This window comes from Mesorhizobium sp. WSM4845 (assembly GCF_055811455.1).
Genome location: NZ_JBVVQA010000022.1, coordinates 1 through 55,694, shown reverse-complemented (window position 1 = coordinate 55,694; position 55,694 = coordinate 1). Strand labels below are relative to the sequence as shown.

Here is a 55,694-nt window from a genome sequence, read left to right as displayed (position 1 = left end):
TCGGATTTGCGGAATGCATCGATCAGCCTGTCGAGGTCGGCTGACGCGATGCCAGGCATGTCGCCAAGCACGATCATGGCGCCGGCAGCATCGGCTCTGACCCGCGCGATGCCGGCCTTCAGCGATGAAGACAGGCCCTCGGCGAAATCCGGATTATCGGCGAAAGTCACATCCAGTCCCGACAACGCGGCGCGCACACGCTCACGCTGATGGCCGGTGACGATGACGGTGCCCGAAGCTTTGGAGCCGAGCGCGCGCTCGGCGCTGCGGCGCACCAGCGGCTGGCCGTCGAACAGCGCCAGCAGCTTGTTCGGGCCGCCCATGCGGCTGGAGCGGCCGGCGGCCAGCAGCACGATATCGACCTTCAACTCGGCACTCTCAGACTTTGGCGCCGGCAGCGGCTCGCGCGGCTGTGGCCGGGTCGGGATTTCCATCAACAGACCGCCGACACCCATGCCGGCAATATCCTTGGCCGTCACGTCGAGACCGGCGATCAACCTGTCGAGAACCCAGTCGAAGCCGTTCTCCTTGGGGCTGCGGGCGCAGCCCGGCGCGCCGATGACGCGCTTGCCGGCAAGCGCGCCGAGCACCAGGAGATTTCCGGGATCGACCGGCATGCCGGCGCGGATGACGGTGCCGCCGGCCTTCTCGATCGCTGCCGGGACGACGTCGCCAAAATCGCTCATCGCCGAGGCGCCGAAGATCACCACAATATCGTTGTCACGCGCCAGCGAGCCCGCAGCCTCCGCAACGGCGCCAATTTCGTGCGGCGTGCGGCGCTCGGCCGTCAGCCGGCCACCTGAGCGCGCAAGACGGGCTTCGGTGACCCGCAATGTCTTGTCGAGCACACTCGGCTTGATGCCGGGCAGAACCGTCTGAATGACGCCGACACGCACCGGCTGATAGGCATTGACGGCAAAGATCTCGCCGCTGGCGCAGATCCTTGCCACCGCATCGACCAGGGCGGAAGCAACGGCGAAGGGAATGATCTTCACGGTTGCGACCATCTGGCCATTTTCGACCGGTGCGTGCTGCGCCAGCGTGGCGATGGTGATGGTCGGATCGACGGCGTTGATGGCGTTGATCATCGCGGCATCGACCGTGAAGATACCGGCCGCCCGGGCGTGCAGATTAACCCGGCCGGTCGCGGCGGGCTTCGCCTCGACATTGCGATGGATCATGCTTTCGGCGATCTTTTCGGCGGCAGCGTCCTCGCTCAAATCATCGGGAGCAAGAACGGCCGCGACGACCTGCGAAATCCCTGCTGACTTGAGCAAAGTCACATCCTCGGCGCTCAGCCTGCGTGCCTTGCGCAAGCGCCGTTCTCCGGCCGTGGTGGCATGCGCCAGCACTGCGCCTTCGGCCGTATCTACGGGGATTGGCCCAAACTTCACGCCACCGCGTCCTTGGATTCGTGGCCGCGCGAACGAAACGCCTGGATCGCTTGCGCCAACACCGCCACAGCTATTTCGGCCGGGCTCGCCGCACCGATGTCGAGACCGATCGGCGCGTGGATGCGGGCGATCTGGTCGGCGGTCGCGCCCAATGCCAGCAGGCGCTCAACCCGCTTCGCATGGGTCTTGCGGCTGCCGAGCGCACCGACATAGAAGCAGTTGGCGTCGAGCGCCGCCTTCAGCGCGAAATCGTCGATCTTCGGATCATGGGTGACGGCGGCCAGCGCCGTATAGCTGTCGAGCGGCTGGCGCTTCAGGATATCCTCCGGCCATTCGGCATGCAGCGCGACATCGGGAAAGCGGTCTGCGGTGGCAAAGGCCGTGCGCGGATCGACGATCTCCACGGGGTAGCCGGCGATCCTGGCCATCGGCGCCAGTGCCTGGCTGATATGGACTGCGCCGATCACCACCAGGCGCGGCTGCGGCAGGTAGGCGTTGAGGAAGAAGGTTTGCCCTTCCGCCTCGACCGACCCGGAATTGCCTGATCGAAACGCCTTGGCGATCGCAGCGCCCAATTCGCCGGCGACCTGATCGCCCTCCCTCACGATGCGATCGCGGCCATCGCCGAGATCGGTGACCAGGATCACCGCGCGGCGGGCGCGGCGTTCGGCGTTCAGCGTTTTCAGCGCGTAGGGATCCATCGAAATATCTCTTGTTTAAGCATGATTCTTGTCGGCAAACCGGTTCCCACTTTGCGGGATCATGCTTCTAACCCAACCGCTCGACATAGACCTTGATGCGGCCACCGCAGGACAGGCCGACCTGCCAGGCGGTCTCGTCGGCGACGCCGAACTCCAGCATCTTGGCCTTGCCGCTGTCGATGACGTCGACCGCCTCGGTGACCACCGCGCCTTCGACGCAGCCACCAGAGACGGAGCCGTGGAAATTGCCGTCCGCGTCGATGACAAGGTGGCTGCCGACCGGGCGCGGCGCCGAGCCCCAGGTCTCGACCACGGTGGCAATGGCGACATCCTTGCCGTCTTTCATCCAGCCTTCCGCGATGATCAGCGGATCGCGGGCCTCATCGAGATAAATGCTGTTTTCCATCACCGTTTCTCCCGGAGAAAACATATGACTATGCGGCGTCTCTCGCGCCACCCTCAATCCATCTGCGTGGGTCGACGGAGCGCGCCGAAGTCTTGTCCAGCGACGCGCACAGGTCGGCGAGCGCATCGAGATTGTGCACCGAGCGGAATTCGTCGACATGCGGCAGCATCGCCTTGACGCCGCGGGCGCGCGCCTCGAAGCCGTCGAAGCGCAGCAGCGGGTTCAGCCAGATCAGCCGCCGGCAGGATTTGCGCAGGCGCTCCATTTCCTCCGACAGGCCGGCAACGTCGTCGCGCTCCAGCCCGTCGGTGATCAGGAGAACCACCGCACCCTGCCCCAGCACACGCCGCGACCACAACCGGTTGAATTCGGCCAGCGTATCGCCGATGCGGGTGCCGCCCGACCAGTCCATCACCGCCGCCGAACAATCGGCGAGTGCCGCGTCAGGATCGCGATGGCGCATCTGCCGCGTCAGATTTGTCAGCCTGGTGCCGAAGACGAAGGCGTGCACGCGCCGGCGCTTTTCCGTCAGCGCATGCAGGAAATGCAGGAAAATGCGCGTGTACTGGCTCATCGAACCGGAAATATCGGCAAGCACGACCAGCGGCGGGTGAACCTCGCGCGGCGACCGGAATTTCGGCAGGATCAGTTCGCCGCCTGTCCGCGCGGCCGAACGCATCATGGCGCGCGGATCGATACGTCGGCCATGCGCGTTGGATTTGAAACGCCGTGTCCTGACCATGTCGAAGGGCAGCCGCAACTCGGCGATCGCCTTCTTGGCGTCAGTCATCTCGGCGGCGTTCATCTGGGCAAAATCCTTGCCCCTCAGCACCTCGTTGCCGGAAAACGTGAAGCGAGCGTCGACCTCGATCTCGGGGATTTCCTGCGCCGGCTGGTTCTTCTGGTGGCCCTCGAACATTGCCTGGCTGACGCGGTTTTCCGCAGCCCGCGGCTTTTGCTTCTCTCTGATATCAGGCGCCACCGGCGAAAACATCGCCAGCATCTTTTCGATCAGCTCGTGCGATTTCCAGAACAGCCGGAAAGTCTCGTCGAAGGTAGGGTGATCTTCGTGCCGCGACACCAGTACGGCGTGCAGCGTCCAGTAGAAATCGTCGCGAGAGCCGATACCGGCGGCAAGCACCGCCTCGATCGCATCCTTTACCGAGGCCGGGCCGACCCGCATGCCGGCCTTGCGTAGGGTGCGGGCGAAATAGACGATGTTATCGGCGATCCTCCCATCGGGCGTGGCCTCTTTCGGTTCGGGATGCGGCGTTGCCATCGCCTACTCCGCCGCCGAAAGCTCGGCCTTCACCTCGTTGAGGATGCGCCGGCCTTCGCCCTGTTCTATACGGGCAATGTCGTCTTGGTATTTCAGCAGCACGCCGATCGTGTCGGAAACGGTTTCCGGATCGAGCGCCACCTTGTCGAGTTCGGTCAGCGCGCTGGCCCAGTCGATGGTCTCGGCAACCCCCGGCACCTTGAACAGCTCGATCTGGCGCAGCTTCTGTATGAACGAAACCACCTCTGCCGACAGCCGGCTGTTGGCCTGCGGTACTTTTCTGCGCACGATCTCCAGCTCGCGCTCGGCATTCGGGTAGTCTACCCAGTGATAGAGGCAGCGGCGCTTCAGCGCGTCATGGATCTCGCGGGTGCGGTTGGTGGTGATGATGACGATCGGCGGCTCCTCCGCCTTGATCGTGCCGAGCTCGGGCACCGTGACCTGGAAGTCGGAGAGAATTTCGAGCAGGAATGCCTCGAAGGCCTCGTCGGTGCGGTCGAGCTCGTCGATCAGAAAGACCGGGGCGGCGCCCGCCTTGCCGGTCAGTGCGTCGAGCACCGGGCGGCGGATCAGGTATTTTTCGGAAAAGACGTTGCGCTCCATGTCGGAGCGGTCGACCTTGCCGGCCGCCTCTTCCATGCGGATCTCGATCATCTGCGCGGCGTAGTTCCACTCGTAGACGGCGGACGAGACGTCGAGGCCTTCATAGCATTGCAGGCGGATCAGCCGGCGGCCGAGCGCTTGCGCCAGCACCTTGGCGATCTCGGTCTTGCCGACGCCGGCCTCGCCCTCAAGGAACAGCGGCCGCTTCATGCGCAGCGATAGAAACAGCACGGTCGCCAGCGACCGGTCTGCCACATAGTCCGCACCGGTCAGCAGATCGAGCGTCTCATCGATCGTCCGCGGTGCGGGACGCGGTTTCAACTCGGTCATTCTTTCTCCGTGGGTGCAGCCATCCAGGGCCTCTACAGAGCGTGATAGCCGCGGTCGTGATAGATCAGCGGCCGCAAATTATCGCCGGTGCGCAGGCCTGTCACCTTGCCAAAAAGCACACGGTGGGTGGCCAGATCCTTGGTGTCGATCAGTTCGCAGTCGAACACGGCGAGCGCGCCCTTCAGCGTCGGCGCACCGGTCGAGATCACGTCCCAATCGCCCAACGCAAAACGTTCCTCGACGGGCAGACCTGTGAGGCCGGAAAAGCCGACCGACAGCGCCTCCTGGTCCGAAGCCAGCGTGTTCAAGGCGAACCTGCCATTCTTCACGAACGGCTCATTCTTGGGATTTTCGCAATTGAGGCAGACCAGGATGGTCGGCGGCGTGTCCGAGACCGAACAGGCTGCAATGACAGTCGCACCGCGCCTGCCGGCGGGACCGTCGGTGGTAACCACATGGACGTGGCCGGCAAAATGGCTCATCGCGTCGCGATAGGCCTGCGGCCCTATGTCGTTCTTCTTCAGCACCGGCGATTTCCATTGGTTTGAAGCGAGGTGAACCGAACCGTTATATATGGCGGCATATTGCATGCCACAAGCGAAGTGGTTGACATGCATCTTGAATTTCGCGTGTTGCGTGAAAGCTGACCAGCCTTTAGGTCTTGGCAGGAAGTGGCTCCGGCAAACACGCGACCGGTGCAGAGGAATTCTTTCGCTCGCATGCGACCCAGGACAACGACAATAGCGGTGCTGGCCTGGCTGTCTCTCGCCGGTGATGCGAACGCTGACACGCTGCTGGTCGGCGTCGCAGCACCACTGTCCGGGCCGTCGGCGATGCTTGGCAAACAGATCGAGGCGGGTGCAGGCCTGGCGGCAGCGGCAAACGGTGCTCAACTCAAGGTTGTCGACGACGCCTGCACGGCCGATGGCGGGGCTGCCGCGGCGAGAGAATTCGTTGCGGCGAAGGTCGGCTTGGTCGTCGGCTTCCTCTGCACCGAGGCGATCGAGGCGGCACTGCCGATCCTGAAGGACGCCAACATACCGGTCATCACCGTCGGCGTGCGCACCGAAAGCCTGACCGACCGGCGCGCCAAGACCGGCTGGCCGATCTTTCGACTTGGGCCGCGCGGCGATGACGAGCGCAACGCGGTCGCCTCTAACCTCACCCGCCAATGGCAGAACGAGCTGTTCGCCATCATCGACGACGGCACGATTTACGGCCGCGAAATCGCCGAGACGCTTCGGGCGGCAGCCGAGCAGGCGGCACTGAAACCGGTGTTCGTCGACACATTCAGGCCGCAGCTCGACAACCAGATCGGGCTGATCGGGCGGCTGAGGAAGGCCGGCGCAACGCATGTCTTCGCCGGCGGCGACGGCGAAGACATCGCCATCATGGGCCGCGACGCCGGCCAGCTCGATGCCGGCATCATTTTTGCCGGCGGCGAAGCGCTGCGCACAGCGCCCGGCGACGTGCCTTATACCACGGGCACGCTGATGTTTGCGCCGCCCGAATGGGCCGATGTCGCCGACTCCAGGGTGCTCGAAAGCTTTGCCGCACAAAAGATCGTGCCAGAGGGCTACACGCTGCCGGCCTATGCAGCGGTCGAGATCGCCAAGGCGGCGACAGCCCTGGCGGACCCCCCCGGCAGGCCACTGGCCGATGCGCTCGCCGCGCATGACTTCAGCACCGCGATCGGACCGATCCGCTTTGACGGCAAGGGCGACTTGACCGAAAACGTTTATCGGGTCTTCCGTTTCAACGGCGCAAATTTCGTGCCGGCGAAGGCCAAATGATGTTTCGCACCGGGCCGCGCAATCTCATCACCGATGTCGCCGGCCTGCGTGTCGGCAACGCTTCCGATGTGAGGCTGAAGTCCGGGGTGACCACCATCGTCTGCGACGAGCCGGCAGTGGCCGGTGTGCAGATCCTGGGCGGTGCCCCGGGCACCCGCGAGACCGACCTGCTCGAGCCGCACAATTCGATCGAGGCGATCCATGCCGTGGTGCTTTCGGGTGGCTCGGCTTACGGCCTCGATGCCGCCTCCGGCGTACAGGCGGCACTGCGCGAGAACGGCATCGGCGTGGAGGTCGGCGGCTTTCGCGTGCCGATCGTGCCGGCGGCGATCCTGTTCGACCTGCGCAACGGCGGCGACAAGGACTGGGGCCGCTATCCGCCCTACCGCGATCTCGGCTATGAGGCGGCACAGGCAGTCGGCATCGATTTTCCGCTCGGCACGGTCGGCGCGGGCACCGGTGCCCTGAGTTCCGGCCTCAAGGGCGGCCTCGGATCGGCCTCGACGATGCTCGACAGCGGCGTCACCATCGGCGCACTCGTCGCCGTCAATCCGACCGGCTCGGTGACGATCGCCCGAAGCAGGCACTTCTGGGCAGCGCCCTTTGAGATCGGCGACGAGTTCGGCGGGCTTGGTTATCCCGCGCCGATGCCGGAGGACGCGAAAAGGATCCTGCTGAAATTTCGCGACAAGCATGTCGGAGGCAACACGACCATCGCCGTCATCGCCACGGACGCCCTTCTCACCAAGGCCGCCGCAAAACGCCTGGCGATATCAGCGCATGACGGCTTCGTGCGCGCCATTTGGCCGACACATACGCCGGCCGACGGCGATCTGGTTTTCGCGCTGGCGACCGGCAAGAGCGGCATCGAGCTCGCGCCCAACGACGCCATCGAGCTTTACGCCGTGGCCGGCGCCACCATGGCGCGCGCCATCAGCCGCGGCGTCTTTGCCGCAACGCCCGCCGATGGCGACCTGTTTCCGGTCTGGTCGTCGCGCTGAATGCGGGCTGCCGTGGCCCGTCATCAGGTGGGGTCGGATTTTTCCTCCTCGAACGTGACCGCGACATCCGAATTTGCCGACAGCCGGACTTTCTGGCCCTCGACTTCGGCTACGAGGCTGAGCGGAATGAAGTGGTGATGCCCCCTGTGGGCGCCCTCGCCGCTGTCGCGCTTGGTCAGCTTGATTCGTTGTCCCTCAACTTTGTCGACAGTGCCGACATGGACGCCGTCGGCGCCGATCACTTCCATATGTTCGCGAATGCTGGCTGCATCGGTCATTGTGGGTTCTCCATTTCAAGCTGCCAACATAAACAAATGACGGCACGATTGGATGCATCGGGTTGCGTCTCAGAGGGCACGACGTTTTGACGATGTCGTGATAGTGATCGAAACAACGCTGGCTGCTCAAACGGAAATCCGATGCGAATTCTCGTCCTGTTTGCTGTGTCCCTCCTTGCCCAGTTTGCAACTTCGCTCGCCGCGCATGCCGGCGATGTTGCCGAGCTTGAAATCCTCGGCTTCACCGGGGATGGCAGCGCCTTCGCCTTCGAGGAGTACGGTGTCCAGGACGGGTCGGGGTTTCCCTATGCCAATCGCTATTACATCAACACCGCCGACGACAGTTTTCTCAAGGGCACGCCGATCAGGGTGCGGCTTGACGACGAGAACGCAACGCTCGACGCGGCGCGCCTTGCAGCCCGGCAGAAAGGTGAAGCTATCATCAAACAGGCGGAATTGACGGCGAATCGCGGCATCACCGCCGGCTCCAACCCTGTGACCGAGCTTTCGGCCGATCCGTTCCGCATGGTGGTCAACCCGCGGCCGATCTTTTCGCCGGTCGATGATCCGCTCGAGTTCCGGCTCGACGAGATCGGCATGAACGATACCGAAACCTGCCAAAACCTTGGCGAGATCAACGGCTTTCGCCTGTTGCGCATCGAGGCGAAAGACGGCGGCAAGACTGAACTCCTGCACGAGGACAAGTCGATCCCCAAAAGCAGAGGCTGCCCGAACGGCTATCGGATCGGCGCGGTGCAGACATTTTCCATGCAGGGCCTCAGCGCCTATGCCGTGCTGATCGCGGTGCGCCAGTACGGCTTCGAAGGGCCTGACTATCGCTGGATCGCGGTGACCGGCCGGCTGTGACGTCGCTCCCCGCCATACGCAACACCGTCCTGGATCGCATCCGCAAGGCCTTGCCGTCGCCGTCCGCCGCAGTTTGCGGCGCGCTGCTGTGGGCCGCAGCGATGGGCGCCAGCGCACTTGTCAATCTGCTGCTGGACGACTGGGTGACCCCGGCAAATATCCGCTTCGTCTCGTTGCTCTATGCGGCGGGCGGTGCGCTGGCCTTTCCGGTTGGCCTGTTCCTGGCGCGGCTCGTCTCGCTCGGGCGGCATTGGCAAGTTGCCTTGGCGGCCGCGTTTGTCTGCCTTCTTGCCACCACGATCGGCTTCACCGGTGGGCTCTTTGCGCTGCAATACCGTTCCTACTATGCCCAGTGGCATGAACCTGCACTGACCATTGGCTGGTCTATCCAGTTCGTGCACACCATGGCGACGGCGTTCTATCAATTCATCGTGCTGGGCATCCGGCTTTATTTTCCGCTCGGTTTCATCGCGCTTGCTCTCGCCAGCATCTGGTTTGCGCGGCAGCAGCGTTGAGCATTTTGTCTGCCTCTGTTACGACGCGGGCGAACGCCCTCGCAAGTCAGGACTGACCGATGATCCCTCGCTACTCCCGGCCGGAAATGGTGGCCATCTGGTCGCCCGAAACCCGGTTCCGCATCTGGTTCGAGATCGAGGCCTACGCTTGCGACGCACTGGCCGAACTCGGCGTGATCCCGAAGGAAGCCGCCAAAACCATCTGGGAAAAAGGCGGGGCCGCCAAGTTCGACGTCGAGGCGATCGACGAGATCGAGCGCGTCACCAAGCACGACGTCATCGCCTTCCTCACCCACCTCAGCGAATTCGTCGGGCCGGATGCCCGCTTCATTCATCAGGGCATGACCTCCTCGGACGTTCTCGACACCTGCTTTGCCGTGCAGCTCACCCGCGCCGGCGACATCCTTCTGGCCGACATCGACGGCCTGCTTGCGGCGCTCAAGCGCCGCGCCTTCGAACACAAGGACACCGTCACCATCGGTCGCAGCCACGGCATCCATGCCGAGCCGACCACCTTCGGCGTCAAGCTGGCGCAGGCTTATGCCGAATTCTCGCGCTGCCGCGAGCGGCTGGTGCACGCGCGCGAGGATATTGGGACATGCGCCATATCAGGTGCAGTCGGCACCTTCGCCAATATCGATCCCTATGTCGAAGAACATGTGGCGAAGCAACTCGGATTGAAGCCGGAGCCGGTGTCGACGCAGGTGATCCCGCGCGACCGCCATGCGATGTTCTTTGCGACGCTCGCTGTCATCGCGTCGTCGATCGAACGGCTGGCGACGGAAATCCGCCATCTGCAGCGCACCGAGGTGCTGGAGGCCGAAGAGTATTTTTCGCCCGGGCAAAAGGGCTCGTCAGCGATGCCGCACAAGCGTAACCCGGTGCTGACCGAAAACCTCACCGGGCTTGCGCGCATGGTGCGTTCGTTCGCGCTGCCGGCGATGGAGAACGTGGCGCTCTGGCACGAGCGCGACATTTCGCATTCGTCGGTCGAGCGCATGATCGGCCCGGATGCGACTGTGACGCTCGATTTCGCGCTATCGCGGCTGACCAGTGTCATCGACAGATTGCTCGTCTACCCCGACAACATGCTGAAGAACATGAACAAGTTCCGCGGCCTCGTGCATTCGCAGCGTGTGCTGCTGGCGCTGACCCAGGCCGGCGTCAGCCGTGAGGACGCCTACCGGCTGGTGCAGCGAAACGCCATGAAGGTATGGGAGCAAGGCGCTGATTTCCTTGAGGAACTTTTGGCCGACAAGGAGGTCACCGCAGCCTTGCCCGAGGCCGAAATTCGTGAAAAATTCGACCTTGGCTATCATACCAAGCATGTCGACACGATCTTCAAGCGGGTGTTCGGAGAAGCGTGAGGCCACGCGGTTTTGACCGGTCCCAGCCGGCGGTTCCAAGCTGGAGCACCCTCATCGGACCGCGGAGCCTGTCCTCGGGCTTGCCGAAGGCAAGACCCGTGGGCGGCCACCTTCTCCCACAAACAAGGGGAGAAGGTAAGACGGCATCGACCTCGCCGCACCGTCAGGTTCGAATAATCAAGCCTTGCCGGGAACGGTCCTGATCACCGTTCCCCACGGGTCCTCGCGCGTCGCTGCATCAGTCACATTGTCGGACCGCATTTCGACCCAGGCGAGGCCGGACCGGGAAGGATCGCGACGGCCGGCGCCGGCGCTCTGCCACGAATTGGCGCCTATGTGGTGGTGGTAGCCGCCTGACGACAGGAACACCGCCGCGCCACCATATTTCGCCATGGTATCGAAGCCGAATTCCTGGTGCCACCAGGCCTCGGCGTCTTCCGGCCGTCCGACGCGCAGATGGACATGGCCGATGATGCTGTTGTCCGGCATGCCCTGCCAGGCGGCATTGCCGGCGGGCACGTCGGCGACGACCGACGAAATATTCAGCCGTTCGGTCGCCATCGCTATCTTGTCACCATTCCACTTCCAGCCCTCATGGCGGCGGTCGGAATAGATCTCTATGCCGTTGCCTTCAGGATCGGTCAGGTAAAGTGCCTCGCTGACCAGATGGTCCGATGCGCCTTCGATGCCGATCTTGTTGGCGATGGCGTGGTTGATCCAGCGCCCGAGGTCGGCCCGGCTGGGCAGCAGGAAGGCAGTGTGGAAGAGGCCGGCGCTGCGCGGATCGTCGGGCTTCGCCGCTGCATCCGCCTCGATGTCGAGCAAGGGACGATTGGCGGCGCCCAGCGTGATCGTGCCCCCGGCGCGGCTCAGTTCCCGCAGACCGACGACGATGCGATAATAGGCAGCGAGATTTTCGGCATCGCGCGCGCGCAACCCGACGCGGGCAACGCAGACCGGGGTCGTGGCGGCAAAGGGCAGTTCGCTCATGAGAGTCTCCATTTGGGCGGCCTTCGACGAGATCCCCAAAGCCAGGAGCCCGGCGCTACCTACCATTGTTCGTGTCAGTTCCAAATCCTGGGTCTCATGTACACGGCAGTTTCCTTTCCCGATGACAGATCGTCGATCGCGATCGTTCACACAAGACGGCAAGAAGCGAACATGGTGTTCACTATTTGTGAGTATCGCACCGATCATCATCACGGTTGCACGAAACCGTGTCCCTCGCTACATGCGCGCCATGAAAGTCAGGGATGCAGACATTCTTATCGTGCCGGGCTACACCAATTCCGGCCCCGACCATTGGCAGAGCCGCTGGCAATCGAAATTGTCGACGGCGCGGCGCGTCGAGCAGGCGGAATGGTCGAAGCCAGTGCGCGAAGACTGGACGGCGAGCGTGGCGAAGGCGGTCAACGAGGCCGAGCGACCGGTCGTCATCGTCGCGCACTCACTCGGCGTCGCTGCCGTGATCCAGGCAATGCCGCAGTTCCAGCGTCCGGTCGCCGGAGCCTTCTTCGTGGCGCCGCCCGACGTCGCCAACCCAGAGATAAAACCCAGGCACCTGATGACCTTCGGACCTTATCCGCGCGAGCCGCTGGCATTTCCCTCGGTGGTGATCGCCAGCCGCAACGACCCGTTCTGCACCTTCGAGGTGGCCGAGGACATTGCCGGCGCCTGGGGCTCGCTGTTCATCGACGCCGGCGAGGCCGGACATCTCAACGCCGATGCCGGCTTCGGCCCGTGGCCGGAAGGCTCGATGACTTTTGCGAAATTCCTGACCGACCTTTAGTGCATGTCGCCCAAAAGCATGCCCTCGGGCCTGACCCGAGGGTGCGAAGCGGTTTTGGGACGACATGCATAAAACAAAGACTTTAAGCGCGTTACATTCCCTTCAATGCGACGCGCTTTAGGCGCTGATCGAGTCCCTCACGCTCTTCAGCAGGGTCTTTGCCCCCAGGCCGATCAGCGCATGCTCGGAGCCCATCGCCAGCAGCCGGTAGCCCATCGACACCACACGGCCGGCGATGGCCGGCTCGATGACGTAGATCGCGGCATGCTTGCCGGCCTTGCGCGTCCGCTCGGCGATCGAGGCGACTGTTTCCATCATGCTTTCGAGCGTCGAGTTGACGGCGGCGCCGTTCGACCAGGCAATCGAAAAATCCGATGGGCCTAGGAAGATGCCGTCGATACCCGGCGTGTCGAGGATGTCGTCGAGTGCATCGAGCGCGGCGCGCGTCTCGACCATGGCGAAGGCCATGGTGCGCGCGTTGCTGTCGCGCAGCCAGTCGGCATAGTCGCCCTTGCCATGACGCGGAAAGGCGTAAGTCGGGCCCCAGGAACGCTCGCCGAGCGGCGGATACTTCATGGCGGCAGCGAACAGCCTGGCGTCCGCCACCGAATTCACCATCGGCGCAATCACCGCCTCGGCGCCGAAATCGAGCGCGCGGCTGGCCATGTCGAAGCGGCCGACCGGAATGCGCACCAGCGCCGGTTTGCTGGCGGCCAGCACCGGCGCAAGGCCGCGCAGCACGCTGTCCTCATGATGTCCGCCATGCTGCATGTCGAGCGTGACGGCATCGAAACCCTGTCTGGCAAGAATCTCGACCGTCAGGGCATCAGGCACGCCGGACCATGCGGTGCACAAGGTTTCATCGGCCACAAGGCGTGACTTGAGGGACATGGGCGCCTTCCTTATTCGACCTCGCATCGGCCCAAAATCGCCGACAAAGTCGGCCCGACGCGAGGAGTCAAAGTTTTAGAGCGTACTTTCCGAATGGATGCACGTCACTCTAATGCAGTTCAGCCGGAAACAGCTGCAAAGGCAAAGAAAAACCGCCCGGAGGGGCGAGGCGGTCGATTGGTCCAGCGTGTCGATTGGCTCAGAGCAAAGGGTCAGGTGTTCTTGGTCTGCTCGATTGCCTGCGCCATCAGATCGTCCATGGTGCGGCGAATCTGATGATCCGACTGGACGACCCCGGCTTCGTCGAAATCCTTGCGGATCTTGCGGAAAACGTCGTGGTCGCCGGCTTCCTCGATATCGGCGAGGACGACCTGGCTGGCATAGGCTTCGGCGTCGGCCCCGGCCTTGCCGAGCTTTTCAGCGGCCCACAGGCCGAGCGCCTTGTTGCGGCGGGCCGCAGCCTTGAACCGGAGTTCCTCGTCGATTACGAACTTGCGCTCGAAGCCCTCCTCGCGATCTTTCATGCTGCTCATGGCATCCCTCCGGTCAAATCCGATTTGGTTGGCAGTCGAAATATGTGTCTTGCCCAGCACAAACCAAAAGGCCGCGGGCCGGTCAATATGCTACATCACTTGCTGCGCTGCGGCATTTCATTCCGGAAAGCGGTGATTGAAAGGATTTGCCGATTGAGCAAACACTGCGATTGGGATAGACACCGGCATTGAACCCCTACCGTTGCCGCACTAATTTAGGCGTACGGACAGGAACTGGTCGCTTGCCGCTGCCCGGAAATCCAGAGAAAAGATCAGATGAAAAATCGCCGCCGCATTTATGAAGGCAAGGCCAAGATCCTCTATGAGGGCCCTGAGCCGGGAACACTGATCCAGTTCTTCAAGGACGACGCGACCGCTTTCAACAAGAAGAAGCACGAAATCGTCGATGGCAAGGGCGTGCTCAACAACCGCATTTCCGAGCACATCTTCAACCATCTCAACCGGATGGGCATTCCGACCCATTTCATCCGCCGGCTCAACATGCGCGAGCAGCTGATCAAGGAAGTCGAGATCATCCCGCTCGAGGTGGTCGTGCGCAATGTCGCCGCCGGCTCGCTGGCCAAGCGTCTCGGCATCGAGGAAGGCACCGTACTGCCGCGCTCGATCATCGAATTCTATTACAAGGCCGATGCGCTCGACGACCCGATGGTGTCTGAAGAGCACATCACCGCTTTCGGCTGGGCAAGCCCGCAGGAGATCGACGACGTCATGGCGCTGGCCATCCGCGTCAACGACTTCCTCTCCGGCTTGTTCATGGGAGTCGGGATCCAGCTTGTCGACTTCAAGATCGAATGCGGCCGGCTGTTCGAAGGCGACATGATGCGCATCGTCGTTGCCGACGAGATCTCGCCGGACTCGTGCCGTCTGTGGGACGTGGCGACCCAGGACAAGCTCGACAAGGATCGTTTCCGCCGCGACATGGGCGGTCTGGTCGAAGCCTATCAGGAAGTCGCCCGCCGCCTCGGCATCATGAACGAGAACGAGCCGCCGCGTCCCGCCGGGCCGGTGCTCGTCGCCTCGACCGATGGCCTCAAAGGCAAGCCGCACTGAGCTTTCTTGCCGCTCAACACGTCGAACAGGAGCATGTCCAGCGTGATCAAGGCCCGCATTACCGTCACTCTCAAGAACGGCGTGCTCGACCCGCAAGGCAAGGCGATCGAACACGCATTGTCCGGGATGGGCTTTGACGGCGTCGGCCAGGTGCGGCAGGGCAAGGTTTTCGACGTCGAGCTTGCCGAGAGCGACAAGGCCAAGGCCGAGGCCGATCTCAAAGCCATGTGCGACAAGCTTCTGGCGAATACGGTGATTGAGAACTATAGTGTGGCCATTACCTGAGGTTGTGCCGGAGGGTATATGACTGAAGCCACCAACGAGTTGATGTGCGGGCTCCTGAAGCGTGTGCACCACGAAGTTGCTGAACTTCGACAAGACGTTTCCGAAGTGAAGCGGGAGTTGAACGTAGTTCGGGGTCACATGGTCGCAACGCAAAGCGACATCCATAACATCTACGGCATTCTTGGCCGTCAAGACGATCGTCTCGAACGCATAGAGCGCCGTCTCGAATTGCGCGAACTTGCCGAAGCCCAGGGGCCTTACGAACCGAAATGAAATCAGCCGTCGTTCTTCTGCCGGGCCTCAACCGTGACCGCGATATGATCGCGGCGCTGACCAAGATTTCGGGAACGCCGCCGGTCACGGTCTGGCAGACCGACACCGAAATCCGCGACGTCGACCTGATCGCCATTCCGGGCGGCTTCTCCTTCGGCGATTATCTGCGCTGCGGCGCCATTGCCGCGCGCATGCCGGTGATGCGGGCGGTCGCCGAAAAGGCGGCCAAGGGCGTCATGGTCATCGGCGTCTGCAACGGCTTCCAGATCCTGGTCGAGGCCGGCCTTTTGCCAGGCGCCTTGATGCGCAACACGTCGCTGAAATTCGTCTGCCGGCAGGTCAAGCTGCAGATCGCCAACGCCAACACGATGTTCACCCGCCGCTATCAGCCGGGCCAGATCATCCGCTCGCCGGTGGCGCATCATGACGGCAATTATTTTGCCGACGCCGAGACGTTGCGCAGGCTGGAAGGCGAAGGCCAGGTCGTGTTCCGCTATGCCGAAGGCACCAATCCCAACGGCTCGATCAACGACATTGCCGGCATCATCAACGGCCAGGGCAATGTGCTCGGCCTGATGCCGCATCCCGAGAACCTGATCGAAACAGCGCATGGCGGCAGCGACGGCCGGGCACTCTTCGAAAGTGCGCTTGGCATCGCCGCTTGATTCTTCAGCGTTCATCCCCTTCCCGAACTCGACATAGGCGCCGCATGAGCCCGAGACAGACGATCGCCCGCCTCGCTCTCGCCGCCGCCGCCGGCCTTGTGCTCGCCTCCTGCCAGTCGAAGCAGAAGAACGCGCCGGCGCCTTCGGGCAAGAGTGCGGCGCTGCTTGCCATGGAACAGGTGGCGATCGCCGCCCACAAATGCTGGATCGCCAGCAAGGATCCCGCTTTCAAGCCCTATCAGATGGCCAACGAGTTGAATTCGTTCACCGGCACGCCGCGCTTCCTGCTGGTTCCGGTCAAGCATTATGGCGGAAAGCCGTTGCTGGTCGTGCAGGCACAGGGCAATTCACGCCGGGTCGACGTGTACGGTCCGCTGATGGCCGAACCGCTCGGCGCACGCATCGGCTCAGACATTGCCCGCTGGCAGGCTGGCAATCAGGCCTGCGGTGCGGCTGCATAGGGCAGTGAGCCGCTGCCTGCAGTCGAAGCCGGCGTATTCTCAGTCCCAGAACGGCCTCAGCCCCTCACGATGGGCGTCGGCACGCGAGATGCCGATATCCTTGAGCTGATCGTCGGTCATTTCCAGCAAGACCAGTCGGCTGCGCCGGCGATCCAGCAAGCGGCCGATCCGGTTTGTGAGTGAGGTGACCATTCGCACCAGGCGGCGGACATAGCCTTGTCGGCCTGACGGGCGGGCTCCGGGCAATTCAGCTCTCATGTAACGGATTGTATCGATTGCAGCCATTTTTTTGCTACCAAAATTCGAGATTGTACCTATTTGTTGCGCGATCACATATGTATTGACTCTCAAAACGGTGCAATATAGAAAATTGTCACCATGACAAATTGGCGTCCCGACCTTTCCGCCGGCTCCGGGCCGCTCTATCAGCGGCTGGCAGATTCCATCGAAACGGACATCGACCGTGGCGTGATCGCCGCCGGGGCAAAACTGCCGCCGCAGCGCGATCTTGCATATGACATCGGCACGACCGTCGGCACGGTCGGCAGGGCCTACCAATTGTTGCGCGAGCGGGGCCTGGTGAGCGGCGAAGTCGGACGCGGAACCTATGTGCTTGGCCGGCATGACACCAAGACCGATCTGCTGGCGCCCGACCCGCAGGTGGAAGGCACGCGCTATATCGATGCGCCTCGCGGCAAACTGCGCTTCGACAGCACGGCTGCGCCTGATACCGGCCAGGGCGCCATTGTCGCCGATGTGCTTTCGCGCACGGCGCAGGAGCATCCGTACGAGATTTCAAGCTATACGCGGGATTTTCCCAACCGCTGGGTCGAGGCCGGCTGCAGCTGGCTGTCGCGAAATTCGTTTCGCCCAAGCCCCGATGGCATCGTTCCGACGCTCGGCACCCATGCCGCGGTTATGGCGGCGATTGCCGCGCTGACCACGCCCGGCGACTATATCGTCTTCGAGCACCTCACCTATTCGCAGATTTCTCGCAGCGCCGGCCTGATCGGCCGCCGCACTGCGCTGGTGACGTCGGACGCGGAAGGGCTCGATCCAGAGGATTTCGAGCGCGTCTGCGCGCAAAAACACCCGAAAATGATGTTCCTGATGCCGACGGCACAGAACCCCACACTGGTGACGCTGTCGGCGACGCGCCGCGAGGCCATCGCGCGCGTCGCGCGCGAATACAATGTCATCCTGATCGAGGACGATCTCTATGGCGATCTGACCGACGACCCGACGCCGCTCCTGGCCGAATATGCCCCCGAACGGACCATCGTTGCCGGCGGCCTGTCGAAATCGGTTGCGGCCGGCGTTCGCGGCGGCTGGCTCGCTTGTCCGCCGGCCTATCGCCACCGGATCCGGGTCGCTCACAAGATGCTGACGGGTGGCCTCCCCTTCCTGCTGGCGGAAGTGTGTAGCCGACTGGTTCTGTCCGGCCAGGCCAGCGAGATGCGCAAGCGCAGCATCGTCGAGATCAACGCGCGCGTGGCGATCGTGCGCGAGACACTAGCCGGGTTCGACTTCAACGCACTAGACAATGTGCCCTTCGTCTGGCTCACCCTGCCTGATCCATGGCTTTCCGGCACCTTCAAGAACGCCTGTCTCGAACATGGCGTGCTCATCGACGATGAGGACGAGTTCAAGGCCGGGCGTTCCGAGCAGGTTTTTCACGGCGTGCGGTTTGGCGTTTCACAGCCGGAGCGACGAGAGGACATCGCGGGCGGCGTCGGCGTGATCCGGCGGCTGCTGGACGAGGGCCGCGCCGGCTACGACAGTTTCTCCTGAACCGGCTTGAAACCGGCGGGCAGAGTGGCGATCTTTCGCTACTTGCTGCACCCTTTCCATCGTTTTTCGTCGCTTGATGGGTGTATCGGCTGCAAAGCTTGCGATAAGACGGGACTCGATCCCAAGGACATAAATTGCCGCCCATGACCATTTCCAATTCCGTGCCGATCACTCCGGAACTCATTGCCGCGCACGGGCTGAAGCCCGACGAATATCAGCGCATCCTCGACCTGGTCGGGCGCGAGCCGAGCTTTACCGAGCTCGGCATCTTTTCGGCGATGTGGAACGAGCACTGCTCGTATAAATCCTCGAAAAAGTGGCTGCGCACGCTGCCCACCACCGGCCCGCAGGTCATCCAGGGCCCGGGCGAGAATGCCGGCGTGGTCGATATCGGCGACGGCGACTGCGTCGTCTTCAAGATGGAGAGCCACAACCACCCCTCCTTCATCGAGCCCTATCAGGGTGCGGCGACCGGCGTCGGCGGCATCCTGCGCGATGTCTTCACCATGGGCGCCCGGCCGATCGCGGCAATGAACGCGCTGCGCTTCGGCGCGCCGAACCATCCCAAGACCAGGCACCTGGTTGCCGGCGTCGTTGCCGGCGTCGGCGGCTACGGCAATTCCTTCGGCGTGCCGACGGTCGGCGGCGAAGTCAATTTCGACGCGCGCTACAATGGCAACATCCTGGTCAACGCCTTTGCGGCGGGGCTGGCCAAGACCGATGCGATCTTCCTGTCGGAAGCCAAGGGCGTCGGCCTGCCGGTCGTCTATCTCGGCGCCAAGACCGGCCGCGACGGTGTCGGCGGCGCCACCATGGCCTCGGCCGAATTCGACGACAGGATCGACGAGAAGCGGCCCACCGTTCAGGTCGGCGACCCGTTCACCGAAAAATGCCTGCTCGAAGCCTGCCTCGAACTGATGGCGTCCGGCGCCGTCATCGCCATCCAGGACATGGGTGCTGCCGGCCTCACCTGCTCGGCGGTCGAGATGGGCGCCAAGGGCGACCTCGGCATCGAGCTCGACCTCGACAAGGTGCCGGTGCGCGAGGAGCGCATGAGCGCCTATGAGATGATGCTGTCGGAGAGCCAGGAGCGGATGCTGATGGTGCTGCGCCCCGAAAAGGAAAAGCAAGCCGAGGCGATCTTCCACAAATGGGGCCTCGACTTCGCCATCGTCGGCAAGACAACCGACGATCTGCGCTTTCGCGTGCTGCACCAGGGCGACGAAGTCGCCAATCTGCCGATCAAGGACCTTGGCGACCAGGCGCCGGAATATGACCGTCCCTGGACCGAGCCGAAGAAGCCGGCGCCGCTGGCGGCCGGCGATGCACCGCAAGCGGATGTCGCCGAGGCGCTGCTGAAACTGCTTGGCGGGCCCGACCTGTCCTCGCGTCGCTGGGTATGGGAACAATACGACACGCTGATCCAGGGCAATTCGCTGCAGCTTCCGGGTGGCGATGCCGGCGTGGTGCGCGTCGAGGGCCATCCGACCAAGGCGCTCGCCTTCTCCTCCGACGTGACGCCGCGCTATTGCGAGGCCGACCCTTACGAGGGCGGCAAGCAGGCGGTGGCCGAATGCTGGCGCAATCTTACCGCCACCGGCGCCCTGCCGCTCGCGGCCACCGACAACCTCAATTTCGGCAACCCGGAACGACCCGAGATCATGGGCCAGTTGGTCGGCGCCGTGAAAGGCATCGGCGACGCCTGTCGCGCGCTCGGCTTTCCGATCGTCTCCGGCAATGTCTCGCTCTACAACGAAACCAACGGGCAAGGCATCTTGCCGACGCCGACCATCGGCGGCGTCGGACTGATCGCCGACTGGTCCCAGATGGCGCGGATCGGCTTTGCCGCCGAGGGCCAGATGATCCTGCTGGTCGGCGCGCCGTCGATGTGGGGAACGCATCTCGCCCAGTCGGCCTATATGCGCGACATCCATGGCCGCACCGATGGCCCGCCGCCGCCGGTCGACCTCGACCACGAAAAGCGCGTCGGCGACCATGTACGCACTCTGATCGCCTCCGGCGTCGTCACATCAGCGCATGACGTTTCCGATGGCGGCATTGCCGTCGCGCTGGCCGAAATGGCGATGGCGTCCGGCATCGGCGCAACCGTCCCCGGCCTGGTCGGGACCGACCCGATCCCGGTCTGGTTCGGCGAGGATCAGGGCCGCTACCTCTTGACGCTGTCGATCGATCCGCAAAGCGAGGAATGGGACGCCATTCGCGAAGAGCAGAGCAAGCTCGGCATCTTCGCGCCGTGGATCGGCTCGACCGGCGGCAGCGACCTGAAACTCGGCGAGGCGCGGGCGATCCCTGTCGGCGAATTGACCGCTGCCCACGAATCCTGGTTTCCTCGCTTCATGGCAAATAAGGTCGTGGACCCCTGATTTGATCGAGCGGGGTCGTTGCGGTGTGGTTCATCCGCCGTTTCGATCATATCTATGAGATCTGAACAAGGAATCCTCGCATGGCAATGGACGCGCACGACATCGAACGGTTGATCAAGGAAGGCATTCCGGACGCCAAGGTGACGATTCGCGACCTGGCCGGCGACGGCGACCATTATGCGGCCGAAGTGGTGGCCGAAAGCTTTCGCGGCAAAAGCCGCGTCCAGCAGCATCAGATGGTCTATGACGCGCTGAAGGGCAATATGGGCGGCGTGCTGCACGCGCTCGCACTGCAGACCAGCGTGCCGGAATAAGCTTTTTTAGGGCTTTGCTGGCTTGGGAAGATAGCCGTCCGATGCTCTTGGCCCAGGCCATCCGTTGCGCCATTTGCGTGACAAGGCGGCAAACGTCTTGTTTCAGGCAACCTATGGGTTTATTTGAAAGGGTATGTTTCGAGCCCGGCTCCCGCGGGCATGAAAGGATTTTCTATGAGCGGTATCAACGACTACATCGACAGCGAAGTGAAGGCTAACGACGTCGTTCTCTTCATGAAGGGCACGCCCGGTTTCCCGCAATGCGGATTTTCCGGTCAGGTCGTGCAGATCCTCGACTATATCGGGGCCGACTACAAGGGCGTCGACGTGCTGACCTCGGCCGAGCTGCGGCAAGGTATCAAGGAATACTCCAACTGGCCGACGATCCCTCAGCTCTACGTCAAGGGTGAGTTCGTCGGCGGTTGCGACATCGTCCGCGAGATGTTCCAGGCAGGCGAACTGCAGACGTTCCTCGTCGAAAAGGGCGTCAGCGTCAAAGGCGCCGCCTGACGGACATTTAGGGCACTTCGCCAAGCTGATTATCTCCCCGGTATCGGGGCACAAGACGAATGAATGCGCCGGTGCGCCGGCGCTTTTTCGTTTGAAGATCGGACTTTGCCGTGGATCAGCATGCAGAAGCGCAGCAACAGGCAAGCACCTTGCCTATTCCGCGCTGGGAATTCATCGCGCTGTGCGCGGCATTGATGGCGCTCAACTCGCTGGCCATCGACATCATGCTGCCGGCGCTGCAGCAGATCGGCGCCTCGCTGGGCGTGGAAAATGAAAACCACCGCCAATATGTGATTGCCGCGTACATTCTCGGCTTTGGCGGCGGACAGCTCTTCTTCGGGCCGATCTCGGACCGCTTCGGACGCCGCGCTCCGCTCGTCGTCGGACTGGTTATCTACGTCGCAGCGGCGAGTGCGGCGGCGATCGCTCCGACATTCGCTACGCTTATCCTGTGCCGGGTGGTGCAAGGCATCGGCGCCGCGGCCACACGCGTCATCGCCGTCTCGATCGTGCGCGACACGTTCGATGGCCGGCGCATGGCTGAGGTGATGTCGCTGATCTTCATGGTGTTCATGGCCATTCCGGTGGTGGCGCCAGGCATCGGCCAGTTCATCATGCTGTTTGCCTCCTGGCACTGGATCTTCATCACCATGGCGGCCGGGGCGCTGATCGTGTCGGCGTGGGCGCTGCTGCGGCTGCCCGAAACGCTGCATCCCGAATATCGCCGGCCGCTGACGGCATCATCCGTCCTTGGCGGTTTCCGCATCGTGCTGACCAATCGCATCGCGCTATGCTATGCCTTCGCCAGCACTTTTGCCTTCGGTGCGATGTTCGGCTTCATCAACTCGGCGCAGCAGATCTATGTCGACGTCTTCGGCGTCGGCGAGATGTTCCCGGTGATTTTCGCAGGGATCGCCGGCGTGCTCTCCTTTTCGAGCTATCTGAATTCGCGCCTTGTCGGCCGCATCGGCATGCGCCGCCTGTCGCAAAGCGCGCTGCTCTTGTTTCTGGCCATCAGCCTCGCCTGGCTGGTCGTTTCCATCCAGATGAAGATGCCGCTCTGGCTTTTCATCACCTTCTTTGCCTGCACGATGGTCCCGTTCGGCGCACTCGGCGCGAATTTCAACGCGCTCGCCATGGAGCCGCTCGGCCAGTTGGCCGGGACAGCGTCGTCCATTCTGGGCTTCATGCAGACCTTCCTCGGCGGCGTGCTCGGCACGCTGATCGGCCAAGCCTTCAACGGCACGGTGACGCCCTTGGCCGCCGGATTCTGCAGCGTTTCGCTTGGCGCATTGGTGATGGTGCTGATCGCCGAGCGCGGCAAATTCTTCCAGCCGCAGAACCCGCCGGTTTAAGGCCGAACGCGTTTCAGGATTCATCCCCGCTCGCTGCGGTGAAGCGAGGGAACAGCAAACGCCCTGCGATCGCCCCACCCATCCTGTCCGAAACCGGCAGTGGCAGAGCCTTGTCGAGGGCCTCGAGGACGGAAGCGACGAAAGCCCGGTTGAGGCTGCCATCATCCCCCAGACGGGAGTAGGTGGCGCGAGGCTTGCCGATAAGTGTGCCGTTTCGGCGAATTGAGAACTGCAGCGTCAGGGTCATGCCCGCGGTTCCGGGCGGCGGCTCCCAACAGGCGACGATCGCGGAGAACATCTCGTTTATGGTGTCGACGGGTTCGGGACTGCGACAGCCGCGCTCCTGCGATGTTGCCGCGTTAGGCCCGGCAACCAGGGCAAGGGTAAGGGCGACAATTGCGGACCGAGGTTTCATCTCGGGTCTCCGGTTTCGCGCGGATAACTGTAATCGAAATTTTCGACTAAAGCTTCCATCGAGTATCAGCGCTGCGGATGGATCCTTTCAGACGTCGGCGCTTTAGTGGCGCACCATGCCGGCGTCGACATTCAGCGTCTGGCCGGTGATCCAGCGTGCGTCATCCGAGGCCAGGAACGACACCACATCGGCGATATGTTCCGGCTGCCCTTTGCCTTTCATAGCCTGCAGCATCTCGACGAAGCCGAACGCCTCGTTGTGCGGGCTCGCCTTGACCCCATCGCTCTCGATCAGGCCCGGCGTCACCGCGTTGGCGGTGATGTTGTATTTGCCGAGTTCTGTGGCGAGCGCCCTGGTGAAGCCAATGACGCCGCCCTTGGCCGCGACATAGGCCGCCATGTTCGGCGTGCCGGCAAAGAAGCTGTTGGAGGCGATGCTGATCACCCGGCCGGCCTTGCCGGCGGCACGCATCTGGTCCGTTGCCGCGCGGCTGACGATGAAGGTTCCGGTCAGATTGACGTCGATGATCTTGCGCCAATGGTCGAGGTCGACATCGTCCCAGGCGACGAAGGGCACGATGCTGGCGTTGTTGACCAGGATATCGATGCCACCGGTCAGTGCCTGGATCTCGGCGAACAGCGCCTTGACGGATGCCGGATCGGAAATGTCGGCGGCGATCGCCTTCGCTTTTTCGCCGATCGCCGCCGCCGCCGCTTCGGCGCCTTCCGCATTGATGTCGCTGACGATGACGGTCGCGCCATCGGCGGCCAAGCGCGCGGCGATCGCCTTGCCGATGCCTTGTGCGGCCCCGGTAACCAGGGCGGTCTTTCCCGCAAGCCGTTCAGTCATCTCCGTGCTCCATGATCTGTGACTTCATCTCAGGCGTCGGCGTCGATAACGGCGAGCGCCGCGTCGATGCCTTTGCCGACCGCGAGCTTTTCGCCCAAAGCACTCATCGCGCCGCCAAGTGCCGTCAGCGCCGCGATCGCATAGATCGGCTGGGCGGTCGGGCCCATATGGCCGATGCGCGTCAACTTGCCCAATGTCTCGCCCCGGCCCGACGAGAACACCACGCCGTAACGGGCGCGCGCAGCCTGGCGAAGCGCCTCCTCGTCGATGCCTTCGGGCGTCCGGACGGCAGTCGTGGTCGGCGATGCGATGATGTCGCTGGCCGCCCAGATCGACAGACCCAGCGCGGCGACGCCGGCGCGCATGGCCTTGGCGGTGAGCGCGTGACGCGCCCACACCGCCGCCGGTCCCTCATTGAGGTAGAGGTCGAGCGCGACGTCGAGCCCGTTCATCTCCGCGACGGACGGCGTGAACGGAAACGGCTTGTCCTTCGACCACGCATGCTCCCAATCGACGATGCTGAGCATCGACGCGCGCGGCGCCAGTGGATTGGCCTTCATTTTCGCCCAGGCCCGCTCGCTGACGCCCATCATCGTCAGCCCGGGAGGCGCGCCGAGGCATTTGTTCGGGCCGGTGACATAAATGTCGGCCTTGCAGTCCTCCGGATGCGTTTTCATGCCGCCGAAGGACGAAACGGCGTCGACGATCAGATAGGCGCCATGCGCCGAAACCAGCGCGCCGATGGCATCGATCGGGTTGATGGTGCCCGACGGCGTGTCGTGATGGCAGACGGAAACGATGCTGATTTCCGGATGCGCTTCCAGCATTGCCGCAACCGCCTGCGGGTCGATCGCCTCGTTATAGGGCACCTCGATTTCGAGCAGATGCGGCGAATAGCGCTTTGCCCAATAGCCAAAACCCTTGCCGTAGACTCCCGAGGCAAGGTTGAGCACGACGTCGTCGGGCGTGATCAGGGAGGCTGCCGCGGCCTCCAGGCCAAGGACCGGCTCGCCATGCAGAATGACCGGCTTGTTGGACAGCCGCATCGCCTTCTGCGCCTTGTCGACCACAGCCTCATAAAAGAGCTGGAACGCCGGGTCGTAATCGTAGAGCACGGTGCGGCCGAGGCCGCGCAGCACATCGGGATAGGCGTTCACCGGCCCGGCGGTGAGCGTGATGACCGGTTCGGCGTGTTCGAGATAGCGCATGGTCTTTGTCTCTTCGTTGGCGGCGGTCAGCCGTAGAATTGCGTGCCGGTCCGATAGGTCTTGAAGTTTTCCATGTCGTGCGAATACATCAGCTCGGCCCCATAATCCTCGGCGAGCTTCTTCACCTTGCGCATCGAGTTGACACCCGCCACCGGGTCGATGTGGAAGGCCGCCTGGCACAGCGTTTCAAGGCTCTTCTGCGTGTAGGCCGCATCGATGGTGAACATGATCGGCTTGCGCTTGGGAAATTCGACCAGCAAGCTGTAATGGCCGATAGAATGGCCGGGCGTCGAGATCAATTTGACCCCCCTGGCAAGCTCGACATCGCCGTCGATGCCCTCGAAGGTCGAGTTGGCCCGCGTCGTGCCCTCCAGCAATTGCGCGGTCGCGCCACGCGCTTCGGCAGCCTCCGCCGAAAAGCTCAGATCCGAATAGCCAAGGTGCTCGAAAGGCTGAGGATTGCAGGCCTGCGGCACCTCGGTGCGATGACAGATCTTCTTGGCATGCGGAAAATACTTGTTGCCGCCGCAATGGTCGAAGTGGAAATGCGAGTTGACGACGACGTCGATATCCTTCGGCTCGAGGCCGAGCAGCGCCAGGGCGCCGGGAATGGTCTGGTGCTTTTCCTGGATCGGCTTTTCGAAAGGCAGCACCTTCATGACGTGGTCGTAGTCGTAGCCGGTGTCGATGAGAAACCGGCCCTCGGCATGCTCGATCAGGATCGAATAGACGGGAAAGCGCACTTCGCCGCCGGGGCCGCGATTCCAGAACACGTGATAGCCGTCGAGAACGAGCGAGCCACCATCGAGCAGGTAGACCTTGGTATCCGACATTTTGTTCTCTCCTCTGTTGGCGCGGGTCCCGTCCGCGCCTGAACCGGATCAGCGCACGCCGCGCTCGTATGGAATGCCGAGCGCTGCCGGCAGGCTGGCCTGCCGGCCGAACAGAACCAGCATGATCATCACCGCCAGGAACGGCAGCATCTGGATGACGTCGGTTGGTATGTTGATGCCGGCCACCTGCATGGCTGTCGTCAGCGACAGGCACACGCCGAACAACAAGGCACCGAACAGCACCCAGACCGGGCGACCACGCGCCAGCATGGCCAGCACAATGCCGAGAAAGCCCGCGCCATTGGTGATGAAGGGAATGAACAGGCCGGCGCCGACATTGGCGAGAAAGGCGCCGCCAAGCCCTGCCAGCGCTCCAGTCGTCAGCACGGCGATGGTGCGGGTTCGTGCGACGTCGATGCCGGCGACGTCAAGCGCGGCCGGCTTGTCGCCCGCCGCCTGCAGGTTCAGGCCGAGCTGCGTGCGCCGATAGATGTAGCCCATGGCGAAAACCAGTGCGACCGCCAGGTAGACGATCAGATGCTGCCTGAACAACGCCGGCCCGATCACCGGAATGCCCGACAGCAACGGAATGACGGTCACATCCACCGCTGGCAGGCGGGGATAGCTGCGCGAAAACTGGAAGTGGTGGAGCAGCGCCGTCAGGCCTTCAAGTCCCAATGTCAGCGCTATGCCGATGACGATCTGGTTCAAGCCGATGCGCACGCAAAGCAGCGCCATGACCAGCGCCACGGCGATACCGCCGCCGGCGCCGGTGAGAAAGCCCAGCCACAGCGATCCGGAATAGAAGGCGCCGACGAAGCCGAGATAGGCGCCGGCCAGCATCATGCCTTCGATGCCGATGTTGAGCACGCCGGCCCTTTCGGACATCTGTTCGCCGAGGCCAGCCAGCAGCAGCGGAATCGCCGCGGTGACGGCGCCAAACAAAAGCGCGCTGAGAAAGACTTCGCTGAACAGCCCGGTCATAACTTCAGGCCCTCCGCGACTGATTGTAGCGGTGATCGATGTATTCGGCGAGCGCGAGCACGATCAGCACGATGGAGACCAGCACCAGCGTGAAATGATTGGGCACGCCGAGGCGGCGGGCCGCGCTCTCGCCGCCGATCGACAGCACCGAAAGCAGGAACACGAAACCGATGGCGGCAAAGCCGTTCATGCGGGCGAGGAACACGACGGGAATGACCGCCAGCCCATAAGCGGGGTTCCAGTCGGCGCGGACGTTACCCTGGACGCCGAGGATATCGACAGCGCCGGCAAGTCCGGCTAGCCCGGCCGAAATGGCGAAGACGGCAATGGTGAGCTTCGGCACGCCGAGCCCCGCATGGATGGCGGCGCGTGGGTTGGCCCCGACGATCCTCAGCTTAAGGCCGAAGGCCGTGCGCGTCATCACCAGATGTACGGTGATGATCGCCGCCAGTCCCAGAAGCAGGCCGCTGGTGATGGTCGTGTCGAGCAGACGCGGCAGCCGGTCCTCGACCGGCAAGGTGCGGGTCTGCGGCACGGTCGTGCCCGGATCGCGAAACATCAGCTTGACCAGCACATTGGCGAGCGAGGTGCCCAGGAACGTCATCATCAGCGTGGTGATGATCTCGTTGACGCCCTGATAGGCCCGCAAAAGGGCCGGCACCAGCGACCAGAGCATCGCAACCGCCATGGCGATGACAAACGAGCAAATCAGCGCCAGCCAGGCAGGCATGACTTCCACGAAGAGCGGCGCGCTGGCGGCGGCCGTTACCGCGCCGAGCAGGAACTGGCCATCGCCGCCGAGATTCCACATGCCGGCGCGAAAGGCCACGATCAGGCCAGCGGCAAGAAACAGCAGCGGCGCCATGCGCGTCAGCGTCTGCTGGATGCCGAGCGGCGACAAAAGCCCTTTCTCGAGCACAAAGCCATAATAGGCAAGCGGGTCGACGCCGACGGCAAGCAGGATGCAGCCGGCGATGATAAGCGCGGCCAGTATAGGGCCGAGGGTCATCAGCAGCCGATGCTGGATATCGCGGCGCGTGACCACAGCAGCCGTGGCATCGAGTGCGGTTGCGCCGGCGGCTGGGACGGTGTCGATGCTCATGCGGCAAGTCCGATCATCAAGCGACCGATCTTGGAGCGGGCATCGCCGACATTCTCGACCGTGCCGACCAGCGAGCCGTTCGAGATGACGGCGATGCGGTCGCACATGCTGAGCAACTCCTCCAGGTCGGTGGAGATGAGCAGCACGGCAAGGCCGCGTGCCGCCGTATCGCGGATTCGCTGGCGCGAAGCCAATGTATTGGCGAGATCGAGCCCATAGGTCGGCTTGTTGAAGATCACCACTTTTGCGCCTTCGGCGAGTTCGCGCGCCAGCAGCACCTTCTGGATATTGCCGCCGGAGAGCCGGGCGACCGGCGTTTTCAGGCTGGGCGTGCGCACGTCGTATTCGCGGACGAGCTGAGCGGCGCGCTTGTCGATTTCAGCGCGCTGCTCGACGCCGTTACGCCAGAAGGGAGCGGCGCCGACCTGCTTGAGGAAGAAGTTGATCGAGACCGGAAAAGTCCCGACCGTGCCCTCGCCGAGCCGGTCGTCGGTCAGGTAGCGAAGGCCTCGCTCACGGCGTTCTCCGACGCTCAGCGCCTCGATGGGCGCGCCCTGCAGCCGCACCGAACCGCTCACCCTCGCCCGCTGGCCGGCCAGCGCTTCCGCCAGTTGCTTCTGGCCATTGCCGTCGATACCAGCGATGCCCAGCAGCTCGCCTGGACGGATGTCGAACGAAATCGATAACAGGCCCGGCGCGTCGTCTGTCGATGCGACCGCGAGTTCATGGACCTGAAGCAGCGGAGCCGCTCCGGCGTGAATGGTGCGAACCGGACGCTCGGACGCTTCCGGGTCGTCCTTCTGCTTGCCGAACATCAATTCGACGATCTCCGAAACGATCGCCTGCTCGCCTAGCGCGCGAAACCGCTCGGGAGGAATTTCGCCGACCTTGCGGCCGAGTTTCAGCACCGAGATTCGATCGCCAAAAGCCGCCGCCTCCTTGAGCTTGTGGGTGATGAAGACGATCGCCAGCCCCTGCTCGACAAGGCGGCGCATCAGCGCGCCCAGCTCATCGATGCCCTTCGGCGTCAGCATCGAGGTCGACTCGTCGAGGATCAGAATCCGGCTGTTGCGCACCATCGCGCGCAGGATCTCGACCTGCTGCTGTTCGCCGAGCGAGAGTTCCGACACCTTGGCATGCAGCTTGACCGTGATACCGAGCGCCCTGGTGATTTCGGCGACGCGCGCTTCCAGTTCCTCGGTCTTGGGCCGCTGCCACCACGGGCCGCCGAGCAACAGGTTTTGCGCGACCGTCAGCGTCGGCACCAGCATCATGTGCTGGAATACGGTTCCGATGCCGAGCGCCAGCGCATGGCGCGGCGAGGTGATCGCGATAGGCTCGCCGTCGACCAGTATGCGGCCCTCGTCCGGCTGCTGCAGGCCGGACAGCATGCCGATCAAGGTGGATTTTCCGGCGCCGTTTTCACCGAGCAGCACATGTACTTCACCCGGACGGATCGCCAGATCGACGCTGTCGTTGGCGACGACGCCGGGAAACCGTTTGGTCACGCCTTCAAGCGCGACGATGTCGTGCTTGTCGACCGACAATGAGGAAGCACTGCTCATGAAGCCAAAGCCTTGAAACTTGAAATCGGTCCGGAGGGGTGAATTGTCACCCCTCCGGAAACCTGCATTGAAGCGCCTTACTGGGCGACGCTGGTCATCAGCGCCCTGACGGCTGCTGCATCATAGACCGGATCGACCTTGGTCTTGCCGGAAACGATGTCCTCGCGCAGCGTCTGGATCTCCGCCCATACATTGTCCGGGATCGCAGCGGTTTTCAGAAGCTTGACCGAATCGTCCTTGAGGCCGATCGAGTAGCTCTTGGTGCCGAACGTGTCGGCCTTGAGGTCGGCGATCATCGCCGCATAGACAGGCTCGATGTCCCAGACCACCGACGACAGCAGGAAGCCTTTGTCGATCGGCGTCTTGTCGCCGATGACGTCGATGAAATAGACCTTGCCGCCATCGCCGGCCTTGGTCGTCTCGACCGCCTGCAGCATGCCGAAGCTCGAGCCGTTGCCCTGGCCGAAGATGATGTCGGCGCCCGATGCGATCACGCTTTCGGTAACGCGCTTGCCGCCGGCCGCATCGCTGTAGGCGGCGGGTCCGATCACCGCATAGGTGACCTTGACGTCCGGGTTCTCGGCCTTCACACCTTGCGCGAACGCCGCCGACTGCGAGTTCCACGACGGAGGCTCGCCGGACACGACGATGCCGACCGACTTGGAACGCGACATCTTGGCGGCGAGACGGCCGGCAAGGTACGCGCCTTCGTGACCGCTCAGCGTGTAGTCTGCGACGAGCCCAGCCTCCAGGCCGGTCGGCGTGTCGACGATCGCCACTGGCACCTTGGTTTCCTTGGCGATTTCGGGAGCCGCGGTGTTGTACCCGCTGGCATGGGCAATCAACAGGCTGGCGCCGTCGGCCGCCAGTTCGCGCAATGTCGGGCGCACGTCGCCATAGCCGAGCCCCTGCGCCGTCACTATCTCGACACCGGCAGCTTTCGCCGCTGCCTTGGCAGCGTCGATGCCTTGCTGGTTCCAGCCATAATCGGTGCCTTCTTCCGGCGTCAGGATGGCAATGGACTTGACTTCGGCGGCAAGTGCATTACCCAGCAAGAGGCCGCTTAATATAACAGCGCTTACGCTACCCTTCAGGAACTTAGACATGTTACCCTCTCTGTTCGGTTGACCCAAGATATTCTTATTGTTATTGCGCAAAAGCGAGGTAGACTGCCTGAACAATTCCACACGGAGTTCAGGCAAGGTGGTTGTGCGATACATTCTTCCGATAATTCTGGCGTTCACATCGTTCGCCAACGCGGTTGAATTGCGGCACATCACTGTGCGAACCGGCACCGAAGGGCTCGATCCGGTGCCGCTGACGATCTCGAATGCGGGGCGTGAGGCGCTTTCCTGCAATGCAGACTTCGCCCACTGGTATTCGGCCACGATCGCCACCGCGGCGCCTGGCAAGAGCGCCCGTGTCGAGCTGTGGTTCGATCCAGAAACCGGGACATTTGCGATCCTCAACGACAAGCGCGAAAACCTGCCCGTCGAGCGGCTGTGGTGCGGCCTCGCCAGACAGGCATACGCCACGCGCGTGCAAATCGTGCTCGACCGGACCAGTGGAAGAAAGGGGCAAATGGCCGTGACCTGCAGCAGAGCGGACGACAGGCTGGTCTGCCAATAGACGCTCGCTTTTTGCCAGGTCATACACCGCCCCCGACCTTCACTCTGCCGCCAGGAATTTGTCGGTGAAGACGTCGTCGGCCGACAGGGCCGTTTTGAGCACGCCCTGATCCGTCAGCGTCTTCAAGGTCTCTTCCCATTGGGTCTTCGTCATCCAGCCGAGGCCGTGTTCCTTCGTCGCCGGGCTGTTGAACGTCGAAGCTATGTCGGCCTTGAGCTGGGCCAGCAGCACATCCTTCTTCTCCGCATAGCCAGGAACGGCCTTGGCGGTGATTTCGGCAGCTTCTTCCGGATGGGCCGCGACATAGTCGAAAGCCTCCCTGTAGGCCTTCACGAAGCGGCGCACGACATCGGCATTGTCCTTGATCATCGCTTCCGAGGTGAACAGTCCCGAGCCATAGGCCTTCCAGCCGTGATCCGCGCCGAGCATGATGCTCAGCGACCCTGGGCCGCCAGCCTTGGCTTCAAGTTCTGGCACTTCGGCGTCGAGATAACCGACGACCGTCTGGACCCGTCCGAGCAGCAGGTAGCTTTCGTACGGCGGCGAGACGCTGTTGAGCGTCATGTCCTTCTCGCTCATGCCGTTGGCAGCCAGGAAGCCCCTGAAGAAAATGTAGGTGGAGCCCGCCGGGTGGATGCCGATGGTCAGGCCTTTGAGGTCTGAAGGCTTGGTCAGCTTGAGCGTCTTGGCGAGCGAAATAATGCCCAGCGGCGACTGCTGGTTGACCGCCGCGAGCGCCACGACGGGAACATTCTGCGACCTTGCCACGGCAAGCGTGGGAAGATCGCCGAAGCCGAATTCAGCGTTGCCGTTACCCACCAGCCGCATGGCGTCAGGCGAGCCGGACCCTTTGCGGACCTCGCTCACATCGATGTCGTTCTTGGCGAAGAAGCCTTTTTCCATGCCGACAAAGAACATGGCGTGATTGCCGCGCACCACCCAGTCGAGCTGGACGTTGACCGTGTCCGCCGCCAGCGCCGCGTTCGAGAAGCCAAGCGCGCCGACAAACGCCGCAAAGGTGGCTGCCTTGATAAGAGAGCGTCTCAGCATTGTCTGTTCCCTTGTTTGGTTGTTCGAAAGATCCTAGGCCTGGCTGAATTTCGGCGCCCACGGCACCACGACACGTTCAAGAATTTCGGCTGCGTAGTAGAAGGCGATGCCGAGCACTGAAACCAGCAGCAGCGCCGCGAAGACAAGGGCCGTGTCGAGTTGGGTCGACGCGAATTGGATGACGTAGCCGAGCCCGTCCGAGGCTCCGGCAAATTCGCCGACGATGGCGCCGATCACGCTCAGGGTCGCGGCGATCTTGGTCCCGGCCATCAGGCTCGGAAGCGAGTGGGGGACACGGATCCTGAACAGGATCTGGGTCGGGCTGGCGCCGACCGAATTCATCAGCGACAGAAGCGAACGGTCGACCGATTGCATGCCGGCCAGCATCGACAGCGTCACCGGGAAGAAGGCGATGACCAGAATCAGACCGATTTTGGGAGCGAGCCCATAACCGAACCAGAGGATGAAGATCGGCGCCAGCGCGACCTTCGGCACATTCTGGAACAGCACGACGAGCGGGTAGAGCGCGCGGCCCAGCCAATCGAAGCGCACGATGACGAGAGCAAGCGCAATGCCGACTATGACCGAGACAAGAAAGCCAAACAGGATTTCGCCTGCCGTGACCACCGTCGCCTGCATGAGAGTGCCCCACTGCGCGACCAGCGATTTCGCAATCTCGGATGGGGCAGGAACGATAAAGGAAGATATCGAGAATATCCGCACCGCGGCTTCCCACAACACGATCGTCACCAGCAGAAGGATAGCCGCCGGAAGCCAGCTGCTTGTTGCCGCGTCCCAGCCGGAAACCGGTTGCGGCGATGAGAGATTCATGAGGGGTTGCCTGCTCACGTCGCGCCTCCCGGCTGATGACTGGAGCGCAGCATCGTTCGAAGCTGAAGCACCAGCCTGACGAATTCGGGGACTTCGGTCACGGAAGCGTCGCGCGGATAAGGCAGCGGAATGTCCAGGCTCTGGGTAATGCGTCCCGGTTTGATTCCCAGCACATGGACCTGGCGCGACAACTGAATGGCTTCGTCGATCGAATGCGTCACGAAGACGATCGTCTTGCCGGTCCGCTGCCAGATCTCCAGCAGCGACTGGCCCATCGAGTCGCGGGTGATCGCGTCAAGGGCGCCAAACGGCTCGTCCATCAGCAAGACCGCCGGATCGAGCGCCAAAGCCCGGGCGATGGCAACCCGCTGCCGCATGCCGCCAGACAGTTCGTTTGGGCGCTTGTGGGCGGCATCGCCAAGTCCCACCAGTTCCAGCATTTCCTGTCCTCGTGCCCGCAGCGCCGAGCGCGACATCGATTTGTCGGCGATGCCGAGCAGCATCGAGGCATTGTCGACGGCGTTTTTCCACGGCAGCAGATTGGCATCCTGAAAGACCAGACCGATCATCCGCTTGCGCGCCGCTTCGCCTGGCGAAACGCCGGCAACCGAGACGCTGCCGCTGCTCGGATTTACCAACCCAGCCAGCACTTTGAGCAGCGTACTCTTGCCGCAACCCGAAGGGCCGATCAGGGAAACGAACGAGCCTTGCGGAACTGCAAGGTCTATATCCCTGAGGATCAGCTGGCGGTTCCGATCCGCGCCCATGACCACCGAAACGCCTTTGGCGGAAATGAGGTCGTCGTGGCGCATGTGGGTCGGTCGGCCGCCGGCGGGTCGAATGGTTTCAACCTGCATGGTCGATCACCACATGCATCGTGATTGGCCGCAGCTGCGCTGTCTTGATGGCACAGTCCGCATGAACGGCCAACCGGGTGAAGTCCCCGGCATGGCCAGCCTCATGCCTAACTCGTGCCATCGGCTACTCCCGGCCCTCGAGGATGCGGCGCACCGCGACCAGCTTGCGCGCCCGTTCGCCTTGCAGCGCCCTTATCTGTTCGGGCATGTAGGAGAACATGCCCTCGCCCGACTTGATGCCGAACTTCGATGCACCGGTCTTCTCCAGCACCATCGGCGCCACATCATCCCGATTGGAGAGATCGGCGTTCAGGAACGAAGAGACGGATTTGTAGATATCGAGGCCGGCCATATCGAGCAGCGCCATTGGCCCGATGACGGCGATCTTGTAGCCGATGCCCCAGGATACGCAGGTGTCGAGATCCTCCGGTTCGATGACGCCGCGCTCGACCAGATCCACCGCTTCACGCAGCAGTGCGTAAAGCACGCGATTTTCGACGAAGCCGGGAACGTCTTTCTTCACGACCACCGGCAACAGCCCGATCGAGCGGATCAGGTCGCGTATCGTCGCCACCGTTTCGGGCGCGGTCTTCTCGCCGCCGATCACCTCGATCATCGGGATGATGTGCGGCGGGTTCGACCAGTGCATGCCGACCATCCTCTCGGGGTGCGAGATATGGGCCTGCAGCTTGGTGATCGGAATACCCGACGTGTCCGAGGCGACGATCACCGAAGAGCCGATCAGCGGGTCGATGGCGCGATAGGTTTCGGCCTTGGTGTCGATATTCTCAGGCACATTCTCGATGACCAGTTCCGCCCCATCGACGGCCTCGGCGATGGTGCGGACGAAGCGCACCGTGCCGGCGCCCGTTGCCGGCACCTTGATGTCGAGACGGTCCAGAACCCCGCCGGCGATGTCGAGCGTGCCGCGGGCGCGTTCGACCGCGACATCGGAAACATCGTACGCCGCCACGTCGAGCCCGCCGCGCTAAAGCCGCGCGGCGATGCCCGGACCCATCGTTCCCAGTCCGATGAGAGCGGCGCGCTTGATCATCATGCGGCCTTTGCGGGAGCCGCAGCGATTGCCGCCTTGAAGGCTGGACGAGCGGCGATTGCGGCGACCCAGCGCTCGAGATTGGGCAGCGACGGCCGGTCGATCTTGAAATCGATGCAGCGTTTCAGGATCGGTGCGCAAGCGATGTCGGCAATGGTCAGCTTTCCCAGCGCCAGGAATTCCTTGCCGGCCAGATGCCCGTCGATGATCTTGAGCTGCGCCACCAGGTCCTTGACCTGCTCCTTGTATTCGGCGGTCTGTTCCTCTGGCGTCAGCTTGGCGCCCTTGAAGGCAGCCATATAGCCGGGATTGACCGCCGCCAGCAGAAAATCCATCCAGCGCTCGACCTCGGTCTTTTCCGCAGGGGTGGCGCCATTCAGCCGCTCACCGCCGGATGCCGCGAGATAGCGCAGGATGGTGTTGGACTCCCAGATCACGGTGTCGCCGTCGACCAGCGTCGGGACTTTCGACGTCGGATTAAGCGCCTTGTATTCGGCCGTCTGGGTGTTTTCGAACTGGCGGCCGTAATCTTCGCGCTTGTATGGCGCCCCAAGCTCTTCGAGCATGAAGAGCACCTTTTGAACGTTGCCCGATGTCTGGCGGCCTAAGAGCTTGTACATATCATCTCCTCGATTGTGTCGTGGCCTACTTGCCGGCCGGCAGCGGCTTGTAGACGATAGCGTCCATTTCGATCTTGGTGTTGATGACGGCCTTTGCCTCCACCGTCGTGCGCGCCAGCACCGCGTCGCCGATCCCTTCGAGAAACGCCTTGTTGTAGCGGCCGAAGTCGCGCGTATCCTCGAGATAGGTGGTGATCCGCACGACATCGGAGAGCGTTGCGCCCTCATCGGCAATGACGCGCGCGATGGTCCTCAGCGTCGCCAGCGTCTCTTCCTCGATCGTGCCGCTGATCATGTTATTGCTCTCGTCCTTCGGCACCTGGCCGGAGACGAAAATGAAATCGCCGGCACGCACCGCCGGATGAAACGGCAGGTTCGGATTCTTCTTGCCAATGGCGTAGTGGCTGGCGGATTTTCGCGTGCTGTCGCTCAACCTATCCCCCTAGAGAACGCTGGTTTCGATGATATCGACGCCACGGACGCGGTCGATAAGGTAGACGATGCCGCGATCGTCGATGGTGACGTCGTTGGAAGACGATCGCTCGGCGCCCTCAGGCGCATCGGGCACGAAATGGCCGACCTCCTTGGGTGCGAACGGGTCGGCGATGTCGACCAGCCGCAGCCCCTGGGCGAACCATGCAAACGGAATGATGGTGCCCTTGAACCGCTCGGAAGGCTGATGGCAGCCGGTCATTGGCGGTTGTGGTTCGCCATCCGGGTCGAGGCCAGGCACCTGGAAGGTCGAGATCGGCAGCGGGTTCGTCTCGTCGGTGATGTCGTAGATCCAGGTGAAGGCCGGCGGCGAAGGTCGGAGCTTGGCGACATCCTCGTCCGCCACCACCATGATGTTGCGGCCCTTGAGGGGCTGCGGGATCGGCAGGCATGTGTGCGTGGGATGCGGGAAGCTCGGGCTCGAATTGACATGCGAGACAAGCTTCGGCTTCGAAATGTCGGAAATGTCGAGGATGAACAGGCCGTGATGCCAGTAGCTGACATAGAGCCGGTCGCCCATGCGTAACGGATGGTGGCAGCGCGGCGTGACGTAATCATGCCACGGATACTCTTCGCCGCCGCCGGTCCATTGCCCCGGTATCCACCAGCGGCCGATTTCGACCGGATTTACCGGATCGATCAGGTCGAGGATCATCACGATGTTGCCGACATAGCCGTCGGCAGTTGGCGAGATATAGGCGTAGCGGCCGTCGTAGTCGTAGCGATGCACGCCATGGCCGGCGGTTATCCACTTCGAGATCAGCCTCGGCTCCGCCGGTAGGGTCGTGTCGTAGAGCGCCAGGCCACCGCCGAAATCGGCCGGGCCCGCATTGCCGAAGCGCTCGTGGTTGATGATCATCAGACCGTCCTGGGCGCGCACCTTGTGCGAGTGCCAGCCGGGCGGAACGTCGATCGTCGCGACCTTCTTGGGATTGCGCGGATCGGAAATGTCGACAAGCGTCGTGCCGCTCGGCGGACGCATGTGGCCGATATAGAGAATGTTGCCGTCGACCCAGACCTGACCACCGCCCGGACAGTCGACATGGCCGATCTGCTTTGTGTTGAACGCCGAAACCAAATGCATCCGCCCTTGCTGCTGAACCGTCTCTTTCGATGTCCGCGCCATTATGGCGGCGCGGACGGTTTCCGCTGCAAACTAGACGATGCGGAGCAGATCGCCGGCCTGGTTGCGGCCCCAGCGCTTGTAGAGCAGCAGCGCCTTCTGTGTCGGCGCATCGGTCGCGCCGAAGAAGATGACCGGCTCGGTCGAGGAGCCATTGATATGCTCGACCCAGCAACCGCCCGGTATGGCGATCGTGTCGAACTGGTTCCAGTCGTAGCGCTTGCCGTCGATCATCGAATGGCCATTGCCGCGGAACGGCGCCAACAGCAGGCTGGCGGTCTCGCGCTGCGGCAGCGTCTTTTCGCCCGGCCGCAACATCTGCACGTAGAAGTTGATCGTGCGGAAGACCGGGCCGCCGGTGGTGGGGTCGACATAGTCGATGACGATGCCTTCATGCGGATCGCCGTCCCAATCCTTGTGCGCGTCGAGGATCGCTTCCATCTTTTCCCAGCGATAGACATACATCGGCGACGACAGGCCGCCGCCGCGCTTGTGGTCGACGAAGCGCGGCATCAGGCCGCCCTCGCCATAGATTCGCTGCGAATAATCGCTCGGAAAACGCGCGGTCTGCACCTTCTTCTCGACTTCCTTGCCGTCGACCATCTCGGTGTATTTGTGATCGAAATGCACGGCGTGCAGCGTCTCGACCAGCGGCAGGTCGAGGACCGAAAGGTTGACCGCCTGTTCGCCGCCGACCGTGCCGTGATTGTGCCAGGCGTCGTTCGGCGTCAGCACCATGTCGCCGGGGCCGAAAACCACGTCCTCGCCCTCGACGCCGGTAAAATTGCCCTTGCCGGTCAGGCCAAAACGTATAGCGCTCGGCGAATGCTTGTGCGGCGGCATGATCTCGTCCGGATCATTCAGGCGGTAGGCGGTGTACATGGTGCTGACCGAGGCGCGCTTGGGCGCGAGCCCCGGATTGACCAAGATCAGCGACCGGCGCTCGCTGTCGTCCATGGTCACCAGTTCGGCGGCGCGCTGCAGCAGCGGCTCGATATCGGCATAGGACCAGACGAAGGGGATCGCCTTCGAGGTCGCCATGAGCTGCTTGATCTCGTCGTGATCGACGCCTTCCGACGTCGCCCAGAACGGGAACATATTCTTTTCGTAGAGGGCGTCATAAAGGCCCTTCAGCGCTGCCTTCTTGTTGGTGACGGTAAGGTCTGCCGGTTGCGCCAAGGACATCTTCTGACACCTCTCTTCACGAAGAAAATGCGTTTAACCAACTCAACCGTATTCGGATTGGTTTTTCTGGACAATCCCAAAACTGAGAATTTTAGAAATTTTTGGTTGAGTGCTTCTATGGAGGCCGAATGGCCCCAAAAGGGGCAAAAAAGTCGAAAAGATGCGAGAAAATGGCCGGCGGATCGTACCATTGCGGCCGTGGCAATCGCTCGGCAGCCCAACCAACTCGAATTTTGTTTTCAACCAAAGGAACTTGGTTGAACCCGGACGATAGCAATCAGGCGGCCATGCTTTGTTCAGCACGGCCGCGGATCAGGTCCGAGGCCTTTTCGGCGATCATGATGACCGCCGCATTGATGTTGCCGCAAACGAGATCCGGCATCACAGAAGCATCCACCGCGCGAAGGCCGGCAACGCCGCGCACCCGTAGTTGCGGGTCGACCACCGACTCCGCGTCGACACCCATGCGGCAGGTGCCGGCCGGATGATGCACAGTGATCGAGGTGTTGCGAATATGCTCATCGATCTCATCGTCGCTCTGGCATTGTGAGCCCGGAAAGAACTCCGAGGCGATGAACGGCGTCATCGACGGTTGTGCAGCGAGGTTGCGCGCGACGCGGAAGCCGGCGCGAAGCGACTGCCAGTCGCGCGGCGAAGACAGGAAATTCTGGTGGATCAGCGGCGCGGCCAACGGGTCGTTCGACGCCAGTTCCACACTCCCCCTGCTCTCCGGCTGGACGGCGACGATGCGGGTCGCAAAGCCATCGGCGAAGGAAGCTTTGAATGGCGGCATGTAAGGCCATGCGGCAAGCGGCGCAGCCGTGAAAAGCAACTGAACATCCGGCAACGGCCGGCTTGCATCGCTTTTCAGAAACGCCACGACCCCGCCGGGCACATCTCCCGAAAAGCCCTTTCCGGTAAAATAGGTCTTGACGAAATCCAGCCCGATACGATCGGCCCGCATCATCTTGTGGAATGGCCCCGGCTGCTTGCGCCGATACATCAGAATGACCGAGACATGGTCCTGCAGGTTCTTTCCGACCTGCGGACGGTCTACTTTCGTCTCGATACCATGCGCGGCGAGCTCGCCGCTATCGCCGATCCCCGACAGCATCAGCAACTGCGGCGTGTTGATGACGCCGCCGGCAAGCACGACCTCATGCCGCGCCAGCACCTGGTGGGTCGCGCCGCCCCTGGTATAGGCGATGCCGGTCGCTCGCCCATCCTTCAGCACGATCCGCGTCGCCATCGCGCCGGTCAGCACCTTGACATTGCTGCGGCGCATGGCGGGACGCAGATAGGCCGACGCGGTCGAGCAGCGGCGACCGTTTGCGATCGTCATCTGCAGGCGGCCAAAGCCTTCCTGCACCGGGCCATTGTAATCGTCGGTCTGGGGATATCCGGCATCCCGGCTCGCCGTAGCGAAGGCATCGATCAGTTCGTCCTTGTAGCGGCAGAACTGCGTGTTCAGCGGCCCGCTGCCGCCGCGATAGTCGCTCTCGCCTTTTTCCCAGCGCTCCTGCTTCTTGAAATAGGGCAGCACCTTGTCGAATGACCAATCGGTGAGACCGCTGGCCGCCCAGCGGTCGTAATCGCCGCGATTGCCGCGCACATAGGCCATGGCGTTGGTGGAGGAGGAGCCGCCGATGACCTTGCCGCGCGCACATTCGACCTTGCGTCCGCCGACATTGGCCTCGGGCTCGCAGAAATACATCCAGTCATGACGGCGTTCGGTCAGGATCTTACCCCAGCCGAGCGGGATGTGGATCATCGGATCGCGATCCCAGTCGCCAGCTTCCAGGAGCAGCACGGAAACATCAGGATCTTCGCTCAGGCGGTTTGCAAGCACGCAGCCGGCCGACCCGGCGCCGACAATGACATAGTCGAAAGTTTCCCCAAACGGCATGCACTGTCCTCGGGAGAAGACGGCCCCGCCGAGATATGAGCCGTCAAAGAAACAACTGCGGTACTCAACCATCGCGCAACTGGTGTTGTCAACCACCGGGCGCAGATGTAGATTGGTTGAGTTGGTTGAGTGCTGTTCTCATCGATTCCGTGTCACAACTTGATATCGGGACGTCGAGTCGACCGCTGCCGATCAGACAGGAGATTTGGTTTTGAGCGCATTCGAGCCGCAGGTCGTATCGTCGGACCTCGACGACATCATCGCAGCGGTCCGCCAGTTGCAGCAGGGTGGCGGCAAGCTTCCTTCCGAGCGTGATCTTGCCGAACATCTCAACGTGAAACGTCATCAGCTTCGCAAGGCGCTCGAGATGCTGCGCCAATCAGGTGATTTGAAACCGACGCGCGCCAGGCGTGCGCCGACCGCCCTGCCCCGATATGGCGAAGAACTTGTCAGGGTAACCAACCCCATCGAGGTTCTGGAGTTGCGCCTGCTCATGGAACCGGGCCTCGCCCGGCTGGCATCGCTGCGCGCGTCCTCGTTCGAGACGGCCCGGATCATCGATGCGGCAACCACGCCGGAGAATGCCTCGTCTGGCGCGGTCGATTTCGCTTTTCATTCCGCCATTGTCGCTGCCGCCCGCAACCATCTTGCCGCCGAATTCTACAAGATGCTGCGCCAGGTCGGGGTCGATGCGCGGGTGAAGGTCGCACGGACCGCAGCGCCCACCTGCCCTAAGCGGATCGCCGAGCGCGACGGCGAACATCGTCTGATCGCGGAAGCGATCTCGAAACGCGACCCCGAAGCAGCCGAAGCGGCCATGCGCGCGCATTTGCTATCCGTGCAAAGACGAATCACGGAACGGTCGAATGCCGGCGCTTTTGCGGCATGAGCGTCTCGCTTTCTAGCCAGACAGCCTGCTCGCGGGAATTTTCAAATTGATGCGTCATTTCGACGTGCTGGTCGTCGGCGCCGGATCTGCCGGCTCGGTGGTGGCTAGCCGGCTAAGCGAGGACAGCTCGTGCCAGGTCGGCCTGATCGAAGCCGGGACCATGCCGTCCGATCCCGATATCGCCGACCCTTTGAAATGGACGATGCTGCAGGGCCGCGCTTATGACTGGGCTTATCGGACGGTGCCGCAACCCTTTACCGCAAACCGCGTCCACGAATGGCCGCGCGGAAAGATCGTCGGCGGTTCTAGCTGCCTGCATGCCATGGCCTATGTGCGTGGCCATCCCGATGATTTCCGGCCCTGGGCAGTAGCAGGCGGCGAGCGCTGGTCCTTTTCGGGCTTGTTGCCGGGCTTCGTCCGCAGCGAAGCTTTCACCGCCTTCGACGCGCCGTCGCGCGGCCGCAGCGGACCGTTGGACGTCTATCTGCCGGATGCGGAGGTCAGCCCAGTCGTCCGCGCCTATATAGCCGCTGGACAGGCCATGGGGATCCCCGCCCTTACCGACCACAACAGCGGCGAGCTCGCTGGCACGAGCCCTAATTCGCTGAACATCCGCGCCGGCAAGCGCCTGAGCGTCGCCGACGCCTATCTGCCGCCGGAGGTCATGGTGCGACCGAACCTCGCTCTGCTCACCGCTCACGAAGTCGAGCACCTCGTGCTGGAAGGCCAGCGGGCCATGGGTGTGGCTGTCGTGTGCGATGGGGAGAGCATGACGATCTCCGCCGACAGGATCATTCTTTGTGCCGGCGCGGTGTCGTCGCCGCTCATCCTCATGCGATCGGGCATCGGCGATCCGGATACGCTGAAGCGGGCGGGGATTCGCTGTCGTGCCGACCGGCGCGATGTCGGCCGCAATCTGCAGGACCATCTGCTGGCCCTTGGGAACGTCTACAGCACGAAAAAGCCGCTGCCCCCGTCGCGCCTGCAGCACTCGGAATCGCTGATGTATCTGCACGGCAGCGACCCGACCCGTTCGACGGGAAGCCCCGATATCGTACTCGCCTGCGTCGTTGCTCCATCGGCCGCAGTGGGCTTGAATGCACCGCCCTACGGCTCGGCTTTCACGATACTATGCGGCGTCACCCAGCCGACCAGTCGTGGGCGCATCGCACCGAGCGGGCCGGGCCGAAACGATGCACCGATCATCGATCCGCATTATCTCGAAACCGAACATGACCGAGCCGTTTTCCGGATAGCGCTGAAGACGGCGCGCGCGATTGGCCATCATCGAGCGCTCGACGAGTGGCGCGATGTAGAAATCCTGCCGGGATCACAGGTGCAGTCGGACGACGGGCTTGACGCTTTCATCGCCAGCGCTGCCTCCACACATCATCATCCTGCCGGCACGTGCAGGATGGGCGGGGATGCCGACGCAGTCGTCGACCCGGATTTGCGGCTGAACGGCTTCGACAACGTCTTCATCGTCGACGCGTCGGTGATGCCGACGATCCCGAGCGGACCCATCAATGCCGCGGTAGTCGCCATAGCGGAAACCTGGGCGTCAGCCCCGCCTAAAGCGCGTCGTGTTTGACCGCCGCATTAGCGCATGATCCCAAAAATCGGATCGGCCGGGCATGGCCCGAATCGGATCGATGCCAAACGGCCTATTCCGCCCACAGTTCCCGGCGCAGTTCGCGCCAGCTTGCTTCGTCCGGTGCGACAAGAAGGCCACCGCCGACATGCGAAGGCCGATAGGTGGTACCGTCGAAACGCGCGGCGTAACCACCTGCCTCGGCATGGATCAGCACACCGGCCAGATGATCCCACGGCATCAGCTTGTTGTAGACGATGAAGTGGGCGTGGCCGCTCGCCAGCAGGCGGTATTCGTGAGCCGCGCAGCGATAGCCGAATTGCGACAAGGATTTCGTCTGGTTGCGCGCCAGCCGTGACCGTTCCGGCTCGGGCATATATTGCCAGGAAACCGCGCCGGTCATTTGCGAGAGCGGCGCAGGCTCGGCGACATGCACCTTCTCCAAAGTGCCATGCGCATGCCGTATGTGGCTGCCAGCACCGCTGGCGCCGATCAGCCAGTCCTTGCCGATGGGATCGTGAATGATGCCGGCGACGGTCTCGCCCTTCACCACGACGCCCAGCATGACGCCGAACAGCGGCACGCCGGAGGCGAAATTGAAAGTGCCGTCGACCGGATCGATGACGAAGGCGAGATCGGCTTCGCCGAGGCCCTGGAGCAGCGCCGGATCGTCGGAGCAGGCTTCCTCGCCGACGATCATCGCCTGCGGGTAGCGCTCACGCAGCCTGACGGTGATAAGCCGCTCGGCACTCACATCGGCCTCCGTCACCAGATCGGCTGCCGAGGTCTTCTGGCGGATGTCGCCCTCATCCAGCCGGCGAAAGCGCGGCATGATCTCGGCAATGGCAGCGTCGGACAGAAGCGTGGCGAGCCAGTCGATCGCGGTATCGTCAAATGTCATCGGGAACGTCTTGCCTTGCGGTCAGGGTTTCATTGAGTGCGGCGAAATCGAACAGCTTTCTGTCGAGCAGATGCGAGGGCCGCACATTGGTCATGGCGTGGATCATCGTGTTCTTGCGGCCGGGCATGCGCTTTTCCAGGTCGTCGAGCATCGCCTTCATCGCATTGCGCTGCAAGCCGTCCTGGCTGCCGCACAGATCGCACGGAATGATCGGGAACTTCATGGCGCCGGCGAATTTTTCGAGATCGGCCTCGGCGCAATAGGCGAGCGGCCGCAGCACCATGACGTCGCCGTCGTCGTTGAGCAGTTTTGGCGGCATGGCGGCGAGGCGTCCGCCATGCAACAGGTTCATGAAAAAGGTTTCGAGAATGTCTTCGCGGTGGTGGCCGAGCACCAAAGCCGAGCAGCCCTCCTCCCGCGCGATGCGGTAGAGATGGCCGCGCCTGAGCCGCGAGCACAGCGAACAATAGGTGCTGCCCTGGGGAAGCTTGTCGGTCACCACCGAATAGGTGTCCTGATATTCGATGCGGTGCGCAATGGCGTATGTGTTGAGATAATCGGGCAGAATGTGTTTCGGAAAGTTCGGCTGGCCCTGGTCGAGATTGCAGGCCAGCAGGTCGACCGGCAGCAGCCCGCGCCATTTGAGATCGAGCAGCAACGCAAGCATGCCGTAGGAATCCTTGCCGCCAGACAAGGCGACCAGCCAGCGATCGCCGGGCTTGACCATCGAAAAATCGTCGATCGCCTGACGGGCGAGACGCAGCAGCCGCTTGCGCAGCTTGTTGAATTCGACGGAGGACGGCACATCGGCAAACAGCGGATGAAAGCCGCCTGCGGCATCGGCGATCGGTTCGATTGTTTCTGGCAGCATGTTCATGGCGCGGCGGCCCCAAAAATCCTTGTTGCTGCCCGGAGTAGCGCATCGGCCCGAAAATCGAAATCGATTTTCGGAACCCCAAAGAAAAGGCCGCCTCGAGGGCGGCCTTCGATGATGTCGCAGATGAAAAAAATCAATCAGCGCGAATAGAATTCGACGACCAGGTTCGGTTCCATCTGCACCGCGAAGGGAACATCCGACAGCCCGGGGATGCGCCCGAAGGACGCCGTCATCTTGTTATGATCGACCTCGATGTAATCAGGCACGTCGCGCTCAGCCAGGCCTACCGATTCCAGGACGATCACCAGCTGCTTCGACTTTTCGCGCACTTCGATGACATCGCCCGGCTTGCAGCGGTATGAGCCGATGTTGACGCGCTTGCCGTTGACATTGATGTGGCCGTGATTGACGAACTGGCGAGCGGCAAAAATGGTCGGCACGAACTTGGCGCGGTAGACGACCGCGTCGAGACGCGACTCGAGCAGGCCGATCAGGTTCTCCGAGGTGTCGCCCTTGCGGCGGTTCGCCTCTTCATAGACCTTGCGGAACTGCTTTTCCGACACGTCGCCGTAGTGACCCTTCAGCTTCTGCTTGGCACGCAGCTGCAGGCCGAAATCGGACAGCTTGCCCTTGCGGCGCTGGCCGTGCTGGCCGGGACCGTATTCGCGCTTGTTGACCGGGGACTTCGGGCGACCCCAGATGTTTTCGCCGAGACGGCGGTCGATCTTGTATTTCGCGGATTCGCGCTTGCTCATCGCATTCCCTTTCAAAAAGACACACCCGGCACCTCATGGTCCGGGTGAAGGAAACGCGCCCTCCTCTGGCCCCCGTTTTCGAGACCTGACAGGGTTCTCCCACGCAACGCGGCGGAAAACCCACGGGACACGTCATTCTAGACAAGACTCCGGGAGGAATAGAGCGGCTTCCCAAATGTCTTGCGCACATAAAGAAACCACCGGACATTGCGGCCCGGTGTTGGTGGGCTGATTAGACGGAGATTTAACTCGTGTCAAGCTCGCGGCAATTCGCGGCTGGCGTCGGTGATGATACGCCGCGGTTCCCCCCGCGCGCGCGTGCTGGACCGCGACTATCCAATCATGGGACCGATACCGACCTCGGCTGCGGACGAGCGGCTAGTGTTTTGATTTCTTCTCTGGCAGGCCCTTGCGCTTGGTCTCGGCGAACTCCTCGAGCTGCTTTTCGCTCATCGATTTGTACATTCCCTTCGAAGCGCCTTTGAGCTCGCTCTTCTTGGTCTCGCCACGCTTGGCGGACAATGCCGCGCCGGCGGCTTTCTGCTGGGCTTTTGAAGTGGCTGGCATGATCGTTTCTCCCGTCTTGCGATGAGGGGAAAACGCAGCGGTCGTGGTGATGTTCCCAGACATCAGGAAATCGCCAGCCCAAACCCCTGCATCAGGCGGCGAGTCGGGAAATCGACCCGCTTCGAGGTGAAGACAGCAAGGTCGGCGCCTTCCGGCAACGCCTCGCCGCGCTGGCTGGCCTCGGCGCCCGCGAGCAGCGAGAGCGCGCGTCGCGCGATCGCCTCGGCGGGATCGAGCCAATCGACCGGCCAGGGTGCCGTCTTGCGCATGCGATTGGCCAGAAAGGGATAGTGGGTGCAGGCAAGCACGACGATGTCGGTCCGCAATTCGTCATGTTCGACGAAGCACGGCGCGATCTCGGCACGCACTGCCTCTTCATCGACAAAGCCATCGCGCATATAGACTTCGGCCAGTCCCGCCAGATTGTCGCTGCCAACCAGGCGGACATGGCATTTCTGCGCCCATTTGCCGATCAGGTCGCGGGTATACTGGCGCTTGACGGTGCCGGGCGTCGCCAGCACCGAAACCAACCCGGAGCGTGTGCGTTCCGCTGCCGGCTTGATCGCCGGCACCGTGCCGACGAAAGGATGACCGGGAAATCTTTCGCGCAACGCATCGATGACCAGAGTCGAGGCGGTGTTGCAGGCGATGACCGAAATGGCCGGCGAAAAACGATCAAGCAGCTTGCTGAACAGCTCCAGCACATGTGCCCTCAGTGCCGCTTCCTCCCAAGCCCCGTAAGGGAAAGCCGCGTCGTCGGCAACATAGACGAAGCGGCGGTCGGGCATCAGCACCCGCGCTTCGCGCAGCACCGTCAGGCCGCCGATGCCGGAATCGAACATCAGGATCGGGCGGGCGCTTGAAGGATCGGTCATTTTCATCGTCTACAGGAGAAGGCGGAGAAGGCTGCGGGTCCGCGGCGGGAAGATGGTCACAAATCCCTATTCATCATTTTAGGCCTGATCCATCATTTTTGGGATGATGGACCACAGCAAATAACATTCGGTTACGGCTAGAGCCTGTCTCTCAGGCCTGGTCCTTGTCTGTCGCCTTGGCGGCGCGGGCCGCTGCCGGAAGCCGCCTTGGATCATCGCCCGGCGATCCGTCGCCGCGCGGCATGGCCGGCGAAAACCTGTCCAGCGATGATATTATGCCGCGCAGCACCTTGAGCTCCGGCTCGGCGAAGCCGGCGCGCGTCAGCACCGCGCGCAGGTTGTCGACCATTTTCGGCTTCTTCGCCGCCGGGCGGAAATAGCCGCGCGCTTCGAGCGCGCCTTCCAGATAGGCGAACAGGCCGTGCAACTGTTCCTTGGTCGCCGGCATCATGTCGGGACTGGAGAAATTGGTTTTGGTCTCGTCTTCCAGGCCCGACTTCATCCACTCATAGGATATCAGCAAGGCGGCCTGGGCGATGTTGAGCGAGGAGAAGGCGGGATCGACCGGGAAGGTGACGATCTCGTCGGCGAGGCCGACCTCGTCATTGTAGAGCCCGAACCGCTCGCGGCCGAACAGAATGCCGGTGCGCTGTCCGGATCGCTGCCGCGCTCTCAGCGCCCTGCCCGCCTCGACCGGTCCGCGCACCGGTTTGAAATTATCGCGCGCGCGCGCCGTGGTGGCGAAGACGAAGTTCAGGTCGGCGACCGCCGAGGCCAGATCGTCATATACTCCAGCGGCATCGATGACGTGGTCGGCGCGGCTCGCGGCAGCGCGCGCCTTTTCGCTCGGCCAGCCGTCGCGCGGATTAACGAGGCGCAGTTCGGACAGACCGAAATTCGCCATGGCGCGCGCGACCATGCCGATATTCTCGCCGAGCTGCGGCTCGACCAGGATGATCGCCGGGCCGGTGGCAGGAAGGATGTCGTTGCTGGCTTGCATTGTCTCAATGAACTGCTGTTTGCGGCATTTCAGCGTCCCCTGCCATATCCGGCCGCGAAAATGAAGCTTTGGCAGGCAACGCCCGATGCCAGGGGCGAACCCGCTGGGGCGGATCGCCGTTTGCGCAGCCAAAAATGCTTTGATATACGGGCCGCATCCCCGGCCAAAGCCATGCGGGCAAGGCCGTTCCGATCCCCAACAATGAGGCATTCTTTCCATGGCGAAGATCAAGGTGGCGAACCCGGTCGTCGAACTCGACGGCGACGAGATGACCCGCATCATCTGGCAGTTCATCAAGGACAAGCTGATCCACCCCTATCTCGACCTCAAGCTTGAATATTACGACCTCAGCGTTGAGCACCGCGACGCCACCAACGACCAGGTGACCATCGATTCGGCCAATGCCATCAAGAAGCATGGCGTCGGCGTGAAATGCGCGACGATCACCCCCGACGAGCAGCGTGTCGAGGAATTCGGGCTGAAGAAGATGTGGAAGTCGCCGAACGGCACCATCCGCAACATCCTCGGCGGCACCATCTTTCGCGAGCCGATCATCATGAAGAACGTGCCGCGGCTGGTGCCCGGCTGGACCAAGCCGATCATCGTCGGCCGTCATGCCTTCGGCGACCAGTACCGCGCCACCGACTTCCGCTTCCCCGGCAAGGGCAAGCTGACGATCAAGTTCGTCGGCGAGGACGGCAAGGTGATCGAGCATGACGTGTTCGATGCGCCGGCCGCCGGCGTCGCCATGGCCATGTACAATCTCGACGACTCGATCCGCGAATTCGCCCGCGCCTCGCTCAATTACGGCCTGCTGCGCAACTACCCGGTCTACCTCTCGACCAAGAACACCATCCTCAAGGCCTATGACGGCCGCTTCAAGGACATCTTCCAGGAAGTCTACGAGGCAGAGTTCGAAGCCGAGTTCAAAGCCAAGAAGCTCTGGTACGAGCACCGGCTGATCGACGACATGGTCGCCTCCAGCCTGAAATGGTCGGGCGGCTATATCTGGGCTTGCAAGAACTATGATGGCGACGTGCAGTCGGACACCGTGGCGCAAGGTTTTGGGTCGCTCGGCCTGATGACCTCGGTGCTGATGACGCCGGACGGCAAGACTGTGGAGGCGGAGGCGGCGCACGGCACCGTCACCCGTCATTATCGGCAGCACCAGAAGGGCGAGGAAACCTCGACCAATTCGATCGCCTCGATCTTCGCCTGGACGCGCGGCCTGGCGCACCGCGCCAAACTCGACGACAATGCCGAGCTGATGCGTTTTGCCGAGACGCTGGAAAAAGTCTGCATCCAGACCGTCGAAGCCGGCTTCATGACCAAGGATCTGTCGCTGCTGATCGGTCCCGACCAGCCATGGCTTTCGACCACCGGCTTCCTCGACAAGATCGACGAGAATCTGCAGAAGGCAATGGCCTGACCAGCGTTGTGAGCAGGCCCGTCGTCTACGGGGCGGACTACAGCGTCTATGTGCGCATCGTCCGCCTCGCACTCGAGGAAAAAGGCATCGGCTACGAACTTGTGCCGGTCGACATCTTCGCGGCGGACGGCATTCCGGGCTGGTATTTCGACCATCAGCCGTTCGGCCGCATCCCGGCCTTCGAGCATGACGGGTTCCGCCTCCACGAGACCGGCGCGATCGCCCGCTATGTCGACGAAGCGTTCGACGGCCCGGCGTTGCAACCGATCGAAGCCCGGCCTCGCGCACGTATGAACCAGATCATCGGCATGCTCGACGCCTATGCCTATCGAGCCATGGTCTGGGATGTCGCCGTCGAGCGGCTGGAGAAAACGGCGCCTGACGAGGCTTTGATCGCCAATGGGCTTCTGCAGGCGGCGACAGTGCTTCGCGCACTCACCTCACTGAAAGCCGCCGGGCCGTGGCTGCTGGGCGAGCAACTGACGCTGGCCGACCTGCATGCAGCACCCATCATCGGCTATTTCGCCAAGGTGGCCGACGGACAAAACCTGCTGGCCGAGTTCGCCGATATCCAGGCCTGGTGGGGTCACATCACCGGACGGGAGAGTTTTGCGAAGACCGAAAAGGCCGGGTGACAAAGGTCCGAAAGGCCGAGGGAGAGCACCCCCCTCTGTCCTGCCGGACATCTCCCCCTCAAGGGGGGAGATTGGATGTCACGATTGTTTTCGCCAATTTTCGACGTTTGTGAAAAAGGCAGGGCAATGAAGCTGCCAATCTCCCCCCTTGAGGGGGAGATTTCCGGCAGGACAGAGGGGGGTGCCTCCCAGACCCTCGGCGACCGATCAAGCCGCCTCCAGGGCCGCTTTCACCGCAGCGATCGCGTCTTCGGCCCTCGATGCGTCCGGGCCGCCGGCCTGGGCCATGTCAGGCCGACCGCCGCCGCCCTGCCCGCCCAATGCCGCGGACGCTACGCGGACCAGATCGACCGCGCTGAAGCGGCCGGTCAGGTCGTCGGTTACGCCGACCACGACGCTGGCCTTGTTGTCCTCGCCGACGCCGACGAAGACGACGACGCCGGAGCCGAGCGACTTCTTGCCGGCATCGGCCAACGGCTTCAAATCCTTCGGCGCGACGCCCGATACCGCCTTGCCGAGGAAGCCGACACCGGCAATGGTCTCGTTCTCGGCAGGCACGCCGGCTGGCGAGCGGTCGCCCAGCGCCAGTTTCTTGCGCGCTTCGGTCAGTTCCTTCTCGAGCTTCTTGCGCTCGTCGAGCAGCGCCTCGACGCGCGCCGGCACGTCGGCCGGCGAAATCTTCAGCGCCGCCGCGACCGCCTTCAGCCGCTTGTCCTGCTCGTCGAGATGCTTTCTGGCCGCCTCGCCGGTCAAGGCCTCGATGCGGCGCACGCCGGCAGCGACTGCACTGTCCGACACGATGCGCACCAGACCGATGTCGCCGGTCGCCCTGACATGCGTGCCGCCGCATAGCTCGACCGAATAAGGCCGGTTGGCCCTGGCGCCATGCAAGCCCGTGCCCATCGAAACGACGCGCACCTCGTCGCCATACTTTTCGCCGAACAGCGCCATGGCGCCTTCGGCGATGGCACCGTCAACCGACATCAGCCGCGTGATGACCGGACTGTTCTGGACGACGATCTCGTTCGCCATTCGCTCGACCTGTTCGATCTCGTCAGGCGAGATCGGCTTGTTGTGCGAAATGTCGAAGCGCAGACGCTCGGGCGCGACCAGTGAGCCCTTCTGCGCGACATGGGTGCCTAGCACCTCGCGCAGCGCTTCGTGGATCAGATGCGTCGCGGAATGGTTCGCGCGCAGCCTGGAGCGGCGCGCATGGTCGACCTTCAGCTCGACGGTCGCGCCCGTGTCGACCGTGCCGTCGGCCACCTTGCCGAGATGCACGAAAAGCCCGTCGGCCTTCTTCTGCGTATCGGAGATCTCGATTGAGAACCCTTCGCCTGAAATGACGCCGGTATCACCCACCTGGCCGCCGGATTCGCCATAGAACGGCGTCTGGTTGACGACTACGGCAACCGCCTCGCCGTTGGCGGCGCTGTCGACGATCTTGCCGTGCCTGACCAGCGCCTGGATGAGGCCTTCCGCCTGCTCGGTCTCGTAGCCGAGGAACTCGGTGGCGCCATGGCTCTCGCGCACCGGGAACCACACTGTTTCGGTCGCCGCCTCGCCGGAACCAGCCCAGCTCTTGCGCGCCTCGGCCTTCTGCTGCTCCATCGCATTGGTGAAGCCGGCAAGATCGACCGAGATGTTGCGCTGACGCAGCGCATCCTGCGTCAGATCGAGCGGAAAGCCATAGGTGTCGTAGAGCTTGAAGGCGGTCTCGCCATCCAGCATGTCGCCGGCACCCAGCTTTTCCGTCGCTTCCGAAAGCAGGCCCAAGCCGCGCACCAGCGTCTTGCGGAAACGGGTTTCTTCAAGCTTTAGCGTCTCGGTGATCATCTGTTCGCCGCGCACCAGTTCCGGATAGGCCTGGCCCATCTCGCGCACCAGCGCCGGCACCAGCCGCCACATCAGCGGATCACCGGCGCCCAAAAGCTGCCCATGGCGCATGGCGCGGCGCATGATGCGACGCAGCACGTAGCCGCGGCCCTCATTGGACGGCAGCACGCCGTCGGCCACCAGAAAGCAGGACGAACGCAAATGGTCGGCGATGACGCGGAACGATCCGACGGTGTCGGCATCCGGACCGCGGCCGAGCGCGGATGACGCGGCCTCGATCAGGTGACGGAACAGGTCGGTCTCGAAGACGCTCTCGACCCCTTGCAGAATGGAGGCCATGCGCTCCAGGCCCATGCCGGTGTCGATCGACGGGCGCGGCAGGTCGATGCGCTCATCCTTCGTCACCTGTTCATACTGCATGAACACCAGGTTCCAGAATTCGAGGAAACGGTCGCCATCCTCCTCGGGGCTGCCGGGAGGGCCGCCCCAGATGTGCTCGCCACGGTCGATGAAGATCTCCGAGCACGGACCGCAAGGTCCGGTGTCGCCCATCGCCCAGAAATTGTCCGAGGTCGGAATGCGGATGATACGATCGTCGGAAAAGCCGGCGATCTTCTTCCAGTAGCCGGCAGCCTCGTCGTCGGTGTGATAGACCGTGACCAGCAGCTTGTCCTTCTTCAGCCCGAACTCCCTGGTGATCAGGTTCCAGGCAAGCTCGATGGCGCGCTCCTTGAAATAGTCGCCGAACGAGAAATTACCGAGCATCTCGAAGAAGGTCAGGTGGCGCGCGGTGTACCCGACATTGTCGAGGTCGTTGTGCTTGCCGCCGGCGCGAACACTCTTCTGAGCCGTCGTGGCACGCGAGTAGGGTCGCTTTTCCAGGCCGGTGAAAACGTTCTTGAACTGCACCATGCCGGCATTGGTGAACATCAGTGTCGGGTCGTTGCGCGGCACCAGCGGGCTCGACGCGACGACCTCGTGACCCTCCTTGCGGAAATAGTCGAGGAATGTCGACCGGATCTCGTTCACGCCACTCATGAATACTGCCTTTTAGCTTTTAGAGAGAGCCGCCGGCGCGGCCGACGGCAAATGGACATGGCCTTTTAGCCGCCGCGTTGCACCCTGTCCAGAAACACGGAATTGGGCCAATTTGCGGGGCTTGCCGGTCATCTCGGCGCCACCGCTGAAACGCAAACCGCCGGCGCTAGGCCGGCGGTTTGAACGCAACAATACAGGACTCGATTAAACAGGCTGGAGCTGATGCGCGGGAATCATGGCCAAACTCCGGCCACTGCCGAAGCCTACATGGCGCCGGCTTCGTCCTCGAAACCATCGTCTCCGCCTTCGGAACCACCATTCTCGAGGAACTTTTCCGCAATCAGACCGGCATTCTGCCGTAGTGCCAATTCGATTTCGCGCGCCGTATCGGGATTGTCGCGCAGGAACAGTTTTGCATTCTCGCGGCCCTGGCCGAGACGCTGCGAATTGTAGGAGAACCAGGCGCCCGACTTTTCGACCACGCCAGCCTTGACGCCGAGGTCAACCAGCTCGCCGGTCTTGGACACGCCCTCGCCATACATGATATCGAACTCGACCACCTTGAAGGGCGGCGCCAGCTTGTTCTTGACCACCTTGACGCGGGTCTGGTTGCCGACGACCTCGTCGCGGTCCTTGACCGAGCCGATGCGGCGAATGTCGAGGCGCACCGAAGCGTAGAATTTCAGCGCGTTGCCGCCGGTCGTGGTCTCGGGCGAACCGAACATGACGCCGATCTTCATGCGGATCTGGTTGATGAAGATGACCATGGTGTTGGAGCGCGAGATCGAGGCGGTCAGCTTGCGCAGCGCCTGGCTCATCAGGCGGGCCTGCAGGCCGGGCAGCGAATCGCCCATCTCGCCTTCGATTTCGGCGCGCGGCGTCAGCGCCGCGACCGAATCGACCACCAGCACGTCGATGGCGCCGGAACGCACCAGCGTGTCGCAGATCTCCAGCGCCTGCTCGCCGGTATCGGGCTGCGAGATCAAGAGGTTTTCGAGGTCGACGCCGAGCTTACGGGCATAGACCGGGTCGAGCGCGTGCTCGGCATCGACGAAGGCGCAGATGCCGCCCTTCTTCTGGGCCTCCGCCACAGTGTGCAGCGCCAGCGTCGTCTTGCCCGAGCTTTCCGGCCCGTAGATCTCGATGATGCGGCCGCGCGGCAGGCCGCCGACGCCGAGCGCGATGTCGAGGCCAAGCGAACCGGTCGGCACCGTTTCGATCTCGACGACCTGCTCGTTTGCGCCGAGCCGCATGATCGAGCCCTTGCCGAAGGCACGCTCGATTTGCGACAGCGCCGCATCCAGAGCCTTTGATTTGTCCACCGTTTTGTCCTCTACAAGCCGCAAAGAATTCTGAGCCATGATACATCACCCCTTGGTCGTCAATGAAGGCCGGACAATCCGTAATCCCTATCAATTTGTACCTTTTTTGTTCTCGATTGGCAAGGGGATACAACCGATTGAAAAACCAACAATATCCGGATCTGTTCTTTTTTTGTTTCGTGTTTCACCCAGGATGCATCCCGGCTTCACCCGCAGGATTCTGCTAGGCATCTTCCGAATCGCGCCTCCGGTTGCCGGGTTCCGCCGGACAACCTAGTCTCCACCCGGCAGCAGCAAAGGTCATCTCACTGGGCATGATGAAGTCGCCGACGATCCTGGCAGTAGGCGGCGCCTATATCGAGCGGCGCGGCCAGGTTTCGGGCGCCTTCGTGCCGGCGGCGTCGAACCCCGGCACGATGCGCGAGGAAGTCGGCGGCGCCGTCTTCAATGCGCTGCGCTGCGCCGTGCGCCGCGGCGTCTCCGGCTCGCTGCTTTCGGTACGGGGCGGCGATGTTCTGGCCGATACGCTTTCACGCGCCATTGCTGCAGCCGGCATTGCCGATCTGTCCGTGGTGTTCCTCGATCGCACGACGCCGAGCAACACAGTGCTGATCGACGGCGACGGCGCGCTGATCGCCGGCCTCGCCGACATGGCGCTCTACGACCTGGCACTTGCCAAGCAGATCCGCCGTGCCAAGGTGCGCGAGGCAATCAGCACCGCTGATGCAGTCCTTTGCGACGCAAACCTGCCGTCGGCGGCGCTTGAGCGGCTGGTAGCGCTTGCAGCCGACAAGCCCGTGTTTGCACTTGCCGTTTCGCCCAGCAAGGCGGCGCGGCTGACGCTGGTGCTTGAGTTTCTGGCGATGGCCTTCATGAACCGGCACGAGGCCGGCGCGCTTACCGGCGCCGACGTCGATGCCGACGAGCGTGGCATTGTCGACGGCCTAAGACGCGCCGGCCTGAAAAGCGGCGTGGTCACCGCTGGTGACGGTCCGGTGCTGGGTTTCGACGCGGCCGACGCCTTCTTGATCCTGCCGCCGAAAAAAGTCACGGTCGGCGCCGCCGATGCGCTGGCGGGCGCGACGATGGCCGCCCTGCTGCGCGGCCTGACGCTGGGCGCAGCGCTGCGCGAAGGCGTTGCCGCAGCAATGCTCGCCGTCGAGAGCGCCACCTTCACGAGCGCTATCTTTGCCGAGGCGCTGGCATTCGTGCCCGAGGCGCGCGACCTGGCATGAAATCCTGGATGTTGGCGCCGCCCCTCAACCCCCTGCCGGGACCTTCTCCCGTGAAGGACGGGGAGAAAGGGCTTGGCCGCGACGCCGGCCGGGCGGCCCCCCCGCACGCGCGCGCGCGGCGGATGAGGGAAGCGCCCACCGCCGAGAAGATTTAGAGGTGAATGGGGGCGCGCCCCAACCCCGCA

The 55,694-nt window shown here is 62.9% G+C and carries 57 protein-coding genes and 1 pseudogene (1 of these 58 running past the window's edge); 22 read left to right on the top strand and 36 right to left on the bottom strand.

Annotation, left to right across the window (positions count from 1 at the left end; translation table 11 throughout):
• The 6 genes from AC0L2C_RS23070 to AC0L2C_RS23045 all read right to left on the bottom strand — a co-directional run.
• On the bottom strand, positions 1-1,394 hold the 5' portion of the coding sequence (locus AC0L2C_RS23070) for an NTP transferase domain-containing protein (RefSeq protein ID WP_473524532.1). Its footprint begins 229 nt before the window's first position; only the first 1,394 of its 1,623 coding nucleotides appear in the window; its start codon is at positions 1,392-1,394; the stop codon falls past the left edge of the window.
• Entirely contained in the window at positions 1,391-2,095 is a 705-nt protein-coding gene (locus tag AC0L2C_RS23065) for an XdhC family protein (RefSeq protein ID WP_027154202.1), read from the bottom strand. The genes AC0L2C_RS23070 and AC0L2C_RS23065 overlap by 4 nt, the downstream gene beginning before the upstream one ends.
• Before the next feature lie 67 nt (positions 2,096-2,162).
• On the bottom strand, positions 2,163-2,501 hold the full coding sequence (locus tag AC0L2C_RS23060; RefSeq protein ID WP_027154201.1) for an XdhC family protein: 339 nt from the start codon (positions 2,499-2,501) through the stop codon (positions 2,163-2,165).
• Between the two features lie 28 nt (positions 2,502-2,529).
• A complete protein-coding gene (locus AC0L2C_RS23055) occupies positions 2,530-3,780 on the bottom strand; it encodes a vWA domain-containing protein (RefSeq protein ID WP_473524531.1) in 1,251 nt (416 codons plus the stop codon).
• Positions 3,781-3,783: 3 nt separating this feature from the next.
• Complete coding sequence (locus AC0L2C_RS23050; protein ID WP_287228940.1) at positions 3,784-4,713, bottom strand: AAA family ATPase; 930 nt, start codon at positions 4,711-4,713, stop codon at positions 3,784-3,786.
• A 32-nt stretch (positions 4,714-4,745) separates the two neighbouring features.
• Positions 4,746-5,240, bottom strand: a complete 495-nt coding sequence (locus AC0L2C_RS23045) for a flavin reductase (RefSeq protein WP_123150093.1) — start codon at positions 5,238-5,240, stop codon at positions 4,746-4,748.
• Between the two features lie 192 nt (positions 5,241-5,432).
• On the opposite strand from AC0L2C_RS23045, the gene AC0L2C_RS23040 reads away from it, so the two are divergent.
• Positions 5,433-6,506 carry a branched-chain amino acid ABC transporter substrate-binding protein gene (locus AC0L2C_RS23040; RefSeq protein ID WP_473524530.1) on the top strand — a complete coding sequence of 358 codons (1,074 nt, stop codon included), beginning with the start codon at positions 5,433-5,435 and terminating at the stop codon, positions 6,504-6,506.
• Positions 6,506-7,507, top strand: coding sequence for a P1 family peptidase (locus tag AC0L2C_RS23035; protein WP_287259739.1), 1,002 nt, complete (start codon positions 6,506-6,508; stop codon positions 7,505-7,507). The genes AC0L2C_RS23040 and AC0L2C_RS23035 overlap by 1 nt, the downstream gene beginning before the upstream one ends.
• A 23-nt stretch (positions 7,508-7,530) precedes the next feature.
• Here the strand turns inward: AC0L2C_RS23035 and AC0L2C_RS23030 are convergent, their stop codons facing one another.
• Positions 7,531-7,785 carry a DUF2171 domain-containing protein gene (locus AC0L2C_RS23030; RefSeq protein WP_023798236.1) on the bottom strand — a complete coding sequence of 85 codons (255 nt, stop codon included), beginning with the start codon at positions 7,783-7,785 and terminating at the stop codon, positions 7,531-7,533.
• Between the two features lie 141 nt (positions 7,786-7,926).
• Between AC0L2C_RS23030 and AC0L2C_RS23025 the strand changes: the two genes are divergently transcribed.
• From AC0L2C_RS23025 to purB, 3 genes are read left to right on the top strand one after another with little or no spacing between them, the layout of a single operon-like run.
• A complete protein-coding gene (locus AC0L2C_RS23025; protein WP_473524529.1) occupies positions 7,927-8,652 on the top strand; it encodes a DUF2259 domain-containing protein in 726 nt (241 codons plus the stop codon).
• The gene (locus AC0L2C_RS23020) at positions 8,649-9,167 is read left to right on the top strand and encodes a hypothetical protein (RefSeq protein ID WP_287285668.1); all 519 of its coding nucleotides are present in this window, start codon (positions 8,649-8,651) and stop codon (positions 9,165-9,167) included. The genes AC0L2C_RS23025 and AC0L2C_RS23020 overlap by 4 nt, the downstream gene beginning before the upstream one ends.
• Before the next feature lie 59 nt (positions 9,168-9,226).
• A complete protein-coding gene (gene purB, locus AC0L2C_RS23015) occupies positions 9,227-10,534 on the top strand; it encodes an adenylosuccinate lyase (RefSeq protein ID WP_473524528.1) in 1,308 nt (435 codons plus the stop codon).
• Between the two features lie 177 nt (positions 10,535-10,711).
• Here purB and AC0L2C_RS23010 read toward each other — a convergent pair whose 3' ends face one another.
• Complete coding sequence (locus tag AC0L2C_RS23010; RefSeq protein WP_473524527.1) at positions 10,712-11,524, bottom strand: VOC family protein; 813 nt, start codon at positions 11,522-11,524, stop codon at positions 10,712-10,714.
• Between the two features lie 250 nt (positions 11,525-11,774).
• Here AC0L2C_RS23010 and AC0L2C_RS23005 point away from each other — a divergent pair, with 250 nt between their 5' ends.
• Complete coding sequence (locus tag AC0L2C_RS23005) at positions 11,775-12,323, top strand: RBBP9/YdeN family alpha/beta hydrolase (RefSeq protein ID WP_023798242.1); 549 nt, start codon at positions 11,775-11,777, stop codon at positions 12,321-12,323.
• Positions 12,324-12,440: 117 nt separating this feature from the next.
• Here the strand turns inward: AC0L2C_RS23005 and AC0L2C_RS23000 are convergent, their stop codons facing one another.
• Positions 12,441-13,214, bottom strand: coding sequence for an HpcH/HpaI aldolase family protein (locus AC0L2C_RS23000; RefSeq protein WP_473524526.1), 774 nt, complete (start codon positions 13,212-13,214; stop codon positions 12,441-12,443).
• A 212-nt stretch (positions 13,215-13,426) separates the two neighbouring features.
• Complete coding sequence (locus tag AC0L2C_RS22995; protein ID WP_473524525.1) at positions 13,427-13,747, bottom strand: DUF1476 domain-containing protein; 321 nt, start codon at positions 13,745-13,747, stop codon at positions 13,427-13,429.
• Positions 13,748-14,023: 276 nt separating this feature from the next.
• On the opposite strand from AC0L2C_RS22995, the gene purC reads away from it, so the two are divergent.
• From purC to AC0L2C_RS22970, 5 genes are read left to right on the top strand one after another with little or no spacing between them, the layout of a single operon-like run.
• Positions 14,024-14,818: a phosphoribosylaminoimidazolesuccinocarboxamide synthase gene (gene purC, locus AC0L2C_RS22990; RefSeq protein WP_023798245.1), complete on the top strand. Its 795-nt coding sequence runs from the start codon at positions 14,024-14,026 to the stop codon at positions 14,816-14,818.
• Positions 14,819-14,860: 42 nt separating this feature from the next.
• Entirely contained in the window at positions 14,861-15,103 is a 243-nt protein-coding gene (purS, locus tag AC0L2C_RS22985) for a phosphoribosylformylglycinamidine synthase subunit PurS (protein WP_023798246.1), read from the top strand.
• Positions 15,104-15,121: 18 nt separating this feature from the next.
• Entirely contained in the window at positions 15,122-15,376 is a 255-nt protein-coding gene (locus AC0L2C_RS22980) for a hypothetical protein (protein WP_287237526.1), read from the top strand.
• Positions 15,373-16,041, top strand: a complete 669-nt coding sequence (gene purQ, locus AC0L2C_RS22975; protein ID WP_473524524.1) for a phosphoribosylformylglycinamidine synthase subunit PurQ — start codon at positions 15,373-15,375, stop codon at positions 16,039-16,041. Before AC0L2C_RS22980 ends, purQ begins: the two co-directional genes overlap by 4 nt.
• A gap of 44 nt (positions 16,042-16,085) precedes the next feature.
• Complete coding sequence (locus AC0L2C_RS22970; RefSeq protein WP_287237525.1) at positions 16,086-16,502, top strand: hypothetical protein; 417 nt, start codon at positions 16,086-16,088, stop codon at positions 16,500-16,502.
• A 39-nt stretch (positions 16,503-16,541) separates the two neighbouring features.
• On the opposite strand, the gene AC0L2C_RS22965 is transcribed toward AC0L2C_RS22970, so the two are convergent.
• On the bottom strand, positions 16,542-16,787 hold the full coding sequence (locus tag AC0L2C_RS22965) for a DUF1127 domain-containing protein (RefSeq protein ID WP_287237524.1): 246 nt from the start codon (positions 16,785-16,787) through the stop codon (positions 16,542-16,544).
• A 93-nt stretch (positions 16,788-16,880) separates the two neighbouring features.
• On the opposite strand from AC0L2C_RS22965, the gene AC0L2C_RS22960 reads away from it, so the two are divergent.
• The 5 genes from AC0L2C_RS22960 (at position 16,881) to AC0L2C_RS22940 (ending at position 22,856) form a co-directional block, all read left to right on the top strand.
• Complete coding sequence (locus tag AC0L2C_RS22960; protein ID WP_473524523.1) at positions 16,881-18,293, top strand: aminotransferase-like domain-containing protein; 1,413 nt, start codon at positions 16,881-16,883, stop codon at positions 18,291-18,293.
• A 143-nt stretch (positions 18,294-18,436) separates the two neighbouring features.
• The gene (gene purL, locus AC0L2C_RS22955) at positions 18,437-20,677 is read left to right on the top strand and encodes a phosphoribosylformylglycinamidine synthase subunit PurL (RefSeq protein ID WP_473524522.1); all 2,241 of its coding nucleotides are present in this window, start codon (positions 18,437-18,439) and stop codon (positions 20,675-20,677) included.
• 80 nt (positions 20,678-20,757) lie between these two features.
• Positions 20,758-20,991, top strand: coding sequence for a BolA/IbaG family iron-sulfur metabolism protein (locus AC0L2C_RS22950; RefSeq protein WP_023798252.1), 234 nt, complete (start codon positions 20,758-20,760; stop codon positions 20,989-20,991).
• Positions 20,992-21,165: 174 nt separating this feature from the next.
• On the top strand, positions 21,166-21,501 hold the full coding sequence (gene grxD, locus AC0L2C_RS22945; protein WP_023798253.1) for a Grx4 family monothiol glutaredoxin: 336 nt from the start codon (positions 21,166-21,168) through the stop codon (positions 21,499-21,501).
• 110 nt (positions 21,502-21,611) lie between these two features.
• Positions 21,612-22,856: a multidrug effflux MFS transporter gene (locus tag AC0L2C_RS22940; protein WP_473524521.1), complete on the top strand. Its 1,245-nt coding sequence runs from the start codon at positions 21,612-21,614 to the stop codon at positions 22,854-22,856.
• Between the two features lie 13 nt (positions 22,857-22,869).
• On the opposite strand, the gene AC0L2C_RS22935 is transcribed toward AC0L2C_RS22940, so the two are convergent.
• The 8 genes from AC0L2C_RS22935 to AC0L2C_RS22900 form a co-directional block, all read right to left on the bottom strand.
• Positions 22,870-23,271, bottom strand: a complete 402-nt coding sequence (locus AC0L2C_RS22935) for an energy transducer TonB (protein ID WP_023798255.1) — start codon at positions 23,269-23,271, stop codon at positions 22,870-22,872.
• Positions 23,272-23,373: 102 nt separating this feature from the next.
• Positions 23,374-24,120, bottom strand: coding sequence for a pyridoxal 4-dehydrogenase, SDR-type (gene pldH / locus AC0L2C_RS22930; protein ID WP_473524520.1), 747 nt, complete (start codon positions 24,118-24,120; stop codon positions 23,374-23,376).
• Positions 24,121-24,149: 29 nt separating this feature from the next.
• Positions 24,150-25,328, bottom strand: coding sequence for a pyridoxamine--pyruvate transaminase (ppaT, locus tag AC0L2C_RS22925; RefSeq protein ID WP_287376026.1), 1,179 nt, complete (start codon positions 25,326-25,328; stop codon positions 24,150-24,152).
• 26 nt (positions 25,329-25,354) lie between these two features.
• A complete protein-coding gene (pldA, locus tag AC0L2C_RS22920) occupies positions 25,355-26,161 on the bottom strand; it encodes a 4-pyridoxolactonase (RefSeq protein ID WP_091591383.1) in 807 nt (268 codons plus the stop codon).
• Between the two features lie 48 nt (positions 26,162-26,209).
• Positions 26,210-27,145 (bottom strand): putative B6 ABC transporter permease subunit 1, encoded by a 936-nt coding sequence (locus tag AC0L2C_RS22915; protein ID WP_473524519.1) that lies wholly within the window; start codon positions 27,143-27,145, stop codon positions 26,210-26,212.
• Between the two features lie 4 nt (positions 27,146-27,149).
• On the bottom strand, positions 27,150-28,247 hold the full coding sequence (locus AC0L2C_RS22910) for a putative B6 ABC transporter permease subunit 2 (protein ID WP_473524518.1): 1,098 nt from the start codon (positions 28,245-28,247) through the stop codon (positions 27,150-27,152).
• On the bottom strand, positions 28,244-29,812 hold the full coding sequence (locus AC0L2C_RS22905; protein ID WP_473524517.1) for a putative B6 ABC transporter ATP-binding protein: 1,569 nt from the start codon (positions 29,810-29,812) through the stop codon (positions 28,244-28,246). Before AC0L2C_RS22905 ends, AC0L2C_RS22910 begins: the two co-directional genes overlap by 4 nt.
• A gap of 77 nt (positions 29,813-29,889) precedes the next feature.
• Positions 29,890-30,918, bottom strand: coding sequence for a putative B6 ABC transporter substrate-binding protein (locus AC0L2C_RS22900; protein ID WP_473524516.1), 1,029 nt, complete (start codon positions 30,916-30,918; stop codon positions 29,890-29,892).
• Between the two features lie 103 nt (positions 30,919-31,021).
• Between AC0L2C_RS22900 and AC0L2C_RS22895 the strand changes: the two genes are divergently transcribed.
• On the top strand, positions 31,022-31,441 hold the full coding sequence (locus AC0L2C_RS22895; RefSeq protein ID WP_473524515.1) for a hypothetical protein: 420 nt from the start codon (positions 31,022-31,024) through the stop codon (positions 31,439-31,441).
• Between the two features lie 39 nt (positions 31,442-31,480).
• Here the strand turns inward: AC0L2C_RS22895 and AC0L2C_RS22890 are convergent, their stop codons facing one another.
• The 9 genes and pseudogenes from AC0L2C_RS22890 to AC0L2C_RS22850 form a co-directional block, all read right to left on the bottom strand.
• Complete coding sequence (locus AC0L2C_RS22890; protein ID WP_023798264.1) at positions 31,481-32,491, bottom strand: ABC transporter substrate-binding protein; 1,011 nt, start codon at positions 32,489-32,491, stop codon at positions 31,481-31,483.
• Between the two features lie 33 nt (positions 32,492-32,524).
• Complete coding sequence (locus tag AC0L2C_RS22885; protein WP_473524514.1) at positions 32,525-33,322, bottom strand: ABC transporter permease; 798 nt, start codon at positions 33,320-33,322, stop codon at positions 32,525-32,527.
• Between the two features lie 14 nt (positions 33,323-33,336).
• Positions 33,337-34,179 carry an ABC transporter ATP-binding protein gene (locus AC0L2C_RS22880; protein ID WP_128168453.1) on the bottom strand — a complete coding sequence of 281 codons (843 nt, stop codon included), beginning with the start codon at positions 34,177-34,179 and terminating at the stop codon, positions 33,337-33,339.
• A 124-nt stretch (positions 34,180-34,303) separates the two neighbouring features.
• Positions 34,304-35,155 (bottom strand): annotated as a pseudogene (fhmpcd1, locus tag AC0L2C_RS22875) (5-formyl-3-hydroxy-2-methylpyridine 4-carboxylate 5-dehydrogenase); the annotation flags it as partial.
• Between the two features lie 77 nt (positions 35,156-35,232).
• The gene (locus tag AC0L2C_RS22870) at positions 35,233-35,853 is read right to left on the bottom strand and encodes a glutathione S-transferase family protein (protein ID WP_091591395.1); all 621 of its coding nucleotides are present in this window, start codon (positions 35,851-35,853) and stop codon (positions 35,233-35,235) included.
• Between the two features lie 25 nt (positions 35,854-35,878).
• The gene (locus AC0L2C_RS22865) at positions 35,879-36,286 is read right to left on the bottom strand and encodes a RidA family protein (RefSeq protein ID WP_023798269.1); all 408 of its coding nucleotides are present in this window, start codon (positions 36,284-36,286) and stop codon (positions 35,879-35,881) included.
• Between the two features lie 9 nt (positions 36,287-36,295).
• Positions 36,296-37,429: an LVIVD repeat-containing protein gene (locus AC0L2C_RS22860; protein ID WP_473524513.1), complete on the bottom strand. Its 1,134-nt coding sequence runs from the start codon at positions 37,427-37,429 to the stop codon at positions 36,296-36,298.
• Between the two features lie 72 nt (positions 37,430-37,501).
• Positions 37,502-38,653, bottom strand: a complete 1,152-nt coding sequence (locus AC0L2C_RS22855) for a cupin domain-containing protein (RefSeq protein WP_128168452.1) — start codon at positions 38,651-38,653, stop codon at positions 37,502-37,504.
• Positions 38,654-38,930: 277 nt separating this feature from the next.
• Positions 38,931-40,559: a GMC family oxidoreductase gene (locus AC0L2C_RS22850; RefSeq protein WP_419696860.1), complete on the bottom strand. Its 1,629-nt coding sequence runs from the start codon at positions 40,557-40,559 to the stop codon at positions 38,931-38,933.
• A 211-nt stretch (positions 40,560-40,770) separates the two neighbouring features.
• Between AC0L2C_RS22850 and AC0L2C_RS22845 the strand changes: the two genes are divergently transcribed.
• Both AC0L2C_RS22845 and AC0L2C_RS22840 read left to right on the top strand, forming a co-directional pair.
• Entirely contained in the window at positions 40,771-41,448 is a 678-nt protein-coding gene (locus AC0L2C_RS22845) for a FadR/GntR family transcriptional regulator (protein WP_091591403.1), read from the top strand.
• A 46-nt stretch (positions 41,449-41,494) separates the two neighbouring features.
• Positions 41,495-43,039: a GMC family oxidoreductase gene (locus AC0L2C_RS22840; RefSeq protein WP_473524512.1), complete on the top strand. Its 1,545-nt coding sequence runs from the start codon at positions 41,495-41,497 to the stop codon at positions 43,037-43,039.
• A gap of 73 nt (positions 43,040-43,112) precedes the next feature.
• Here AC0L2C_RS22840 and AC0L2C_RS22835 read toward each other — a convergent pair whose 3' ends face one another.
• The 6 genes from AC0L2C_RS22835 to AC0L2C_RS22810 all read right to left on the bottom strand — a co-directional run bounded on the left by AC0L2C_RS22835 (position 43,113) and on the right by AC0L2C_RS22810 (position 48,014).
• A complete protein-coding gene (locus AC0L2C_RS22835; protein ID WP_287344441.1) occupies positions 43,113-43,940 on the bottom strand; it encodes an inositol monophosphatase family protein in 828 nt (275 codons plus the stop codon).
• Positions 43,930-44,817, bottom strand: a complete 888-nt coding sequence (gene ttcA / locus AC0L2C_RS22830; RefSeq protein ID WP_473524511.1) for a tRNA 2-thiocytidine(32) synthetase TtcA — start codon at positions 44,815-44,817, stop codon at positions 43,930-43,932. Before ttcA ends, AC0L2C_RS22835 begins: the two co-directional genes overlap by 11 nt.
• Positions 44,818-44,954: 137 nt before the next feature.
• On the bottom strand, positions 44,955-45,572 hold the full coding sequence (rpsD, locus tag AC0L2C_RS22825) for a 30S ribosomal protein S4 (protein WP_023798277.1): 618 nt from the start codon (positions 45,570-45,572) through the stop codon (positions 44,955-44,957).
• Positions 45,573-45,950: 378 nt separating this feature from the next.
• Positions 45,951-46,139 carry a DUF3008 family protein gene (locus tag AC0L2C_RS22820; protein ID WP_023717374.1) on the bottom strand — a complete coding sequence of 63 codons (189 nt, stop codon included), beginning with the start codon at positions 46,137-46,139 and terminating at the stop codon, positions 45,951-45,953.
• Between the two features lie 62 nt (positions 46,140-46,201).
• On the bottom strand, positions 46,202-47,014 hold the full coding sequence (murI, locus tag AC0L2C_RS22815; RefSeq protein ID WP_473524510.1) for a glutamate racemase: 813 nt from the start codon (positions 47,012-47,014) through the stop codon (positions 46,202-46,204).
• Between the two features lie 151 nt (positions 47,015-47,165).
• Positions 47,166-48,014: an RNA methyltransferase gene (locus tag AC0L2C_RS22810; protein WP_287344445.1), complete on the bottom strand. Its 849-nt coding sequence runs from the start codon at positions 48,012-48,014 to the stop codon at positions 47,166-47,168.
• A gap of 217 nt (positions 48,015-48,231) precedes the next feature.
• Here AC0L2C_RS22810 and AC0L2C_RS22805 point away from each other — a divergent pair, with 217 nt between their 5' ends.
• Entirely contained in the window at positions 48,232-49,443 is a 1,212-nt protein-coding gene (locus tag AC0L2C_RS22805) for an NADP-dependent isocitrate dehydrogenase (RefSeq protein WP_023798280.1), read from the top strand.
• A gap of 8 nt (positions 49,444-49,451) precedes the next feature.
• Complete coding sequence (locus AC0L2C_RS22800) at positions 49,452-50,078, top strand: glutathione S-transferase family protein (RefSeq protein WP_128173168.1); 627 nt, start codon at positions 49,452-49,454, stop codon at positions 50,076-50,078.
• A gap of 207 nt (positions 50,079-50,285) precedes the next feature.
• Here the strand turns inward: AC0L2C_RS22800 and alaS are convergent, their stop codons facing one another.
• Both alaS and recA read right to left on the bottom strand, forming a co-directional pair.
• Positions 50,286-52,952 carry an alanine--tRNA ligase gene (gene alaS, locus AC0L2C_RS22795; protein ID WP_473524509.1) on the bottom strand — a complete coding sequence of 889 codons (2,667 nt, stop codon included), beginning with the start codon at positions 52,950-52,952 and terminating at the stop codon, positions 50,286-50,288.
• A 263-nt stretch (positions 52,953-53,215) separates the two neighbouring features.
• Positions 53,216-54,313, bottom strand: coding sequence for a recombinase RecA (gene recA, locus AC0L2C_RS22790; RefSeq protein WP_023798282.1), 1,098 nt, complete (start codon positions 54,311-54,313; stop codon positions 53,216-53,218).
• A gap of 275 nt (positions 54,314-54,588) precedes the next feature.
• Here recA and AC0L2C_RS22785 point away from each other — a divergent pair, with 275 nt between their 5' ends.
• The gene (locus AC0L2C_RS22785; RefSeq protein ID WP_287363258.1) at positions 54,589-55,509 is read left to right on the top strand and encodes a carbohydrate kinase family protein; all 921 of its coding nucleotides are present in this window, start codon (positions 54,589-54,591) and stop codon (positions 55,507-55,509) included.
• Positions 55,510-55,694 lie beyond the last annotated feature (185 nt).

Bases quoted from the DNA above. Each gene is read 5' to 3' on its own strand.
- AC0L2C_RS23065 (WP_027154202.1), bottom strand. From the start codon at position 2,095: ATGGATCCCTACGCGCTGAAAACGCTGAACGCCGAACGCCGCGCCCGC.
- AC0L2C_RS23060 (WP_027154201.1), bottom strand. From the start codon at position 2,501: ATGGAAAACAGCATTTATCTCGATGAGGCCCGCGATCCGCTGATCATC.
- AC0L2C_RS23055 (WP_473524531.1), bottom strand. From the start codon at position 3,780: ATGGCAACGCCGCATCCCGAACCGAAAGAGGCCACGCCCGATGGGAGG.
- AC0L2C_RS23050 (WP_287228940.1), bottom strand. From the start codon at position 4,713: ATGACCGAGTTGAAACCGCGTCCCGCACCGCGGACGATCGATGAGACG.
- AC0L2C_RS23040 (WP_473524530.1), top strand. From the start codon at position 5,433: ATGCGACCCAGGACAACGACAATAGCGGTGCTGGCCTGGCTGTCTCTC.
- AC0L2C_RS23035 (WP_287259739.1), top strand. From the start codon at position 6,506: ATGTTTCGCACCGGGCCGCGCAATCTCATCACCGATGTCGCCGGCCTG.
- AC0L2C_RS23030 (WP_023798236.1), bottom strand. From the start codon at position 7,785: ATGACCGATGCAGCCAGCATTCGCGAACATATGGAAGTGATCGGCGCC.
- AC0L2C_RS23025 (WP_473524529.1), top strand. From the start codon at position 7,927: ATGCGAATTCTCGTCCTGTTTGCTGTGTCCCTCCTTGCCCAGTTTGCA.
- purB (WP_473524528.1), top strand. From the start codon at position 9,227: ATGATCCCTCGCTACTCCCGGCCGGAAATGGTGGCCATCTGGTCGCCC.
- AC0L2C_RS23010 (WP_473524527.1), bottom strand. From the start codon at position 11,524: ATGAGCGAACTGCCCTTTGCCGCCACGACCCCGGTCTGCGTTGCCCGC.
- AC0L2C_RS23005 (WP_023798242.1), top strand. From the start codon at position 11,775: ATGAAAGTCAGGGATGCAGACATTCTTATCGTGCCGGGCTACACCAAT.
- AC0L2C_RS23000 (WP_473524526.1), bottom strand. From the start codon at position 13,214: ATGTCCCTCAAGTCACGCCTTGTGGCCGATGAAACCTTGTGCACCGCA.
- AC0L2C_RS22995 (WP_473524525.1), bottom strand. From the start codon at position 13,747: ATGAGCAGCATGAAAGATCGCGAGGAGGGCTTCGAGCGCAAGTTCGTA.
- purC (WP_023798245.1), top strand. From the start codon at position 14,024: ATGAAAAATCGCCGCCGCATTTATGAAGGCAAGGCCAAGATCCTCTAT.
- AC0L2C_RS22980 (WP_287237526.1), top strand. From the start codon at position 15,122: ATGACTGAAGCCACCAACGAGTTGATGTGCGGGCTCCTGAAGCGTGTG.
- purQ (WP_473524524.1), top strand. From the start codon at position 15,373: ATGAAATCAGCCGTCGTTCTTCTGCCGGGCCTCAACCGTGACCGCGAT.
- AC0L2C_RS22970 (WP_287237525.1), top strand. From the start codon at position 16,086: ATGAGCCCGAGACAGACGATCGCCCGCCTCGCTCTCGCCGCCGCCGCC.
- AC0L2C_RS22965 (WP_287237524.1), bottom strand. From the start codon at position 16,787: ATGGCTGCAATCGATACAATCCGTTACATGAGAGCTGAATTGCCCGGA.
- AC0L2C_RS22960 (WP_473524523.1), top strand. From the start codon at position 16,881: ATGACAAATTGGCGTCCCGACCTTTCCGCCGGCTCCGGGCCGCTCTAT.
- purL (WP_473524522.1), top strand. From the start codon at position 18,437: ATGACCATTTCCAATTCCGTGCCGATCACTCCGGAACTCATTGCCGCG.
- AC0L2C_RS22950 (WP_023798252.1), top strand. From the start codon at position 20,758: ATGGCAATGGACGCGCACGACATCGAACGGTTGATCAAGGAAGGCATT.
- grxD (WP_023798253.1), top strand. From the start codon at position 21,166: ATGAGCGGTATCAACGACTACATCGACAGCGAAGTGAAGGCTAACGAC.
- AC0L2C_RS22935 (WP_023798255.1), bottom strand. From the start codon at position 23,271: ATGAAACCTCGGTCCGCAATTGTCGCCCTTACCCTTGCCCTGGTTGCC.
- pldH (WP_473524520.1), bottom strand. From the start codon at position 24,120: ATGACTGAACGGCTTGCGGGAAAGACCGCCCTGGTTACCGGGGCCGCA.
- ppaT (WP_287376026.1), bottom strand. From the start codon at position 25,328: ATGCGCTATCTCGAACACGCCGAACCGGTCATCACGCTCACCGCCGGG.
- pldA (WP_091591383.1), bottom strand. From the start codon at position 26,161: ATGTCGGATACCAAGGTCTACCTGCTCGATGGTGGCTCGCTCGTTCTC.
- AC0L2C_RS22915 (WP_473524519.1), bottom strand. From the start codon at position 27,145: ATGACCGGGCTGTTCAGCGAAGTCTTTCTCAGCGCGCTTTTGTTTGGC.
- AC0L2C_RS22910 (WP_473524518.1), bottom strand. From the start codon at position 28,247: ATGAGCATCGACACCGTCCCAGCCGCCGGCGCAACCGCACTCGATGCC.
- AC0L2C_RS22905 (WP_473524517.1), bottom strand. From the start codon at position 29,812: ATGAGCAGTGCTTCCTCATTGTCGGTCGACAAGCACGACATCGTCGCG.
- AC0L2C_RS22900 (WP_473524516.1), bottom strand. From the start codon at position 30,918: ATGTCTAAGTTCCTGAAGGGTAGCGTAAGCGCTGTTATATTAAGCGGC.
- AC0L2C_RS22890 (WP_023798264.1), bottom strand. From the start codon at position 32,491: ATGCTGAGACGCTCTCTTATCAAGGCAGCCACCTTTGCGGCGTTTGTC.
- AC0L2C_RS22885 (WP_473524514.1), bottom strand. From the start codon at position 33,322: ATGAATCTCTCATCGCCGCAACCGGTTTCCGGCTGGGACGCGGCAACA.
- AC0L2C_RS22880 (WP_128168453.1), bottom strand. From the start codon at position 34,179: ATGCAGGTTGAAACCATTCGACCCGCCGGCGGCCGACCGACCCACATG.
- AC0L2C_RS22870 (WP_091591395.1), bottom strand. From the start codon at position 35,853: ATGTACAAGCTCTTAGGCCGCCAGACATCGGGCAACGTTCAAAAGGTG.
- AC0L2C_RS22860 (WP_473524513.1), bottom strand. From the start codon at position 37,429: ATGCATTTGGTTTCGGCGTTCAACACAAAGCAGATCGGCCATGTCGAC.
- AC0L2C_RS22855 (WP_128168452.1), bottom strand. From the start codon at position 38,653: ATGTCCTTGGCGCAACCGGCAGACCTTACCGTCACCAACAAGAAGGCA.
- AC0L2C_RS22850 (WP_419696860.1), bottom strand. From the start codon at position 40,559: ATGCCGTTTGGGGAAACTTTCGACTATGTCATTGTCGGCGCCGGGTCG.
- AC0L2C_RS22835 (WP_287344441.1), bottom strand. From the start codon at position 43,940: ATGACATTTGACGATACCGCGATCGACTGGCTCGCCACGCTTCTGTCC.
- ttcA (WP_473524511.1), bottom strand. From the start codon at position 44,817: ATGAACATGCTGCCAGAAACAATCGAACCGATCGCCGATGCCGCAGGC.
- rpsD (WP_023798277.1), bottom strand. From the start codon at position 45,572: ATGAGCAAGCGCGAATCCGCGAAATACAAGATCGACCGCCGTCTCGGC.
- AC0L2C_RS22820 (WP_023717374.1), bottom strand. From the start codon at position 46,139: ATGCCAGCCACTTCAAAAGCCCAGCAGAAAGCCGCCGGCGCGGCATTG.
- murI (WP_473524510.1), bottom strand. From the start codon at position 47,014: ATGACCGATCCTTCAAGCGCCCGCCCGATCCTGATGTTCGATTCCGGC.
- AC0L2C_RS22810 (WP_287344445.1), bottom strand. From the start codon at position 48,014: ATGCAAGCCAGCAACGACATCCTTCCTGCCACCGGCCCGGCGATCATC.
- AC0L2C_RS22805 (WP_023798280.1), top strand. From the start codon at position 48,232: ATGGCGAAGATCAAGGTGGCGAACCCGGTCGTCGAACTCGACGGCGAC.
- alaS (WP_473524509.1), bottom strand. From the start codon at position 52,952: ATGAGTGGCGTGAACGAGATCCGGTCGACATTCCTCGACTATTTCCGC.
- recA (WP_023798282.1), bottom strand. From the start codon at position 54,313: ATGGCTCAGAATTCTTTGCGGCTTGTAGAGGACAAAACGGTGGACAAA.
- AC0L2C_RS22785 (WP_287363258.1), top strand. From the start codon at position 54,589: ATGATGAAGTCGCCGACGATCCTGGCAGTAGGCGGCGCCTATATCGAG.